Source organism: Pseudomonas sp. S3_A03 (genome assembly GCF_054668275.1).
In genome coordinates this window covers 692,056-749,726 of record NZ_CP162753.1, presented here as the reverse complement: position 1 = coordinate 749,726, position 57,671 = coordinate 692,056, and the positions used below count along the sequence as shown (strand labels likewise).

Annotated in this window: 41 protein-coding genes and 7 pseudogenes (2 of these 48 only partly in view); 20 read left to right on the top strand and 28 right to left on the bottom strand. The window is 61.5% G+C overall.

Features of this window, described 5'->3' with window-relative positions:
- Both AB4O25_RS03260 and AB4O25_RS03255 read left to right on the top strand, forming a co-directional pair.
- Positions 1-295 carry the end of a histidine phosphatase family protein gene (locus AB4O25_RS03260; RefSeq protein WP_368949855.1) on the top strand. 416 nt of this gene lie to the left of the window's left edge, so 295 of the gene's 711 nt are visible here — the last part of the coding sequence; the start codon falls outside the window, past its left edge; the stop codon is at positions 293-295.
- 56 nt (positions 296-351) lie between these two features.
- Positions 352-666, top strand: coding sequence for an SCP2 sterol-binding domain-containing protein (locus AB4O25_RS03255; protein WP_005788868.1), 315 nt, complete (start codon positions 352-354; stop codon positions 664-666).
- Between the two features lie 116 nt (positions 667-782).
- Here the strand turns inward: AB4O25_RS03255 and AB4O25_RS03250 are convergent, their stop codons facing one another.
- Positions 783-2,192, bottom strand: a complete 1,410-nt coding sequence (locus AB4O25_RS03250) for an OprD family outer membrane porin (RefSeq protein ID WP_135196532.1) — start codon at positions 2,190-2,192, stop codon at positions 783-785.
- Between the two features lie 289 nt (positions 2,193-2,481).
- Here AB4O25_RS03250 and hglS point away from each other — a divergent pair, with 289 nt between their 5' ends.
- Positions 2,482-3,858 (top strand): 2-oxoadipate dioxygenase/decarboxylase HglS, encoded by a 1,377-nt coding sequence (gene hglS, locus AB4O25_RS03245; RefSeq protein WP_017528010.1) that lies wholly within the window; start codon positions 2,482-2,484, stop codon positions 3,856-3,858.
- A gap of 126 nt (positions 3,859-3,984) precedes the next feature.
- Here the strand turns inward: hglS and AB4O25_RS03240 are convergent, their stop codons facing one another.
- A complete protein-coding gene (locus AB4O25_RS03240) occupies positions 3,985-4,209 on the bottom strand; it encodes a DUF465 domain-containing protein (protein WP_017528011.1) in 225 nt (74 codons plus the stop codon).
- A gap of 174 nt (positions 4,210-4,383) precedes the next feature.
- On the opposite strand from AB4O25_RS03240, the gene tkt reads away from it, so the two are divergent.
- A complete protein-coding gene (gene tkt / locus AB4O25_RS03235; RefSeq protein ID WP_223497137.1) occupies positions 4,384-6,438 on the top strand; it encodes a transketolase in 2,055 nt (684 codons plus the stop codon).
- A 110-nt stretch (positions 6,439-6,548) separates the two neighbouring features.
- On the opposite strand, the gene uvrA is transcribed toward tkt, so the two are convergent.
- The 6 genes and pseudogenes from uvrA to lexA form a co-directional block, all read right to left on the bottom strand.
- Positions 6,549-9,068 carry an excinuclease ABC subunit UvrA gene (uvrA, locus tag AB4O25_RS03230; protein WP_065878326.1) on the bottom strand — a complete coding sequence of 840 codons (2,520 nt, stop codon included), beginning with the start codon at positions 9,066-9,068 and terminating at the stop codon, positions 6,549-6,551.
- 2 nt (positions 9,069-9,070) lie between these two features.
- Entirely contained in the window at positions 9,071-10,777 is a 1,707-nt protein-coding gene (locus tag AB4O25_RS03225) for an ATP-binding protein (RefSeq protein WP_017528014.1), read from the bottom strand.
- Between the two features lie 109 nt (positions 10,778-10,886).
- A pseudogene (locus AB4O25_RS03220) lies at positions 10,887-13,959 on the bottom strand (error-prone DNA polymerase).
- Positions 13,956-15,367: pseudogene (locus AB4O25_RS03215) on the bottom strand (Y-family DNA polymerase). Before AB4O25_RS03215 ends, AB4O25_RS03220 begins: the two co-directional pseudogenes overlap by 4 nt.
- Before the next feature lie 7 nt (positions 15,368-15,374).
- Entirely contained in the window at positions 15,375-15,989 is a 615-nt protein-coding gene (imuA, locus tag AB4O25_RS03210) for a translesion DNA synthesis-associated protein ImuA (RefSeq protein WP_065878320.1), read from the bottom strand.
- Positions 15,989-16,605: pseudogene (gene lexA / locus AB4O25_RS03205) on the bottom strand (transcriptional repressor LexA). The gene imuA and the pseudogene lexA overlap by 1 nt, the downstream one beginning before the upstream one ends.
- A 201-nt stretch (positions 16,606-16,806) precedes the next feature.
- On the opposite strand from lexA, the gene AB4O25_RS03200 reads away from it, so the two are divergent.
- Both AB4O25_RS03200 and AB4O25_RS03195 read left to right on the top strand, forming a co-directional pair.
- Positions 16,807-21,483, top strand: a complete 4,677-nt coding sequence (locus AB4O25_RS03200) for an RHS repeat-associated core domain-containing protein (protein WP_460150469.1) — start codon at positions 16,807-16,809, stop codon at positions 21,481-21,483.
- A gap of 175 nt (positions 21,484-21,658) precedes the next feature.
- Positions 21,659-22,150, top strand: a complete 492-nt coding sequence (locus AB4O25_RS03195) for a hypothetical protein (RefSeq protein ID WP_460150468.1) — start codon at positions 21,659-21,661, stop codon at positions 22,148-22,150.
- Between the two features lie 519 nt (positions 22,151-22,669).
- Here the strand turns inward: AB4O25_RS03195 and AB4O25_RS03190 are convergent.
- Entirely contained in the window at positions 22,670-23,107 is a 438-nt protein-coding gene (locus AB4O25_RS03190) for a DUF3995 domain-containing protein (protein ID WP_017530336.1), read from the bottom strand.
- Positions 23,108-23,199: 92 nt separating this feature from the next.
- Between AB4O25_RS03190 and AB4O25_RS03185 the strand changes: the two genes are divergently transcribed.
- Both AB4O25_RS03185 and AB4O25_RS03180 read left to right on the top strand, forming a co-directional pair.
- Positions 23,200-23,589, top strand: a complete 390-nt coding sequence (locus AB4O25_RS03185) for a DUF2946 domain-containing protein (protein ID WP_017530335.1) — start codon at positions 23,200-23,202, stop codon at positions 23,587-23,589.
- 95 nt (positions 23,590-23,684) lie between these two features.
- A complete protein-coding gene (locus tag AB4O25_RS03180) occupies positions 23,685-25,811 on the top strand; it encodes a TonB-dependent receptor (protein ID WP_460150466.1) in 2,127 nt (708 codons plus the stop codon).
- 81 nt (positions 25,812-25,892) lie between these two features.
- On the opposite strand, the gene AB4O25_RS03175 is transcribed toward AB4O25_RS03180, so the two are convergent.
- Positions 25,893-26,909, bottom strand: coding sequence for an ABC transporter substrate-binding protein (locus tag AB4O25_RS03175; protein WP_017530333.1), 1,017 nt, complete (start codon positions 26,907-26,909; stop codon positions 25,893-25,895).
- Positions 26,910-27,042: 133 nt separating this feature from the next.
- Complete coding sequence (locus tag AB4O25_RS03170; RefSeq protein WP_050554011.1) at positions 27,043-27,492, bottom strand: hypothetical protein; 450 nt, start codon at positions 27,490-27,492, stop codon at positions 27,043-27,045.
- Between the two features lie 413 nt (positions 27,493-27,905).
- Between AB4O25_RS03170 and AB4O25_RS03165 the strand changes: the two genes are divergently transcribed.
- The 3 genes from AB4O25_RS03165 to AB4O25_RS03155 all read left to right on the top strand — a co-directional run bounded on the left by AB4O25_RS03165 (position 27,906) and on the right by AB4O25_RS03155 (position 28,831).
- Positions 27,906-28,172 (top strand): hypothetical protein, encoded by a 267-nt coding sequence (locus AB4O25_RS03165; RefSeq protein WP_026067460.1) that lies wholly within the window; start codon positions 27,906-27,908, stop codon positions 28,170-28,172.
- A gap of 114 nt (positions 28,173-28,286) precedes the next feature.
- Entirely contained in the window at positions 28,287-28,517 is a 231-nt protein-coding gene (locus AB4O25_RS03160) for a hypothetical protein (protein ID WP_026067459.1), read from the top strand.
- A gap of 71 nt (positions 28,518-28,588) precedes the next feature.
- Positions 28,589-28,831, top strand: coding sequence for a DUF2789 domain-containing protein (locus AB4O25_RS03155; RefSeq protein ID WP_017530330.1), 243 nt, complete (start codon positions 28,589-28,591; stop codon positions 28,829-28,831).
- On the opposite strand, the gene AB4O25_RS03150 is transcribed toward AB4O25_RS03155, so the two are convergent.
- The 13 genes from AB4O25_RS03150 to AB4O25_RS03090 all read right to left on the bottom strand — a co-directional run bounded on the left by AB4O25_RS03150 (position 28,797) and on the right by AB4O25_RS03090 (position 44,086).
- Positions 28,797-30,056: a methyl-accepting chemotaxis protein gene (locus AB4O25_RS03150; RefSeq protein ID WP_411736606.1), complete on the bottom strand. Its 1,260-nt coding sequence runs from the start codon at positions 30,054-30,056 to the stop codon at positions 28,797-28,799. The genes AB4O25_RS03155 and AB4O25_RS03150 overlap by 35 nt on opposite strands.
- 548 nt (positions 30,057-30,604) lie before the next feature.
- A complete protein-coding gene (locus AB4O25_RS03145) occupies positions 30,605-31,009 on the bottom strand; it encodes a TraR/DksA family transcriptional regulator (protein WP_003191666.1) in 405 nt (134 codons plus the stop codon).
- A 358-nt stretch (positions 31,010-31,367) separates the two neighbouring features.
- Positions 31,368-32,390 (bottom strand): ABC transporter permease, encoded by a 1,023-nt coding sequence (locus tag AB4O25_RS03140; RefSeq protein ID WP_026067458.1) that lies wholly within the window; start codon positions 32,388-32,390, stop codon positions 31,368-31,370.
- Between the two features lie 58 nt (positions 32,391-32,448).
- Positions 32,449-34,002 carry a sugar ABC transporter ATP-binding protein gene (locus AB4O25_RS03135; protein WP_026067457.1) on the bottom strand — a complete coding sequence of 518 codons (1,554 nt, stop codon included), beginning with the start codon at positions 34,000-34,002 and terminating at the stop codon, positions 32,449-32,451.
- 65 nt (positions 34,003-34,067) lie between these two features.
- Positions 34,068-34,997 (bottom strand): sugar ABC transporter substrate-binding protein, encoded by a 930-nt coding sequence (locus AB4O25_RS03130; RefSeq protein WP_017530326.1) that lies wholly within the window; start codon positions 34,995-34,997, stop codon positions 34,068-34,070.
- Between the two features lie 64 nt (positions 34,998-35,061).
- Entirely contained in the window at positions 35,062-35,238 is a 177-nt protein-coding gene (locus AB4O25_RS03125) for a hypothetical protein (protein ID WP_175404205.1), read from the bottom strand.
- 110 nt (positions 35,239-35,348) lie between these two features.
- A complete protein-coding gene (locus tag AB4O25_RS03120) occupies positions 35,349-36,395 on the bottom strand; it encodes a Gfo/Idh/MocA family protein (RefSeq protein WP_460150465.1) in 1,047 nt (348 codons plus the stop codon).
- A gap of 154 nt (positions 36,396-36,549) precedes the next feature.
- A complete protein-coding gene (locus AB4O25_RS03115; protein WP_017530324.1) occupies positions 36,550-37,560 on the bottom strand; it encodes a bifunctional inositol 2-dehydrogenase/D-chiro-inositol 1-dehydrogenase in 1,011 nt (336 codons plus the stop codon).
- Positions 37,561-37,579: 19 nt separating this feature from the next.
- A complete protein-coding gene (gene iolD, locus AB4O25_RS03110; protein ID WP_017530323.1) occupies positions 37,580-39,511 on the bottom strand; it encodes a 3D-(3,5/4)-trihydroxycyclohexane-1,2-dione acylhydrolase (decyclizing) in 1,932 nt (643 codons plus the stop codon).
- Positions 39,512-39,521: 10 nt separating this feature from the next.
- Positions 39,522-40,337 (bottom strand): TIM barrel protein, encoded by an 816-nt coding sequence (locus AB4O25_RS03105; RefSeq protein WP_017530322.1) that lies wholly within the window; start codon positions 40,335-40,337, stop codon positions 39,522-39,524.
- 26 nt (positions 40,338-40,363) lie between these two features.
- A complete protein-coding gene (gene iolB, locus AB4O25_RS03100; protein ID WP_017530321.1) occupies positions 40,364-41,152 on the bottom strand; it encodes a 5-deoxy-glucuronate isomerase in 789 nt (262 codons plus the stop codon).
- Positions 41,149-42,042 (bottom strand): myo-inosose-2 dehydratase, encoded by an 894-nt coding sequence (gene iolE / locus AB4O25_RS03095; RefSeq protein WP_017530320.1) that lies wholly within the window; start codon positions 42,040-42,042, stop codon positions 41,149-41,151. The genes iolB and iolE overlap by 4 nt, the downstream gene beginning before the upstream one ends.
- Before the next feature lie 106 nt (positions 42,043-42,148).
- A complete protein-coding gene (locus AB4O25_RS03090; RefSeq protein WP_460150463.1) occupies positions 42,149-44,086 on the bottom strand; it encodes a bifunctional 5-dehydro-2-deoxygluconokinase/5-dehydro-2-deoxyphosphogluconate aldolase in 1,938 nt (645 codons plus the stop codon).
- Between the two features lie 284 nt (positions 44,087-44,370).
- On the opposite strand from AB4O25_RS03090, the gene AB4O25_RS03085 reads away from it, so the two are divergent.
- A complete protein-coding gene (locus tag AB4O25_RS03085) occupies positions 44,371-45,279 on the top strand; it encodes a MurR/RpiR family transcriptional regulator (protein WP_017530318.1) in 909 nt (302 codons plus the stop codon).
- A gap of 131 nt (positions 45,280-45,410) precedes the next feature.
- Here AB4O25_RS03085 and AB4O25_RS03080 read toward each other — a convergent pair whose 3' ends face one another.
- The gene (locus tag AB4O25_RS03080; protein ID WP_068934750.1) at positions 45,411-46,304 is read right to left on the bottom strand and encodes a hypothetical protein; all 894 of its coding nucleotides are present in this window, start codon (positions 46,302-46,304) and stop codon (positions 45,411-45,413) included.
- 314 nt (positions 46,305-46,618) lie between these two features.
- Between AB4O25_RS03080 and AB4O25_RS03075 the strand changes: the two genes are divergently transcribed.
- Entirely contained in the window at positions 46,619-47,302 is a 684-nt protein-coding gene (locus AB4O25_RS03075) for a response regulator transcription factor (protein WP_010564812.1), read from the top strand.
- Entirely contained in the window at positions 47,280-48,674 is a 1,395-nt protein-coding gene (locus AB4O25_RS03070) for a sensor histidine kinase (protein ID WP_017530315.1), read from the top strand. Before AB4O25_RS03075 ends, AB4O25_RS03070 begins: the two co-directional genes overlap by 23 nt.
- 79 nt (positions 48,675-48,753) lie before the next feature.
- On the opposite strand, the gene AB4O25_RS03065 is transcribed toward AB4O25_RS03070, so the two are convergent.
- The 3 genes from AB4O25_RS03065 to AB4O25_RS03055 form a co-directional block, all read right to left on the bottom strand.
- On the bottom strand, positions 48,754-49,170 hold the full coding sequence (locus AB4O25_RS03065) for an SRPBCC family protein (protein WP_460150461.1): 417 nt from the start codon (positions 49,168-49,170) through the stop codon (positions 48,754-48,756).
- A gap of 277 nt (positions 49,171-49,447) precedes the next feature.
- Entirely contained in the window at positions 49,448-50,242 is a 795-nt protein-coding gene (locus AB4O25_RS03060; protein ID WP_017530313.1) for a class II aldolase/adducin family protein, read from the bottom strand.
- A gap of 106 nt (positions 50,243-50,348) precedes the next feature.
- Complete coding sequence (locus AB4O25_RS03055; RefSeq protein ID WP_068934746.1) at positions 50,349-51,254, bottom strand: LysR family transcriptional regulator; 906 nt, start codon at positions 51,252-51,254, stop codon at positions 50,349-50,351.
- Positions 51,255-51,471: 217 nt separating this feature from the next.
- Here AB4O25_RS03055 and AB4O25_RS03050 point away from each other — a divergent pair, with 217 nt between their 5' ends.
- The 6 genes and pseudogenes from AB4O25_RS03050 to AB4O25_RS03025 all read left to right on the top strand — a co-directional run.
- A complete protein-coding gene (locus AB4O25_RS03050) occupies positions 51,472-52,083 on the top strand; it encodes a cysteine dioxygenase family protein (RefSeq protein ID WP_460150458.1) in 612 nt (203 codons plus the stop codon).
- Entirely contained in the window at positions 52,080-53,660 is a 1,581-nt protein-coding gene (locus AB4O25_RS03045) for a rhodanese-related sulfurtransferase (protein ID WP_068934744.1), read from the top strand. The genes AB4O25_RS03050 and AB4O25_RS03045 overlap by 4 nt, the downstream gene beginning before the upstream one ends.
- Before the next feature lie 99 nt (positions 53,661-53,759).
- A pseudogene (locus AB4O25_RS03040) lies at positions 53,760-54,736 on the top strand (ABC transporter substrate-binding protein).
- Between the two features lie 11 nt (positions 54,737-54,747).
- Positions 54,748-56,104, top strand: a pseudogene (locus AB4O25_RS03035) (LLM class flavin-dependent oxidoreductase).
- Between the two features lie 37 nt (positions 56,105-56,141).
- Positions 56,142-57,306 (top strand): annotated as a pseudogene (locus tag AB4O25_RS03030) (acyl-CoA dehydrogenase family protein); the annotation flags it as partial.
- Positions 57,280-57,671, top strand: a pseudogene (locus AB4O25_RS03025) (D-isomer specific 2-hydroxyacid dehydrogenase family protein); it runs 597 nt beyond the window's last position. The pseudogenes AB4O25_RS03030 and AB4O25_RS03025, both read left to right, overlap by 27 nt.

Below are 57,671 nucleotides of genomic sequence, written 5' to 3'. Positions count from 1 at the left end.
GCTGGAAAGCTGGCAGGGGTTCGTCGAGCGCGTTCAAGGCGGCCTGCAACGTATTCTCGAGGCAGCGGACAATTCGCACAAAGTCGCCGTGTTCACCTCGGGCGGCACCATCACCGCCCTGCTCCACCTGATTACCCGAATGCCTGCCGCCCAGGCCTTCGAGCTGAACTGGCAAATTGTTAACACCTCGCTCAACCAGCTGAAATTCCGCGGTCGCGAGGTGGCACTGGCTTCCTTCAACAGCCATACCCACTTGCAACTGTTGAAGGCGCCGCAGCTCATCACCTTCCGGTGAATTGCGGCCAACCGTGACCCCAGGGTCACTGGACTCTACCCCAAAGGATCGAAACCATGACTGACGTAGCTAAAGCCGTAGAAGCAATGAAAGCCAAATTCAACCCAAGCGCTGCCGAAGGCCTGGACCTGGTATTCGGTTTCCGCATTGACGACACCAAGAATTTTTCCCTGGTTGTCAAAGACAAGACCTGCGAGCTGCAAGAAGGCGAAAACCCGGACGCCCAAGTGACCCTGGTCATGGACAGCGAAACCCTGGAAGGCATCGTCGACGGTTCCACCGACGGCATGCAGGCCTTCATGGGCGGCAAGCTGCGCACCGAAGGCGACATGATGCTGGCGATGAAGCTGAGCGAGTTGTTCCCTTCCTGATTCTCGGGCAACCCTGAATCTCTGTGGGAGCGGGCTTGTGCCCGCTCCCACATTTTTTTGCGTCGCTGGTAGCTCACCGTCAACGCCGGGTACCTACACAGTGGGGCGCAGCCCGGTTAGAAGATCGCGTAGGTGTAGTTGAAGATCAGACGGGTCTGGTCCTGGTCGGCGGTGCCGGTGTTTTTGCCGTGATAGGTACCGGTACGCAAGGTAGTACCGAAGCCTTTCAGCGGACCTGCCTGCACCACGTAGTCCAAGCGGAAGTCGGCTTCGTTTTCTTTCTGGTCGGGGCCACCGGCGACATTGGACTTGATGTCCTTGCCGTCCAGATACGCCACGGACGCCTTCAGGCCCGGTACGTAGGCCTTGAAGTCATAGGCATACTGGCCGAAGTTGACCTGCTCGCCTGCCCGGGAGAACTGGCCGACCACCGCATCGGTAAACAGGTAGAAGTCGCTGCCGCCGGCGCCTTGCGCGTGCGGGTCGGCCAGGCTGCCCTGGTTGACCCAGACGAAGCCACCGTCATCCCCCACGCCAATGTGGCCGAGCATCAGGCTGCTGCCACCCAACTGATAAGTGAAGGCCGCGCTGTAGGTTTTGTTGTCCACTTCGCCAGCATGCTTGGCATAGCCGCCGTTATTGTTGAACGCATAGCCGCTCGAACCATTCTTGCCGTCGCTGGTGCTGTCGAAGTAACGCAGGTCGGTCTTGAACGATTGGTCATTGCCCAACGGCAGCACGTGCACCAGGCCTACATAGTTCTGTTTGTAGAAGTCCTGCAGCTGCGCGTAGTAGTACTGCAGCGTCAGGTTTTTTGCCAGGCTGTTGTCGGATGAACCGAAGGGTTTGTAGTCCACGCCACCGAATTTGAAGCTGTCGCTATCGCGCTGGCCACCGGCAACGCTCAACCCCGTGGAGTTACTGGAAGCACGGCCTTCGACGCGGTTCAGCTCACCGCCGGTGAAGGTCACGTTGGGGATGTCGTTCGAAGTCAGAACGCCGCCGTCAAAGGTCTGCGGCGCCACACGGCTGTCGTTGGCGACCAGGATGGGCAACACCGGTGCCAGGCCACCACCGACGTGCAATTCGGTCTGGGAAATCCTGAACTTCACATTACCCGCAGCGCGACCAAAGGAGTCGGCAGGTTCGGTACCGTTGTTCCTGGTTGGAAAGAAGCTGTTGCCGTTGCCCGCCAGGCCGGGGCCGGCGGCGTGACCGTCGCCGCCATCGAGGCGCAAGGCACCGAACGCCATCACGTCGAAACCGACGCCGAGCGTGCCTTGGGTAAAGCCGGATTTGTAGTCAAAACGCAGCGCGGTTGCGGCTTCGCGCAGGTCGTTGTTGGTACCCGAGCGGTTGTCTGCGCTGTAGTACATGGTTCGTGAGCTGATGGACGCATGACTGTCCTCCACAAAACCGCTGTGACCGTTGCCCGTGCCCAGCGCGCCGAGCCCGAAATCATCCGCGCAAGCCTGCTGTGCCAGCACGGCGGCGGTGATGGATAACGCCAGTGTAGATAGCTTCATTAACGACGGCCCCTGAATATTTTTTTATGTAAAAGGTGTGCGAAACGGCGTTTTCATCCCTACAAACGTGACGATTGTTTCATGGGGGCCGGGGCGGACTCCGTGAAGAATAAGTTAGGAAAACCGCTCGAAAATGAAGTTTTGCCAGGCGCGGTTTTTGACATATTTGTGTCATCTCATTCATTTGCAGAATGAAGTCCAGAGGAATCTTCGTTTGCAAGCGCACCCTGGGCCCAACAAAATCCAGAAAACGGTCACACCTATCACGTCCGTCATCAGGAATTTTTCTATGCCAAGTACCGCACATGTGAGCCCCGACGAGATCCGCAAGGGCTTTTCCAAGGCCATGTCCGATATGTACCGAGATGAAGTTCCCCTGTATGGCGCGCTGATGGATCTGGTGGCCGAGGTCAACACTCGCGTGCTCCAGAGCGAACCGGGTGTGGCGCAACAACTGCAACGCACCGGCGAGATCCAGCGCCTGGACAGGGAGCGCCACGGTGCCATCCGCCTGGGCACTGCAGCGGAACTGGCGACCATCGGCCGCCTGTTCGCAGTGATGGGCATGCAGCCGGTGGGCTATTACGACCTCACGCCGGCGGGCGTGCCGGTGCATTCCACAGCGTTTCGCGCGGTCCATGAGCATGCGCTGCAAACCAGCCCGTTTCGTGTGTTCACCTCGTTGCTGCGCCTGGAGCTGATCGAAAATCGCGAGTTGCGCGCTTTCGCCGAAACCGCCCTGGCCAAACGGTCGATCTTCAGCCCAGGCGCCCTGGCGCTGATTGGGCAGGCGGAAACAGACGGCGGCCTCGATGCCGAGGACGCCGCGCACTTTATCCGCGAGGCCCTGGAAACCTTCCGCTGGCACCACGCCGCCACCGTCACCGCCGCGCAATACCAGCAACTGAGCGACCAGCACCGCCTGATCGCCGACGTCGTCGCGTTCAAGGGCCCGCACATCAACCATCTGACTCCGCGCACCCTGGACATCGACCAGGTGCAGGCCGCCATGCCCGGCAAAGGCATCACGCCCAAGGCCGTGATCGAAGGCCCGCCGCGCCGCCAGTGCCCGATCCTGCTGCGCCAGACCAGCTTCAAAGCCCTTGACGAAGCCATCGCCTTCACCGACGCCCAAGGCAGCCACAGCGCACGTTTCGGCGAAATCGAACAACGCGGCGTCGCGCTGACGCCCAAGGGCCGCGCCCTCTACGACCAACTGCTGAACGCCGCCCGCGACGAACTGGGCGCATTCCCCAACGAGGCTAACGCCGCACGCTACACACAATTGATGGAGCAGCACTTCCAGGCCTTCCCCGACAACCACGCACACATGCGCGAACAGGGCCTGGCGTACTTCCGCTACTTCGCCACGCCAAAAGGCCTCGCGGCACGCGGCCACGCCGACCAACCACGCACGCTGGAGGCTCTGGTCGCCGCCGGCCACGTCGATGTAGAGCCGTTGGTGTATGAGGACTTTCTACCGGTGAGCGCGGCGGGGATCTTCCAGTCGAACCTGGGGGATGGCGCGCAAAGCCACTACGCGGCCCATTCGAACCAGGCGGCGTTCGAACAGGCGCTGGGGCGCAACACAATTGATGAACTGAAGTTGTATGCGCAAACGCAGCAACGCTCGGTGGATGCGTGCCTGGACGCACTGCTGGCCTAAACCCGATGCCCGCGCCGCTCCAATGGCAAAGGCGTGTGGGTGGCGAGGGCGTGTCAGTTGATGCATCGGTGCCTGACACACTGCTATCGGGAGCAAGCCCCCTCGCCACGGTCGTTGCGGGACTGCTTAACCCAATCGCCCCACAATTTCATCTTTGATCAGAAGCCGCTTTTTCTTCAGTTTCTCAACATCTTCATCGCTGGCACTGGCTGATTCCGCCTTGAGCACCTCCCCGTCGGCAGCGTCATATTGCGTGAGCAGCGAGTCCAGGCGTTTATCGTTCGCCCTGCGTTCGTGAACGACTTCCTTGCTCAACCCCAAATCCTGATACAGGTCGTGTTTCACTGGCATGGCGTACCTCCGCATGTTGATCAATGGTCTACGCCCTTGAAGCTAGCCCATTCCTGGCGGTCTTGTCATGTTTGCGCTCAATACGCCCCGTTCGTCGCGGTAACGGCGATGGGACAAAACCTTTGCGACGCCCTGCCCTCAACAATAGATCGTCCTTCGAGGGAGACCGGTTTCATGACTCACGCGGCTACCACTGTCGACACTCAATGCATCAACACCCTGCGCACTCTGGCCATGGACGCCGTGCAGAAGGCCAATTCCGGCCACCCCGGCACGCCCATGGGCCTGGCGCCGGTGGGGTATACGCTGTGGAGCCGGTTCCTGCGGTATCACCCGGCGCATCCCGACTGGCCCAACCGCGACCGTTTTGTGTTGTCGGTGGGGCATGCGTCGATGCTGCTGTATTCGCTGTTGCATCTTGCCGGTGTGGTGGAGATCGATGCCCAGGGCCAACGCACCGGGCAACCGGCGATCAGCCTGGACGATATCAAGCAGTTTCGCCAAGCCGACTCAAAAACCCCAGGGCATCCGGAATACCGCATGACCACCGGCGTCGAGACCACTACCGGGCCGTTGGGCCAAGGCTGCGCCAACAGCGTGGGCATGGCCATGGCCGAGCGTTGGCTGGCCGAGCGCTTCAACCGCGACGGCCAGGTGTTGTTTGACTACAACGTCTACACCCTGTGCGGCGACGGCGACATGATGGAAGGCATCAGCAGCGAAGCGGCATCGATGGCCGGGCATTTGAAGCTGGATAACCTGTGCTGGATCTACGACAACAACACCATCAGCATCGAAGGCCACACCGAGTTGGCGTTCAGCGAGGACGTGATCAAGCGCTTCCAGGCGTATGGCTGGCACACCTTGCACGTCGCCGACGCCAATGACTTGCAGGCATTGAGCGAAGCCCTGGAGACCTTCCAGGCCAACACCGGCGCACCGACGCTGATCGTGGTCGACAGCGTGATCGGCTACGGCTCGCCCCACAAGCACAACACCGCTGCCGCCCATGGCGAACCGCTGGGCGATGAAGAAATTCGCCTGACCAAGGCGGCGTATGGCTGGCCGCAGGATTCGAGCTTCCTGGTGCCCGATGAGGCACGCACGGTATTACGCGACGCGCTGCAGGCGCGCGCCGAGCCGCTGTACCAGCAATGGAACCGGACCCTGGCCGCTCTTGACCCGCAGTTAGCCGACGAACTGCGGCGCATGCGCGCCGGCGAAATGCCCGCGCAGTGGCAGGCAGATCTGCCGGGTTATGCGGCGGATGCCAAAGGCGTCGCCAGTCGTGCGGCAGGCGGTGAGGTGTTGAATGCCTTCGCCCGGCAAATCCCCTGGCTGATCGGTGGCTCGGCTGATTTGTCGCCGTCGACCAAGACCCACCTCACCTTCGACGGCGCCGGGCGTTTCAGCGCCGACGACTACCGCGGGCGTAACCTGCATTTCGGCATTCGCGAACACGCCATGGGCGCGATTGCCAATGGCATGGCGCTGTCCTACCTGCGCCCGTACACCTCGACGTTCCTGGTATTCAGCGACTATATGAAACCGCCGATCCGCCTGGCGGCGATCATGGAGTTGCCGGTGGTGTTTGTGTTCACCCACGACTCCATCGGCGTGGGCGAGGACGGGCCGACCCACCAGCCCATCGAACACCTGACGCAATTGCGCGCCACGCCGGGGCTGCTGACCCTGCGCCCTGGCGATGCAAATGAAACCCTGGAGCTGTGGAGAGTCGCCCTGGCGCAAACCCATCGGCCGAGCTGCGTGGTGCTGTCACGCCAACCGCTGCCGACCCTGGACCGCACGAAGTATGCGGCAGCGACTGGCGCAGCCAAGGGCGCTTATGTGTTGGCCGGGGCGAACAAGCCCGAAGTGGTCCTGATCGGTACCGGCAGCGAAGTCAGCCTGGCCGTGGCGGCCTATGAACAGCTCACCAACGAAGGGGTCGCCGCGCAACTGGTGTCGATGCCCAGCTGGGAATTGTTCGAAGAACAGGACCAGGCTTACCGCGACAGCGTGTTGCCACCGGCGATAAAGGCACGGGTAGTGGTCGAACAGGCAGGGCCGTTGGGATGGGACCGTTATGTCGGACAAACCGGCGCCAAGGTGGTGATGAACAGCTTTGGCGCGTCGGCGCCGCTGGCCAAGCTGCAGGAGAAATTCGGCTTTACGGTGGAGCATGTGGTGAAACAAGCCAAAGCGCAGATACAACTGAATCAACACTAAACCACATGTGGGAGGGGGCTTGCCCGATAGCGGTGAATCAGTCATGTAAATTTCTTCTGACCCACCGCTATCGGGAGCAAGCCCCTCCCACATTTGAAGCTTTTTTGCGCTTAGGTGAGTGCCCGTGCCAGGAATGGCGCGGTGCGACTCTTTTTGCTCCTGGCGACTTTCTGTGGCGTGCCACTGGCAACCACCTTGCCCCCCAGATCCCCTGCTCCCGGCCCGATATCGATCACCCAGTCACTCTGCGCGACCACGCGCATTTCATGCTCGACCACCACCACCGTGTGCCCCGCATCCACCAGATGGTTGAGCTGGCTGAGCAGGCGATCCACATCCCGTGGATGAAGCCCCGTGGTCGGCTCATCCAGCACATACAAGGTCGCGCCCCGGGCGTTGCGTTGCAGTTCGGTGGCCAACTTGATGCGTTGCGCCTCGCCGCCGGACAGTTCGGTAGCCGGTTGGCCAAGCCGCAGATAACCCAGGCCGATATCGCGCAATACCTGCAACGAACGCAACACACCCGGCTGCTCGGCAAACACCTCGACGGCCTGCTCAACGGTCAGGCCCAGCACCTGGGCGATGCTCAAGCCCTGCCATTTGATCGCCAGTGTCTCGGGGTTGTAGCGCGCCCCATGGCAGGTCGGGCACGGCGCGTACACGCTGGGCATGAACAACAACTCGACGCTGACAAACCCTTCGCCCTCACAGTTGGGGCAACGGCCCTTGGCGACGTTGAAAGAGAACTGGCCGGCATCGTATTGGTGCTTCTTCGCGGCGGGCGTGGCGGCGAACAGTTTGCGCACGTTATCGAACAGCCCGGTGTAGGTCGCAAGGTTCGAGCGCGGCGTGCGGCCAATGGGTTTCTGGTCTACCTGCACCAGGCGGCGGATATGTTCCAGCCCGCTGCTGATGCGGCCACCGAGGGGTTGCGGCGCGTCATCTTCCAGGCTCTGTTCTTCGTCATTGTCGACCACGCGCCCAAGGCCTGCGCCCACCAGTTCCAGCAGGGCCTGGCTGACCAGACTGGACTTGCCCGAGCCGGAAATGCCGGTCACTGCGGTGAAGCAACCCAGCGGGAATTCCACGCTCAGATCATGGAGGTTGTTACGCGTCACACCCGCCAGTTTCAACAGGTGACGGGGTTCACGGCGCGCCTGATTCGACGGGCGCGGTTCGGCAAACAGATAGTCACGGGTCTGCGATGCCTGCACATCCACCAAGCCGGCGGGCGGGCCGCTGTACAGCACTTGCCCGCCATGCTCGCCGGCGGCCGGGCCGACATCGATCAGCCAGTCGGCGCGGCGCATGGTTTCCAGGTCGTGCTCCACCACAAACAGCGAGTTGCCGGCGGCTTTCAAACGCTCAAGCGCGGTGAACAGCGCCTCGCCATCCGCCGGGTGCAGCCCTGCCGACGGTTCATCCAGCACATAGATCACGCCAAACAATTGCGAGCCCAATTGCGTGGCCAGGCGCAGGCGTTGCAACTCGCCGGACGACAACGTCGGCGTGCTGCGTTCCAGGCTCAGATACCCCAAGCCCAGCTCGGTCAAGGTGCTGACGCGCTCCAGCAAATCCTGGGCGATACGCTGCGCGGCCAGGCGCTTTTCCACGGACAGTTTCATCGTGTCCTGCCCCGCCGCCACCGGCCGCAGCAACTCGGCCAACTGCGCCAGCGACAGCTGCGACAACTCGCCAATGTCCACCCCGGCGAACTTCACCGAGAGTGCCGCCCGGGTCAGGCGCTTGCCCTCGCACAACGGGCAGGCGCTGCCCTGCATGAACTGCGCGACGCGCTTTTTCATCAGCGCGCTCTGGGTATGGGTGAACGTGTGCAGGATATAGCGCCGCGCGCCGCTGAAGGTGCCCTGGTAGCTCGGCTCCAGCTTGCGCTTGAGCGCGTCGCGGGTTTGCTGCGGGGTGAAGCCGGCATACACCGGTACCGTGGGGGTTTCTTCGGTGAAGAGGATCCAGTCGCGGTGTTTTTTCGGCAGGTCACGCCAAGGGGTATCCACGTCGTAACCCAGGGTTACGAGTATGTCGCGCAGGTTCTGGCCCTGCCACGCCAGGGGCCAGGAAGCTACCGCGCGCTGGCGGATGGTCAGCGATGGATCCGGCACCATCAGCGCTTCGGTCACTTCATACACGCGGCCCAAGCCATGGCATTGCGGGCACGCGCCCTGAGGCAGGTTCGGCGAAAAGTCCTCGGCATAGAGCATCGCCTGCCCTGGCGGGTAACTGCCGGCGCGGGAGTACAGCATGCGGATCAGGCTGGACAAGGTGGTGACGCTGCCCACCGAGCTGCGCGCGCTTGGCGTACCGCGCTGTTGTTGCAGGGCCACGGCGGGCGGCAGGCCCTCGATGCTGTCCACGTCGGGCACGCCCACCTGGTCGATCAGGCGCCGCGCATAGGGCGCCACCGACTCGAAATAGCGCCGCTGAGCCTCGGCATACACCGTGGAAAACGCCAGGGACGATTTGCCCGAGCCCGACACGCCGGTGAACACCACCAAGGCGTCCCGGGGAATGTCCACATCGACATTGCGCAGGTTGTGTTCGCGGGCACCCCGCACCCGCACGAAGCCTGGGCGTTGGGCGGTGATCGAAGGGATGTTGCGCGGTGAAGTCATGGTCAACCTTGTCTTGCGGTAAGCACGCGGCGCACGCGTAACGTCAGGGCTTCGGGGCTGTAGGGCTTGCTCAGCAGATGAATGTCGCGGCTCAGCAGGTGGTTGCTGGAGAGGATGTCGCGGGTGTGGCCGGAGGTGAACAGCACCGGCACGGGAGGCGTTTGCCCGCGGGCCCACTGCGCGAGGTCGGTGCTTTTGACGCGGCCCGGCATTACCACGTCGGTAAAAATCAGGTCCGGTTGCAGGCCGTCTTTGAGCTTGAGCATGGCCTGGTCGCCGTCTTCGGCGGTGAGCACGGTGTAGCCCGATTGTTCGAGCACTTCCACGACGGTCAGGCGCACGCCTTCATTGTCTTCGACCACCAGGATCGTTTCCTGGCCGCCCTCGGGCGCCAAGGGTTCGGCCGATGTTTCCGGGCGTTCCTCGCCCAGGTTGCGCGGGAAATACAACTGCACCAAGGTGCCCTTGCCTTCTGCGCTGCACACATCCACGTGCCCGCCGCTTTGGCGCACAAAGCCGAACACCATGCTCAAGCCCAGGCCGGTGCCGTGGCCGTCGCGCTTGGTGGTGAAGAACGGTTCGAACACCTTGGCCTGGATCGCCGGTGACATGCCCACACCGGTGTCGCTCACCGCCAGGCGTACGTATTCGCCGGGGCTGATGCTTTTGCCGATGCAATCATCGGGGTTGAGGATGATGTTTTCACCGCTGATGCGAATCACGCCCTCGCCCTTCATGGCATCCCGCGCATTGATCGCCAGGTTGAGCAAGGCGTTTTCCAGTTGGTTGCGGTCGACATGAATGCGCCACGGATCACGCGGCAGTTGCACATCAATGCGGATGGTTTCACCCAGTGCGCGCTGCAGCAGTTCGCCGAGGTTTTCGTAAATGCGCAACGGGTTGTACACCGCCGGAGACAATGGCTGGCGACGGGCAAAGGCCAGCAGTTGTGTCGACAGCTTGGCGCCCCGCTCCACCGCTGCAATGGCCGCGCTCACACGCCGCTGCACCTGGGGGTTGTCCGGTTCATGGCGGGCCAGCAAATGCAGGTTGCCGGCGATCACTTGCAGCAGGTTATTGAAGTCGTGGGCCACGCCGCCGGTAAGGCCGCCGATGGCTTCGAGTTTTTGCGACTGGCGCAACTGCTCCTCGGCGGTGGAGCGCGCCTGCACTTCAGCGGCCACGCGCTGTTCGAGATTATGGGTGAGTTCCTGACGCACCTGTTCGGACTTCACCAACTCGGTGGTCTCGACCACAATCGCCAGGACGCCGGCCGGTTGCTGGTCATCGCCGGCGACGGGGCTGTAATACAGGTCCAGCCATACGGTTTCCGGTTGTCCGTTGCGCAGCAGCACCAAGTCCTTGTTGTTGAACGACAACGTGCCTCCGGCCAGGCAGGTGTCCACCACATGCCGGTTGAAGTCGGCCACTTCCGGCCAACCCAGCTCCACCGGCGTACCCAGCAGGTACGGGTGGCGACCACCGGCAAACGCCGAGTAGCTGTCGTTGTAGATCATGTGGCCCAGGCGCCCCCACAGCATCACCATCGGCACCGGTGAGGCAAGCATCATTTGCACGGTACAGGCCAGGCTGGTGGACCACTGGTCGATGGGCCCGAGGTCGGTTTTTGACCAGTCAAAGCCGCGTATACGCTGAGCCATTTCACCGGCCCAACCTTCACAGCCATGGGAATTGGATAAGAATTGCATTGTTAAGCTCTGGGCAAAGACAGGACAGTCGCCATTTTTGGAGCTTACACCGAGCAGATGGTTTCATTTGGTATAAATTTGGCAGTAACCACCACGCTGTCCCCAGGCTTCAGTGAAAATCCCGGCTGCGCACATCGATGCCTTCCAGCAATACGCTGAGGTCGGTCAAACGCCCGGCGATCAAGTGCCGCACCTCGCCCACCGCCTCCCACCGCCCGTCCACTTTGAGCAGCCGCGAGCCGACCAGGGCCTGGCGCTGACGTTCGGCCAGGTCGCGCCAGACCACCACATTGAGGTTGCCGAATTCGTCCTCCAGCGTCACAAAAGTCACGCCGCTGGCGGTGCCTGGGCGTTGCCGACCGGTGACCAGGCCCACCACGCTGACGTTACGCCCATGCTCCACCGCCATAAGCTCGCGGGAACTGCGGCACCGACGCTTGCGCAACTCATCGCGCAGCAACGCCAGCGGGTGCGGCCCAAGGGTGGTGCCGAGGGTGGCGTAATCGGCGCGCAGGTCTTCGCCCAGCGTGGGCGCGGGCAAGTCCACCCGCGTTTCATCGCAGCCGGGCAACCCGGCAAACAGCCCCAGTTGTTGGTGTACGCCGGCCACGTCCCAGCGCGCCTGGTGCCGGTTGCCGGCCAGGGCGCGCAAGGCGCCCGCGTCGGCCAACAACGCTTGGGCGCGGGCATCCAGCCCGGCGCGCGCGCCCAGGTCGGCAATGTCGCTGAACGGCCGGCGCTGACGGGCGGCTTCGATGCGCCGCCCGTCCTCTTCGCGAAACCCGCTGATCATGCGCAGCCCCATGCGGATCGCCGGTTGCTGGCCGTCGATGGGCTCCAGGCTGCAATCCCAGTCGCTGGCTCGCACATCCACCGGGCGGATCTGCAAGCGATGGCGCCGCGCATCCTGCAGGATCTGGTCCGGGCTGTAGAAACCCATGGGCCAACTGTTGATCAACGCACAAGCAAACGCCGCCGGCTCGTGGCATTTGAGCCAGCAACTGGCGTAGGTCAGCAAGGCGAAACTGGCCGCGTGGGATTCCGGAAAGCCATAGCTGCCAAACCCCTTGATCTGCTCGAAAATCTGCGCCGCAAAGGCTTCGGTGTAGCCGTTTTTCAGCATGCCGGTGCGCAGGCGCTGCTGGTGCGGTTCCAGGCCGCCGTGACGTTTCCAGGCGGCCATGGAGCGGCGCAACTGGTCGGCCTCGCCAGGGCTGTAGTCGGCGGCGACCATGGCGATCTGCATCACTTGTTCCTGGAACAGCGGAATGCCCAGGGTGCGCTCCAATACGCTTTTAAGTTGCGGCGACGGGTAAGTGGTTGCTTCTTCGTTGTTCCGTCGGCGCAGGTACGGATGCACCATGCCGCCCTGGATCGGCCCCGGTCGCACAATCGCCACTTCGATCACCAGGTCATAAAACGTCCTGGGCTTGAGCCTGGGCAACATCGACATCTGCGCCCGCGATTCGATCTGGAACACACCGATGGTGTCGGCCTTGCTGATCATCGCGTAGGTGGCCGGGTCTTCCTTGGGGATCGTCGCCAGGGCCAGGTCGAGGTCACGATGACGGCGCAGCAGGTCGAAGCACCGGCGAATCGCGCTGAGCATGCCCAGGGCGAGGATATCCACCTTGAGCAGGCCGACCGCGTCCAGGTCGTCCTTGTCCCATTGGATGATGGTGCGTTCGGCCATGGCGGCATTTTCCACCGGCACCAGGGTGTCCAGCGGGTATTCGGAAATCACGAAGCCGCCGGGGTGCTGGGACAGGTGCCGGGGAAAGCCGATCAATTGCCCGGTCAGGGTCAACACACGGCGCAGCAACGGGCTGTCGGGGTCGAAGCCCGCTTCGCGCAGGCGTTCCAGTGGCGGCGTCGCATCACTCCAGCGCCCGCAGCAGTCGGCCAGGGCGTTGATCTGGTCCGGCGGCAACCCCAGCGCCTTGGCCACGTCGCGCACCGCGCCGCTCGCGTGGTAACTGCTGACCACCGCCGTCAACGCCGCGCGGGTGCGGCCATAACGCTGGAACACGTATTGCAGCACTTCTTCACGGCGCTCGTGTTCGAAGTCCACGTCGATATCCGGCGGCTCGTTGCGTTCCTCTGACAGGAAGCGCTCGAACAGCATGTTCGTCAGGCTCGGGTTGATCTCGGTGATACCCAAGGCAAAACACACCGCCGAGTTCGCGGCCGAGCCTCGCCCCTGGCAGAGGATCGAACGGCTGCGGGCAAAGCGCACGATGTCGTGCACCGTGAGGAAATAGCTTTCGTAACCCAGCCTGCCGATCAACGCCAGTTCGTGATTGATCTGTTGCAGGGTCTTGGCATCGATACCCTCGGGCCACCGCTGGGCGATACCTTCTTCGGTAAGAACGCGCAGCCAGGATTGCGCATCATGCCCCTCGGGTACCAATTCGCGCGGGTAGCGGTAGCGCAACTGGCCGAGGTCGAAGGTGCAACGGCGCGCGATGCTCAGGGTCTCGTCAAGCAAGGCTTGCGGGTACAACGCATTCAGCGCATCGAGACTGCGCAAATGCCGCTCGCCATTTGGGTGCAGGCGCGTGCCGGCGTCGGCCACCGAGACGTGATGGCGGATGGCGGTCATGGTGTCTTGCAGGGCGCGTCGACCACGCGCATGCATGTGCACATCACCGCAGGCCACTGCCGGGATATCCAGGCTCGCGGCCAACTGCAGGCGCTGCTCCAGATGGCGCGCATCGTCCTGGCCACAGTGCAGGTGCACCGCCAGCCACAGGCGCCCGGCGAAAGTACGGCGCAGCCACTGGATCGAGGCCTGGGTGTCGCTGTCTTGCGCGACCCACACCGCCAGCAGGCCGTTGAGGGGGTTGGTCGAAGTCTTCTTGCAGCAGGCGATAACGGCCCTTTTCGGCGCGGCGTCGGGCCAGGGTGATCAGGCGGCACAGGTACTGGTAGCCGCTGAGGTCTTCCACCAGCAGGACCAGTTTCGGGCCGTTTTCGATGCGCACTTCGCTGCCGATAATCAATGGCAAGCCCACCGCCTTGGCCGCCTGCCAGGCACGCACGATGCCCGACAACGTGCATTCATCGGTGATCGCCAAGGCGCTGTAGCCCTGGCGCTTGGCGCGCTCGAACAACTCCAATGCACTGGAAGCACCGCGCTGGAACGTGAAGTTGGACAGGCAATGCAGCTCGGCGTAGCTCATGCGAACCAGCCTTGCAGCCACAGGCCATCGGCTTGCCCCACCGTGCGGTAGGCCCAGCCTTGCTGGCCGGCGCGGGTCTGGATCAGGTAGTAGTCGCGGCGGATGTCGGCGCCGTCCCACCAGCCGGTTTCGATACGCTCCGGCCCCATGAGGATCCGCACGCCCTGCTCGGCCAGCAAGGTGGGCTCGTTGAGCAGCCAGCCGGGACGTTGCACCTTGTTCAAGGTCGGGCATGGGCGAGTGTCCGCCGCCGCTTGCCAGGCGCATTCGGGCCGATGGTCGGCGTGAAAGCGCAGGCCTTGCACCGCCTCATCGCCCAGGCGCGCGCGCAGGCGTTCGCGCAGTTGCTCCCAGGGCAGGGTCTGTTGCGGGCGGTCGTCGAACAGGTCCTGGCGCTGCGGCACAAATACCGGCAAGTCGCGGGCCACCAGGCGAAAGCCGCGCACCGGGGCGCTGACTTGCAACTGCTCCAGGCGCCCACGGGCCAGTTCGAAGAGCATCGCAGGTTCACGCTCGGCGCTGAGCAGGCCGACCTTGATCACGCTGTCGGGCGCCTGGGCGTGTTCCAGGTGCAGGTCAAAACGCTGCACGCCACTGTCGCGACCACACAGGAATGCCGACAAATCGCCGGTCAAGCGGCGCAGCGGAAACAGCAGCGCCTGGTGGGATTGCACGTCGAAATTCAATTCGATGCGTTCATCGAACTGGTCCGGCGGCTGGTAAACCCAAGGGCCAAGGGGCGTTGTCCGGTCAGTGCATCCAGGTGTTTGAGCAACGTGGCGTCGAAACGCCGCGCCAAGGTGTGCCGGGGCAAAGCCTGCACCTGCGCCAGGGTACGCAGGCCCATGCGCGACAACGCGGTAGCGGCCTGGGGCTCAAGGCCGGCGCGGTCGATGGGCAGCGGCGCCAAGGCTTGCGCCAGGGCCTCATCCGCGACGGCCAGGCCATCGTAGAGATTGGCCAGCACCCGCGCCGCGGCCGGGTTGGGTGCGGCGACGATACGGTGACGAAAGCCCAGTTCGGTCAGCTCTTTGCGCAAACGCGCTTCAAACTGCGGCCAGGGCCCGAACAGTCCCAGGCTCGATTCGATTTCAAACAACAAGGCGCGTGGGTAATACAGGCTGACCTGGGAGCTGAACTGATAGGCCCAGGCGGCCAGGAACTGCTGCCAGCGTTCGATTTCAGCGGGGTCGTATTCGGCGCTGGCAAAGGTCTTGGCCAGGGCATGCGCCGCCGTCAGCGATTGGCCGGGACGCAGCCCCAAGGCACGGGCAGCATCGTTGACGGTTTGCAGCACACGCCGCTGCGGCGTGCCGGCCAGCAACGCCAGGGGTTGCTCGGGTTCGGGATGCACACGCTGCACGCCGTCCAGCGCCAATTGCGGGAACACAATACACACCCAGCGCATAGCAACCTCAATGCCCGCTCAGCGCAATCGGCGCCGGATGAGCCAGGCCGCCACGGCATTTGAGCACCCGCACTTGGGCAGGCCTGGCTTCGACGGTCAGGCGCAGGGCGGCGGGAGATGAGTTGACTGCCTCGCTGATGGATCGCCAGGCAAACGCCAGGGTCTGCCCGGTTTCCGCCGCCACCTGCAAACGCCGCAACGCGCGATCATCGGCCTTGCGCGGCCAACACAACACCGCGCCGCAACTGCCGGAGCGCAGGCATTGCTCCACCGCCCACAACGCGTCGCGCTCCTCGGCCTGCACCACCGAGAGTTGGCGTAAATCGACCCCGGCGTTCTGCCAGGCGTGGGGGTACGGCGTATACGGCGGGGCCACCAGCACAATGCGTTCTCCCGCCGTGGATAAGCGCGCCAGGGTCGGCAGCACCAGTTGCAATTCGCCGATACCTTCATTGGCCAGCAGGATTTCACTCAGGGCCGACTCAGGCCAGCCGCCGCTTGGCAGCACCGCATCCAGCGCCGTAAGCCCGGTAGGATGCACACTGGCCGGCGGCGCGGCGGGCCGGCCTTTCCAGACGCGGCCGCCATTGAACAGCGTATCCAGTGCAACCACGGCGCCCATCAACCTTGCCTCACCAGGCCGCAGAACACCCCTTCAATGGCCAAGTCCTGGTCAGGCCCCACCACAATGGGTTGATACGCGGGGTTGCGCGGCAACAGACGCACGCTGTCGCCATTGCGTTCGAAACGCTTGATGGTGACTTCACCGTCCAGGCGCGCCACCACGATCTGCCCGGTCAGGGCCTCGGCACTGCGGCGTACACCCACCAGGTCGCCGTCGAGAATGCCGTCTTCGATCATCGAATCGCCCTGTACCCGCAGCAGGTAATCCGGCGTTTTCGCGAAGGTAGCGGGGTCCAGTTGCAGGCGGCTGTGTACGTCGGCATCGGCGCCAATCGGCCGGCCAGCGGCGACACGCCCGAGTACCGGCACATCCAGCCATTCGGGACGGGCGGGTTGATTGAGCAGGCGAATACCACGGGCCTGATTGGGGTTGACCTCGATAAAACCGGCTTCGGTCAGCGCCACCACGTGTTTACGCGCGACGCTGCGCGAGGCAAAGCCGAACGCTTCGGCAATCTCGGCGAGGCTGGGGGCTGGCCTTGCTGCGCGATACGGTCGCGGATAAAGGTCAGGATGGCGGTACGGCGAGGGGTCAGGTTCGTCATGGAGTACATTTGTACTCCTGTAGGAGTTTTCTTACAATAGCCGGTAGTCGCGTAGCAGGGAACGTGAGTTGTTGAAACGTCCCACATAAGCGCCGGATAAGCTCTACTCCCCTGCTCTGAAAACCTCTGCAAAGTCCTTCGCCTGAATGTACAGCGCGAGGGAGTGCAGATGGTTTGTTTGGTGATGGGCCTGGTTGATGGGGCCGTGTCTTGATTCCGGTCATTGCCAGCCTGGTCCTGGCCCCCATGGATGCCAAGGCGCCGGACGTTGAAGGCGTCTTGCGTGATTTGCGGGCATGTCTCAACACCTTTGACGACTGGGCCGAAAGCGTCTGGAGTGGCTCGGCGCTTGAGGTGGAGCAGGTTTTCAAAGTCGGCGAAGAGGTTGCGTTGATCGCGCCGGTCTCTTCCAGAAAACCCAGCACAGTGGTCGCCACGTGTGATGCTCAGGGGTCGATGACCCTGGTGCATCTGTTTGAAAGCACGCGCTTCGTGCCTATCGGCAACACGCCGGTAATGCTGCAGGCCATCGCCCGGGATGGCAGCCCGACGGGACCGCCCATCCATCGAACCATCGGCCCCGGCGGCACGCTTGAAATCCAGGAATGTACCCGCGACCAACAATACCAAATTACGTTTTATCCCGACGTTTCCACGGATCACGTCAAGGCGCTGTATGCCTCCTATCAATCGGTGATCGCCGGGCTGGAAACGGGCCTGCGCGATGAGTGGGCGAAGACCTTCAAGCCCCAGTGGGACGAGTTTGCCGACGCCCCGTCTTTGCAACGCAGCGCAATGCAAGGCGCGGCGTTTTCCAGCGGTTTGGCTCAGGCGCTCTACAACCTGTGGGACAACATCACGCAGGTGTATGAGCTGTTATCGGATCTACAGGCCAACAGCGAAAAGTTGTTGGCGTACATCTCTCAGGCCGACCTCGATGAACTGCTGACGCTCGGCAGCGACGCCATTGCCCACGCGTTGCTGGTGCTGAGTGATGAGCCGCTGTTGTTCATTTTTATCTCGGCGATGGTCAGCTGGATACGCCTGCTGCCGCCGCCGCAGATGTTCGAATTGCTCGGCGAGATCACCGGCGAGGTCTTGATCAATCTACTGCTGATGTGGGCGACGGCAGGCACGGGCGTGACGCTGCGCCTGGGTGCTCAGGCGCTGGGGGCCATCAAGTCCGCACGGGTGCGGGGGTTGTTGGAGCTGCTGGCCAGGCACCTTGTGAGGCCAGGGTTGGAACCGCATGTCGCAGTGGCCAGGCCATTGCTGCTGGGCAGCGCGCCAACGCCGATCAAGACGATTCCGGTTGCGCCGTTGAAGGCTGGGGATCAGGTGGTTTCGAACCCTGTTCCGTTGGTTCGTAACAAGTCCCAGCGGACGGTATTGGTTCGGCAGGAGCATGTCGATGATGTGCCGGTCGTGGCTACGAATCCCAAGGGTGACGCGGCGACTTCGGCGGACAAAACAGCGACCAATGGCTGCCCGGTGTCGATGGTCACTGGGGAGGAATTGCTCACGCTCACCGACGGCACGTTGGATGGGATTTTGCCGTTTGAGTGGACACGGTTGTACCGCACCAGCGCGGTGGAAGTGGATGTTGGGCTGGGGTTTGGCTGGAGTCATTCGCTGGCGCAGCGGCTTTCTGTTTCGGGCGATTCGGTGGTGTGGACCGACCATGAAAACCGGTCGACTGAGTTTCCGCTGCCTACCGAGGCGCGACCGGCGATCACCAACAGCCTGGCCGAAGCGGCGATCTATTTGGGGGCTTCGCCGGATGAGTTAGTGCTGGCCCAGGCCTCACGGTTTTATCACTTTCGCGACGGGGTGCTGGTCTCGATCAGCGATGCGTATGACAACCGCCTGCGGATTGCGCGGGATGTGTTGGGGCGTATTGCACGGTTGGATAACGGCGTCGGGCGCTCGCTGTTTTTGCGTTATGAACTGGGCCGCATGGTGGCGGTGGATTACCAGGTTCAGCGGGCCAAGGGGTATGAGCCTTACGAATGGGTGACGGAACAGAACGTTGTTTCCTACGCCTATGACGACGTGGGCCGACTGGTTTGCGCGACCAACGCCGTCGGCGAAAGCGAGGTTTATCGGTACGACGAGCAGCACGTCATTCTGGAGCGGGGCTTGGCCGGTGGGGCGAGTTTCTTCTGGGAATGGGAACGCTCCGGCAAGGCGGCCCGCTGTGTCCGGCACTGGGCCAGTTTTTCGCAGATGGATACGCGGTATGTCTGGGAGGACAACGGCCGCGTGGTCGTGCAGAACGCCGATGGCAGTCAGGAAGAGTATGTCCACGATGACCGGGCGCGGTTGGTGCAGCGTATCGACCCGGACGGCGCTCAGCACTTCAAATCCTACGATGACAAGGGTCGACTGACGGTCGAGCAGGATCCGCTCGGGGCGGTGACGGCGTATCAGTACGACGATGCCGGACGCTTGGTGGCGGTGTTTCCGGGAGATGATGAACCGACGTCCTACGAGCATGACAATGGCTTCGTACGGGTGGTAAGACGTGGTGAAGCGGTCTGGAAGTACGAGCGTAACGACCAGGGCGACGTGACGCGTAGGACCGATCCCGATGGTGAGGTGACGGACTACAGCTACAACAAGTACGGGCAACTGACGGGGGTTTGGTATCCCGATCACAGTTGTCATCGCCTGGTGTGGAACGAACGCGGTCAGCTCATTGAAGAGCAACGGCCCAATGGCGACACCAAGCGTTATCGCTACGACGATCTGGGCCGCCAGATTGCCCGCGAGGATGAACAAGGCGCGCTGACTCAATACCAATGGGACAGCGTCGGCCGGTTGATTCGCATCGTGTTGCCAGGCGGTGCCACGCGAGAATACAGCTACAACCCCTACGGAAAAATCACCGCCGAACGCGACGAACTCGGCCACGTCACCCGCTACGAATACGCCGACGGCCTACACCTGATCAGCCGCCGCCTCAACGCCGATGGCAGCCAGGTCAACTACCGCTACGACAACGCCCGACTGCTGCTCACCGAAATCGAAAACGAAGTCGGCGAAACCTACCGGCTCAACTACCACCCCAACGGCCTGATCCAGCAGGAAATCGGCTTTGACGGTCAACGCACCGCCTATATCTACGACCTCAACGGCAACCTCCAGGAAAAAACCGAACACGGCGACAATGGCAGTCAGTTAGTGACTTGTTACGAACGCGACCACGCAGGCCGCCTCGTACGAAAAACCCTACCCGACGGCAACATGGTCGATTACGCCTACGACCGCCAAGGCAACCTCCTCAGCGTCGACGACGGCCACTGGGCGCTGGCGTACGAGTACGACGCCCAAAATCGCCTCACCGGTGAACATCAGGGTTGGGGCACCTTGCGCTATGGCTATGACGCGTGCGGCCAGCTGCAACACCTGCGCCTGCCGGACAACAACCGACTGGTTTTTAGTCACGGTAGAGGCGGCGACCTCGCTACCGTCGAACTCAACGGTGCACTACTGACTTCTCACCTCTTCAAATCCGGCCAAGAACACCAACGCCAACAAGGCCAACTCCTCAGCCACTACCACTACGACGACCAACACCGCCTGCACGCCCACACCATCACCCAACAGGAAAACCACCTCTACCAACGCCACTACGATTACGACAAATCAGGCAACCTCACCCGCCTGAACGACACCCGCAAGGGCGAACACCGCTACCGCTACGACCCACTAGCCCGCCTCACCCGCGCCGACCATTCGCAAGACCTGCACGAACGCTTCGGCCACACCCCAGCGGGCAATCTACTGATGCACGACCGCCCCGGCCCGGACATTGTGGGGGGCAATCGGTTGATGATTCAGGGCGACCGGCACTACGACTACGACGCCTTCGGCAACCTGATCCGTGAACGGCGTGGACGTGGGCATGCGTTAGTCACTGAATACCGCTACGACTGCCAGCATCGCCTGATAGGCATCACCCAGCCCAATGGCCAAACCGCCAGCTACCGCTACGACCCGTTTGGGCGGCGCATCAGCAAAACCGTTGATGGCATAACGACCGAGTTTTTCTGGCAAGGCGAAAAGCTGATCGCCGAGCACCATGCGGATCGGCATCGCAGCTACCTCTACGAACCCGATAGTTTTAGGCCGCTCGCCCTGCTGGAAGGCTTCGGCCCACAAGACACCAAGCCCTACCATTACCAACTCGACCACCTCGGCACGCCGCAGGAACTCACAGCTCCTGATGGCGAAATCGTCTGGTCCGCCCACTACCGCGCCTACGGCCAAATCAGCCGACTCGACATCGGAAAAATCGACAACCCGCTGCGCTTCCAGGGCCAATACTTCGATCCGGAAAGCGGGCTGCACTATAACCGCCATCGCTACTACAATCCGGATATCGGTCGCTACCTGACGCCAGATCCGGTGAAATTGGCGGGTGGGATCAACGCTTACCAGTACGCGCCCAATCCTACTGCATGGGTGGATCCGCTTGGGTTGAGCAGGTGTCCGGGTGCCGATGGATGTAAACCGAAACGTCGCACCGAAGATCCGGTGGGAAACGTTAAGTTTAATGCGGGAGATGTAGACCCCCCTAAAGGGTCAGATACCAAGTTATCAAGAAATGGAGCTTTTAGAAGGGCAAAAGAGATTGGAGGCATACCGCAAAACACTCAACCAATCATGATCTATCGGGAGACCATCCGTGACCAAGATCGTCATATCATGGGCCGCGTGTACGTTTTCAGCTTGAAAAAACACCACCTCACTAGAATCCACGAGCATTCTCTAGGCCACATAGCAGGTAATCACGGACCACATTTCAACACCAAAAACACAGTACATGAAATCAAAACCCCCTTAAAAATTGGTCATGACTCACACACGTACTTTAAGAGATAAAAATGAAAACTATATATATAAATGAATCTGGAGTAAGGCCATGGGAAAGCATAAATCCAACGAATGATGCCAGGTTCACCACCACGACATTATTAGACCACGACTTCAATAATGTCTGGGAGTCTTGGTGTGACGTAATGGCCTCCTTATTAAACAAATGGCCTATTAAAAGAGAGTGGTCCGCAACAACAAATATCGACTTCAACTCAAAAACAGAAGAATACCTATTCAAAAAAATACGGCGGACACACTTAACATCGGAGATTTATGTAAAAAAAATGAAAAAAGCAATATTTATTCCACTATTAAAAACTGCCCAAGCAATCCTCGAAAAATACAAAATCTGGCCTTAGGGGGCTCACATGAGGTCGTTCTGTTAATTCAAGAAACCGAAACTGAAATAGAAGACCTCTGGCGCAGAATGACTCTATTTGAAAAACGTATCACAGCCGAAAACATCAGCATCTTCCTGGAGTCCCAACCAAATATGCTGTTATGTAGATTTTACGATTCAGAAACCCACGCAGCAGCTCAGTTCATCTATCAATCCCATCACGAAAACGAGATCATTTTAAAAAAAATAAAAGCCCGCTTCAAAAAATTAAGCATTGAAGATGTTCACCACTACATAAACGGTACAAAAAAACACAACCACACAAGTAATTGAATATAACGCTGAGGGATATGGATGATATAGAACGACATTTCCCAACGTGAAATTTTGTAAACCTAACCAGCCATTGAACAAAACAGACCATGAGGGGCTGAAGTACTCGACATCTCAGGGGAAATCATTAAACAAGTAACTTGCAAGCATGACGAATTACTGATCGCTTTTACCAACCACCAAAACGAACCTTCATTGAATATCTTTCACAGCGCCTATTGCCTTCAAAGGGGTTAACGTGATCGGCAACGAAATATGCGAAATACATAACGAAGAAGACGTTATTTTTTCGCAAACCGTGAAACGTACATCGACTTTGATTAGGGTCCTGATGACAGGATCAACGATTCCTACCCCTGGCTGCTATATATTTACGCCTGCGAGTTACATCTCCGATACCAAAACACACCAACAAACGAGTCGTTGGAGCATGATTTCAACGAGTACCTGAAACCAGGAAAAGCCAAGAAAACTCCCGGTTTCATGTCCAATTCCCAAGCCTGATAAGCGATTAGGCCCTCAACTCCACGCCACCACCAATAACCCTGCCCCCAACACCAGGCACAACGGCGAATAAAACCACGTATCCAGCCGCGCAAACCGCGACCCACTGACCTTCTTGAAAAAACCCACCAACTCCGAATCCCCAATTGCCCTGGCAAACATCACTACGGCAATCGCGCTTATCCCCCACTGCAACGCCCGATGGGACACCGGCGAAAAGTACAACCCGGCACGCAGGCACACCAACAGTGCAATCGCCACCAACCCCATCGCCACCAAAAAGGTGCCCAGTGCCGAAGGTTTGAACGCCGGGCGTGGCCCGCTGGCGAATTCACCGGGAAGTTGGGGGATGGCGGCGAGGCTGCCGAGTTTGCCGCCGGCGGCCCAATACAAGTGGACCATGCTGATGCAGGTAAAAATGCCGACAATCCACCGTGCGACGACGAAGCTCATGACTGGCTCTCCCTGGAAAAGTGCGAAAAAGCATAGTCGCCCTGAGATTTTTGCAGGCATTTCGTCGGCGGCTGATGGTAAAGTGCCGCCCCATGAAAATCGCCCGTGCCGATCGCTCGCTCATTGCCTGGATGCTGTATTGCTGCGTCCTGTTCAATGTGTTCGCCTGCAGTATCGGTCACGGGCAGATGGTGGGGATGCAACTCAATGGGATTGGCGGTCAGTTCTGTACCGTAGACCCGCGCACCCAGGCCCCCAAGCCGACCCACTCCACCGGTGAGAACCTGCCCACGCTGTCCAAGGCGTTCGGTTGCCCGCTGTGTTCCACCGGCGGCATGGGGCCCGCGCTCAGTTCCAGCCTGAATGTGGCGGTGTTGCCGCAACCTCACGCCCCACCACCGGCCATCGTTCTGGCTGCTGACATCCCTGCCCGCTTCACCTGGCCCACGGCTAACCCGCGCGCGCCGCCCGCTTTCGCCTGATACCTGCGCTTTTTGATCTGCACTGACCTGCGTTTCCGTAAGGAAGTACGTACGGCTGTGCGTTGTTTTCAAGCCACGTTTTTCAGGATTCAACCATGAAGCATTTACCCCTGTTGGCAGGCCTGTTCGGCTGCCTGCCTGTCTGCGCCTGGGCGCTCGAACTGGCCCCGACCACCATCGATGGCCAACCAACGCCCGAGCCCGGCCTGGCCCTGGACCAACCCAGCGGCGTGGCGTCGCGGTTGGGGCTAAGCGTGCGGGAGACCCCGGCGTCGGTAGCCATCGCCAACCGCAATGATATCGAACGCCATGGCGCCAAGACCTTCCGCGATGCGGCCAACACCCTGCCCGGCGTCAACGCCAGCGCGCCGCCGGGGTTTGGCGGTTTTGTGTCCTATCGCGGGTTTACCAGCAGCCAGATCACCCAGATGTTCAACGGCATCAACGTCGCCACCGGCCTGGCACGGCCGGTGGATGCCTGGATCTATGATCGGGTGGAACTGGTGGGCGGCCCCTCCTCCCTGATCAACGGCGCCGGCGCCGTCGGTGGCTCGCTCAACTATGTGACCAAGCTGGCCACCCGCGAGGAACAGGCCGCCGAGGGCCAACTGACCTATGGCAGCTACGACACCGCCGGCATGGCCTTCGGCGTCAACCATGCGCTCACCGAGCCGAGCGCCGAGGTGCAGCATTACGCGCGCCTGGATGTGAGCCGCAACACCAACCACAGTTATATCGACCGTGACCAGCGCGACGCCTGGAGCCTGGCGTTTTCCTTACTCAGCGACCTCACACCCAGCCTGTCCCACACGCTGGCCTTGGAGTATCAGGATGAGCATGAAGACAGTCCTTACTGGGGCACGCCGGTGCTCAACCCCAAGGCCGGCGAATTGAAGATCGACACGCACAACCGGTTCAACAACTACAACGTCGCCGATGGTCGCTACGAGCAGCGAACACTGTGGGCGCGCTCGATCATCGACTACCGGATCAACGACAGCACCGCGCTGAAAAACACCCTCTACCATCTCGACAGCCAGCGCGATTATCGCAACCTGGAAACCTACCAGTACACCGCCGATAACCGTGCGGTGAACCGCTCGACTGCCTACCAGGTGCGCCATCAAGGTGAACAGAACGGCAACCAGTTCGAACTGCGCCATGACGCCAGCTTGCTGGGGCTGGCGACCACCTGGTCCGGCGGTTTTGAGTACAAGGTCAACAGCACCACCAACAGCCCATTGAATGTATCCGGCAAAAGCACGGTGGACCCAAACCACTACAACCCTGGCAATTTTTATGACATACCGGGCACCCGGCCGGGATTCGTAAGGGACAAGACCAACGCGGTGACCACCCAAGCGCTGTTTGTGGAAAACCGGCTGGGGCTTAGCGACAAACTGTCCCTGCTCACTGGCCTGCGTTACGACGCTATCGACCTGGATGTCACCAACCACCGCGTGGTCACGGCGAGCAACCCCCGCCACTTCAAGCGCAGTTGGGAACCCGTGACCGGCCGCGCCGGCCTGACGTACCAGTTCATGCCATCCGCCAACGTGTACGTGCAATACAGCACCGCCGCCGAGCAGCCCACTACCACCACACAAGTATTTGATGTATCGACCGGCAAACAGTGGGAAGTGGGCAGCAAGTTCGACTACCTGGACGGTCGTGGCTCCGCCACCGTCGCGGCCTATCGGATCGAGCGCAAGGACTTTGCCGTGACCGATCCGCTAGACCCGACCAACAGCATCCCGGTCGGCGCGCAGTCGTCCAAGGGTATCGAGGTGGCCAGTTCGCTGCGTATCACTCCAGCGCTTCTGGCAGAGGGCAACTTCGCCTGGGTAGACGCCGAATACGATGAGTTCAACGAGAAGATCGCCAGCGGCGCTGTGGTCTCACGCAAGGGCAACACGCCAACCAACGTACCCAAGCGTGTAGGCAACCTGTGGCTGACTTATGATTTTGCCGATGACTGGCAAGGCGGGGTGGATACGCGATATGTGGCCCAAGTGTATGCCGACAACGCCAATACGCTGACCGTACCGGCCTACACCCTGTTCGGCAGCTTCCTGCGCTACAAGGTGGACTCGCACACCTCGGTGACCGGTCGGGTACGCAACCTGACTAACGCGGTGTACGCCGAGTTTGCCCATGCGTCGCCGGCTTACTATTTGGGATCGCCAAGAACGTTCGAGGTGGCCGTACACACCCGGTTCTAAGCCCGGCAATACCCTCCGAACGCGGGAGCAGGCTTGCTTGCTCCCGCATTTTTGAGCACCACCCGAAAGCAAGAACGGGGGTTATTTCAGACTCGCTTCAACCTTCCCCGCCACCTCCTCGGTCAACCATGCCTTCCACACCTCAGGGTGTTCTTTCATAAACACCTGGGCCACCTCGCGTGGCGCCGTGTGATTCTCGCTCATGGTCGCCAAGGCTTTATTCAATGGTTCGATCGGAAACTCGACCTTTTCAAAGAATGCCGCGATCTGAGGGTGTTCTTTCTGGAACGGCGTGGACACGCCGATACTCAACCTGGATGCCAACGACCGCGTCGGCTTTGGATCAGGATTATCCGCATCCGTCAGGGTTTTCCAGGCCTCGGCGTCGAACGGTGGTTCCTCCAGCTGGATCAGTTTGTAGCGCCCCATCAAAGGCGTAGGCGACCAGTAGTAGAACAAGACCGGTTTGCCCCGGCGTATCGACGAGGCGATCTCGGCATCCAGTGCCGCGCCGGAACCGCTGCGGAAATTCACGTAGCTGTCGTCCAGGCCATACGCCTTGAGTTTCTGTTTGTTGACCACTTCCGAGGTCCAGCCGATGGGGCTGTTGAGAAAGCGCCCTTTACCGGGGGACTCCGGGTCTTTGAACACGTCCTTGTAACGCGCCAGGTCCTTCACGCTTTTAAGCTCCGGCGCCAGCGGCTTGAGCCCTTTGGCGGGGTCGCCCTTGACCACGTACTCCGGCACCCACCAACCTTCGGTCGCGCCTTTGACCGTATCGCCCAGGCCCACCACCTTGCCTTCGGCCTCTGCCTTGACCCACACCGGGCTGCGGCCGGCCCACTCTTCGCCGATCACCTGGATGTCATTCTTGGCCAGGGCGGTTTCCAGGGTGATGGTGGTACCGGGCAAGGTGTCGGTGGGCAGGTCATAACCCTTCTCGACAATCACTCGCAGTATTTCGGTGATCAGGCTGCCGCTTTCCCAGTTCAGGTCGGCAAAGTGCACCGGTGCCTGTGCGGCACAAACCGGCAGCGAAGCCATGGACAGGCTCAGGGTCGTCAGCGACGCGGCCAACAGCGTTCTCAATCCTTTCATGCCCTTGCACCTCGCGATATCGCAGCAGATAGCGGACGGCTTTGCTGCTTATGCGCGAAGCCTCTGAGTAGTTAAGTCAACTCAACTGTAGTAGAGGTTCCGGGAGATAGGAGATGTTCGCAGGATGTGCGGATTATTCACTGGCCTTGAACGTGACCAATTCACCCTTGCGCCACTTGGCGGCCTTGCCGGTCACGGCCTTGAGGGTTTTGGTCAGGCCTTCCTGCAATTGTTCGTTGGCGGCAAACACCAGCATCACACTGTGGCCTTCCTTGAACACGATGCCCTGGCCTTCGGCCGAAGAAACAAAGGCGTAGTCGCCCAGGCCATACACCGTCAATTTGATATCGCGAAACTTGAGTTCGAACTTGCCACCTTCGCGACTGGGTAATACCGCTGCGCGGAAATGGTCGCCTACTTTGAGTTCCAGGCGGGGTTTGTCATCCACCACCATCGCCGCTTCGGTATCGATTTCAGCGATGTAGATGCCTTCCGGCGTCTGCTCAGTGATGTAGACGAAACGGGATTGAAACTGCTTGACCAACTTTGCGCGCAAATCACCCAGCACGAACAACGCGTGCATATCCAGATTACTGACTGCCAAGGAAACGCCCCCACATCGAAAAGAGCGCCGTCCGCCAAAGGCGGGCAGCACAAAAAAACGGCCATTTCGGCACGGTTACACACATTTTTTGAAAAAAACTGAAGAAGATCCCGCTGCCCTGCCAGAGGCAGGTACAGGCGTACACGACAAGCCTCACGCGAGGTCATCCTGCGCCACAGGAAATCACAGGTTCAATAGCCAGAGAATACCGGTCGACCCGCTTCAGAGAATAACCCTATTAAAAACGCAGTTTCCGACAGCTCATACAATTGAAAACACGAGCGCTGGAACCAGGTGCCACCCGCCGACGACAATACTAAAACAGCTACGGGGGTCAAAACCACCCGTAACGCTGCTGGTGTATCAACAAGATCGATCGACAGGAGCTGACCATGCAACGACGTCACTACGACGCTACGTCTTCCCGCACTCGTTCATCATGTCAGGAAGAACGGCAATACTACTGCTTGCACAGCGTCAAGGGGTACTCCAATTCAATTCTTTACCAAGTGGTACCCGCCGGGCGCAACTTCTTTCATATCCTTGAAGTGACCAGCGGCAGAATCAAAGGCTTTCGCAGTGACCACATCCAGGCCTGCGAACTGGCCAAGCAGTTGGAAACCAGCCTGCACGGTGCAATCGTTTCGTCACCTGGATGACTTTACTGCGCCGTCGCCCCTCAACAACTGCCATACTGGCCCGTCGATTGAAACTTGCCCCGTGCGGGTCAGGTTTCATCAGTGCAGTTGATTACCTCGAAGGGAAGGCGATACGTGACGGAATTTGATATTGGCGAATTTTTCATCCATGGCGACGCAAGGGAAGTAGACGGTGAGTTTCAAGCGGTGATCGTGATGCGTGCCAAGCCGCCGCTGACTGCCGTCACCCTGCATCAGGTTGAAAAAGACCGCTGGTTCAAGACCCTGGACACCGCCGCTGCCGCCGGAAAAGAATCCGCCCTGGCACTCAAGACGGCCGTGGATTCAGGCGCATTGACTTCCTGACAATCCGATCGAACTCCTGCGCGGCTCAGCTCTCCCATGCATAACGATGCTCAGCCTGCAGGGAGAAACCCATGGATACGACTAGCCCAACGCTGCAAACCTTGTTCGAACAACTGGGCCTGGATTCAAGCCAGGAAGCCATCGAACGATTCACGGCAGAGCACCGCCTGCCAGACGATATAAAGCTGATCGATGCGCCGTTCTGGAGCGAGCAACAGGCCGCTTTCCTCAGGGAGCAGTTGCATGTCGACGCAGAATGGGCGCCGGCCGTGGACGACCTCAACGCCCTGCTGCACGAACCTCCCCAGGCCTGACGCTCTTCGCGGCTTGCGGCTTATACCCCAGGCGCAAGCCGCCCCAATGCCGCCCCTTGACCATGATCGGCACCGACAAGTCGTGCATCAACTCGCCGGTATCGCGGGTGTAGGTCTGCAATAACACGGCTTGTTGATGGCTGCCGCAGCGAATCCCGGTACGGTCGTCAAACTTGCGCTTGGTGCGGTTCTGTACCGCATCGACCTGGGCGTCGCCGGTCAAGGCCTGGGAAAACGCATTATTGTGCGTGGGCACATAGCCCTGCTGTGTGCAGGCGATGGCAAACACCAGCCCCTCATGACGCGGCAACAACGCTTCCTGGATCGCCGGCAGGACCTGATCGGTGTAGCCGTCAAATCGTGTGTGGTACTTGCTCGGACGAGTGTTGGGAATGGGCGTGTAAGTGCGGTCGAACAAATCGTCCAGGCTGATGCGATTTTGCTGCACATCGGCCTCCATTTGTGCCGCTATGCGGCTGGCGCCCTCACGCGCCAAGTCGTAGACGCGCTGGTGATAGTCATCCAGCCCGACTTCCGCCAGGCGCTCGCTGATGGTTTCGGCCTGCCCTTCCATTTGCACCGCGGCATCGGCCAGTTGCCGGGTTTGCTGGTCGCTCACGTCCAGATCGCTGCGCATCTGCTCCACGGCATGGAACAGGCTGTCGAGTTGGGTGCGGTTGGTATCGGTGCCCAGGGCGATCTCATTGACTTGCCCTTCCACATCCGCCGCCAGGCTGGCGATGCTGTGCAGCTGTTCGCCGGCGCGTTCCACCTGCTCGACGCCAGTGTTCAGGTCCGCTGACAACTGGCGAATCTGCTCCACCACCTGGGCCGTGCGCTGCTGGATATCCGCGACCATCACCCCGACTTCATCGGTGGCCGTGGCCGTGCGGCCGGCCAGCCCGCGAACTTCGTCGGCCACCACGGCGAAGCCCCGCCCGTGCTCCCCGGCGCGCGCCGCCTCAATGGCGGCGTTAAGCGCCAGCAGGTTGGTCTGGCTGGCGATGGACTGAATCACCAGGGTCACGCGCTGGATTTCTTCGCTGCGCTGGCTCAAGGCCTCGATCAGCTCGCGACTGGCATTGGCGCGCTGGCTGAGCTGGTGCATGCGGGTGATCGACTGGGCCAGCACCTCACGGCCTTCGGTACTGCGCTGATGGGCCTGGCTGGCGGCGCCCAGGGCGTCGCGGCTCAATTGCGAGGTGACCTGCTCGGTGCTGATCATCACTTCGGCGCTGCTGACAATCTGCTTGGCCGCACTGAGTTGGGACTGTACGCGGGCGGCCAACTGCTTGACCGAATAGGCCACGCCGGCAGCAGACAGTGCGTTATGGCTGGTGGTGTAGGACAGGTCGCGGGTCAGGTCGCCAATCGCATCGTTGGCCGCGGATTGGGCCATGGCCGGCTTGGAATGTTTAAGGCGCGGTAGCCAGATCACCAGTACGGCCAAAGGCAGGCAGAGGTAAAGCGGCAGGTTGGCAAATGCCAGGCCCAGCAATACCAGCACCAGGGCGGTGCTCTGCATAAGCGGCGTGAGCCAACCGGGCAAACCGCGCACCACCGGTTGCGGTGGCACTGCTGCGCCCATCAGAGTTCCGTCTCCAGCCATCGTCGTTACCCCGCTGCTTGTCGTTATTGTCTCTGCATTAAACGCCACTACCAGGCCATTATCCATGGGCCTTTAGTGGGGTAGCGTGCAATAGATCAATAGACGGGAGGAGTAACGGGTCTTTCTCTGGGGGACCGCTTGAACAATCCCCCAGTTTCACCGCATCAGGCTTGGCGCTGGTGCTTGTCGATCTGCTCGTGGCGCTCTTGGGCTTCGATGCAGTACTTGGTGGTAGGGCTGATCAGCAGGCGCTTGAGGCCGATAGGCTCGCCGCTGTCATCGCACCAGCCAAAGGAATCTTCCTTGATGCGTTCCAGTGCCCGCTCAAGCTGCGGCAGCATGCGCTGGTCGCGGTCGATGGCGTTGACCAGCCAGGTGCGCTCTTCTTCCACGGAAGCGGCGTCGGCCGGGTCAGCCGGGGTATCCAGGCTTTCAATGGCGATACGGTTCTGTTCAATGCGCTCGTGGTGTTCCACTTTCATGTCTTGCAGCAACTTCTCAAAAAAAGCGTGCTGTTCGGCATTCATGTAGTCATCCGCCGGCATGGCCAGCAACTTTTCCTTTGTCATTGATTTCTCTATAAAAAATACGTGCATTAAGGCGAATAAGGGAGCGTTCCGGTCGACCTTTGCAGGCCTCGGAAGGGCGCCATCCATTCCAAGCGCCACCCGGCACTCAATTTACGAGGGGCGGCAGTCTAAGGCCGACTTGAGGGCGCAGCAACTGAAAAGACAGGCATTTTTACCGATACAACCCCAAAAGGCACCAGGACGGGCTTGGCGAACGGTTATCGGAGTGCGTTTATAGCAAGAAATTCAGTCTTGTGGAGCTATATAGAAGACAAACGGTTGAAACAGACGGTTGATGATCCATTGTGGGAGGGGCTTGCCCCCTCCCACATGGAGTTGTGTTGCCCTTTAAGCCGTATCAGCGCTTGAGCTTGCGCTTGTTGCGGTATTGGTCGATGACGACGGCCACCACGATGATCAAGCCCTTGATGATGTCCTGGATATACGCGTCCACACCGACAAAGGTAAACCCACTGGCCATCACGCCCAGGATCAGTGCGCCGATCACCGTGCCGGTGATACGCCCTACCCCGCCCGCCAGGCTGGTGCCGCCGATCACTGCCGCCGCAATCGCATCCAGCTCATAAGACATCCCCATGCCTGCCTGGCCGGTGGCGGCGCGGGCCGAGGCCACCACGCCAGCCAGGCCTGCCAGAAGACCGGCGATGCTGTAGACGATGATCAAGTGGCGCTTGACATTGATCCCCGAAGTCCGCGCCGCCTGCATGTTGCCGCCGATGGCGTAGGTGTACTTGCCGTACTTGGTGTAGCGCAGGGCGATATGGAAGATCACCGCCACCACCAGGAAGATGATCACCGGCATCGCGCCATGGCCGATGGCGGTGTATGAATCCGAGAGCATGCTCACCGGCTGGCCTTCGGTGTAATAACGCGCCAGGCCACGGGCCGAGACCATCATGCCCAGGGTCGCAATAAAGGGAGGAATACCGGTGACGGCGATGATACTGCCGTTGATCGCCCCGGCCAGCAACCCCACCCCCAGGCCCATGGCGACCGGGATCCAGACCGGCAAGTCCGTCAGGCTGGGGAATACCGCCCGGGAAAAATCGGAAGTCTGCGCCAAACTCGCGGCAATCATCGCCGACAGCGCCAGCACCGAGCCGGACGACAAGTCGATCCCCGTGGTAATGATCACTTGGGTCACGCCAATGGCCAGCAGGCCGATGATCGACACTTGCAGAATCATCAGCACCAGGCGCTGGGAATTCATCAAAAAGCTCTGGTCCCGCACAATCCAGCCGAACATCTCAAACACCAGGCCGATGCCGATCAGCACCAGGAAGATGCTCAGCTCGGTAGGCAATCGCCGCCGGTGCTTGACCGGTACCGTGGCAGGCTTGTTGTCTGTTATTGCGTTCATAGCCAATCACCTTCTTATTCTGTGGCGCGGGCCAACCGCAGGCCCGCGCGGCTGCTCGTCAGTGGACCGCGGTCATACCGGAGGCCAACTGCATGACTTTTTCCTGGGTCGCATCCGCGCGGTCCAGGGTGCCCATCAGTTCGCCTTCGTGCATCACCATCACCCGATCGCTCATGCCCAGCACTTCGGGCAGCTCCGAGGAAATCATGATCACCGCCATGCCTTCGCTGGCGAGGAACGAGATCAAGCGATAGATCTCGGCCTTGGCCCCCACATCGATGCCCCGGGTGGGTTCATCCAGGATCAACAACCGTGGGTTGGTCATCAGCCAACGGGCGAGCAAGGCTTTCTGTTGGTTGCCGCCCGACAGGGTGTCGATGCACTGTTCCAGGGACGGGGTTTTCACCCGCAGCTTCTTGCACATGTCTTCGCACAGCGCGCGCAGGGCTTTCTGCTGGATAAAGCCATTGCCTGAATAGTGCGACAGCACCGCCATCTCCATGTTTTCCAGCACCGACAGGCAGGGGAACAGGCCACTGAGCTTGCGGTCTTCGGTCAACAGCGCAAAACCTTTTTCAATAGCCATGTGCGGGTCGCTGATGCGTACCGCCTGGCCATCCAGGGTGATCTGGCCACCGTCGCTTGGGGTAATGCCGAACAGGGTCTCCGCCACGTTGGTGCGGCCCGAGCCCATCAACCCGGCGATGCCGAGGATCTCGCCGGCGTGCAGGTCGAACGACACGTCCTTGAACACTCCGTCCAGGCGCAGGTCGCGCACCGACAGCAGCAAGTCGCCAATCGGAGTCTCACGCACCGGGAACAACTGGCTCAGTTCACGGCCCACCATCATCGAGATCAGGCTGTCACTGTTCATGCTGTCGGCGCGTTGCAGGCCGATATACTGGCCGTCACGGAACACCGCCACTTCATCGGCGATGGCGAACACTTCGTTCATTTTGTGGGTGATGTAGACGATCCCTTTGCCCTGGGACTTGAGGTCGGCAATGATCGAAAAGAGGTGGGCGACTTCCTTCTCGGTAATCGCCGATGTGGGCTCATCCATGATCAGGATGTCGGAGTCGTAGGACACCGCCTTGGCAATCTCGACCATCTGCCGCTCGGCGATGCTCAGGTTGCCCACCTGCTCTTCCGGGTCGAGGTTGATGCGCAGGCGCGCCAGCAACTCGGCGGTGCAGCGGTGCATTTCGCGATGGTTGACCATGTGCAGGCTGTTGAGCTGCTCGCGGCCGATCCAGATATTCTCGGCGATGCTCATGTGCGGCATCAGGTTGAGTTCCTGGTGGATCATGGCGATCCCGGCCTTTTGCGCCGCCAGCGGTGTTTCAAACACGATCGGCTTGCCGCGCAGGCGGATTTCACCGGCGTCGGGCTGGTAGATGCCGGCGATGATTTTCATCAAGGTCGACTTGCCCGCGCCGTTCTCCCCCATCAGCGCCAGCACGGTGCCGGGGCGCACGCGCAGTTGCACATCGGCCAGGGCCACGACGCCGGGAAAGCCTTTGCTGATATTGACGATTTCCAGCAGGTAGGGTTCTTCCAGCGGCAACGGCTGGATACCGGGAGGCTGCGAGACAGCGGCTTGAGCGAGCATAAAGAAGTACTCCATCGGCAAGGCGGGCACGACCGCCCTGCCGTTTCGTTGTTGTTATGTCAGGGCTACTTGAACTTGGCGACGTTGTCCGGCGTGATCAGTTGGAACGGGATGATCACGTTCTGCTCGATGGGTTCGTTCTTGGCCATCTTGCGCGCCGTTTCGACCGACTTGTCCGCCTGGCCCTTGGCATCCTGGAACGCCGACACCGTCATGTCGCCCTTGGTGATCGCGTTGAGGCCATCCGGCGTGCCGTCGACACCCGCGATCAGCACGCCTTTCTTGCCTGCCGATTTCAGCGCCATGGACGCGCCAATCGCCATTTCATCGTTATTGGCCAGCACCGCGTCGAAATCGCGGCCTTGAGTCAACCAGTCATTGACCAAGGTCATGCCCCTGTCACGCAACCAGATGCCGGTCTGTTCCTGCTCGATCTTGATGCCTGGGTACTTGGTCAGGACCTCCTTCACGCCCTTGGTGCGGTTGGTGGTGGAATTGTTCGCCAGGTCACCCAACAGAATCACGACGTTGCCCTTGCCGCCGAGTTTTTCGGCGATGTATTGCATTTGCAACTTGCCGGCCTCGATGTCATCGGACACCACCGCCGCGACGCCTGGGGCGAGCGTCGCGCTGTCGGGACGGCGGTTGACGAACACCAGCGGAATTTTTGCAGCGGTAGCGGCCTTGATAATGTTCGCCGTAGAGGCGGTGTCCACCGGGTTGACGATGATGGCGTCGACTTTCTGGCTGATAAAATTCTCGACCTGGCTCAGTTGCTTGACCACATCGGCGCGGGCGTCTTCGAACTGCAACTGCACGCCGTCACCTTTTGGATAGGACTTGGCTTGCTTGTCCATGTCTTCGCGCAGGTAGGTTAGGAACGTGTCATCGAAGGCGGACATGCTCACGCCTATCTTCAGGTCGGCAGCCGAGGCAACACCGCTGGCCAGGAGCATGGACAGGGCCAGCGCGGTAAAACGGATCGGGGTCTTCATGAACGGTCTGTCTCCAGTTTCTTGTTGGTTTTGTGGACGTTGCGTTTATCAGAGGTTGCGTTTATCAGCGCTCGGCGGGCAGTCGCACGACCGGTGCGCCGGGAATGCAGCAGACCAGCGCGCCGTGGTTTTCGACGCACAGCACATTAAGGAAGGAGAAGTAGAACGGCCGGGCGCGGGGCAGAGCGCGGGGCGTTTGGGCGGGGCGTAAAACTCGCAGTACAGCGTTGAAGATTTTCATCTGACGGTACCTGGTTGTTTTTGATCTTGTTTTTGTTGAGTCGCCGGGGATCGGGCCCAGACGTACTTTATGCAACCTGGAAAAGACTTTATTGGAAAATAATTTCCATATCAACTTTTTTTAGAATTTAATTCTATTTTTGTTGAAACCACCTGCTGGCGCTCGGCGCTCAGGCGTGCGGCGTCCAATATACGGGTGGTTTCCAGGGCGTCATAGGCGCTCACGGGCAACACGCCCTGCCCTTGCACAGCGGCTTGCAACTGGCGATAGAACTGCGTCCAGCAACCTTTCTCCGACGGCACCCGCTCGCGCTCCCCACCGTGTTCGAACCAGCCCCAACGGCGATGCTCTTCAGCGCCCCAGTGCTCGCCTTCGGTTTTCGGTGATTTGCCGGCCATCAGCGCTTCTTCCTGACCGTCGAGCCCCTCCACGGTGTAACAGCCCGCACTGCCACTGACGCGAAAACGCGGGGCCTGGCTGTTTTGCAGGGCATTGCCCCACAGGTGGGAAATCACCCCGTTGGCGTGGGTCAGGGACACGAAAAAACCGTGGTCGACGCTGGGGTGTTCGGCCGTGTAGTGCAACTGCGCGAACACCCGGTCCACCGGGCCGAACAATTGCAGCGCCTGGTCCACCAGGTGGCTGCCCAAATCGCGCAGCCAGCCACCGCCGCTGGCGTTGCCCACCGCTTGCGGGCTGTAGCGTTCCACCCGCGACTCAAACCGGGTAATGGTGCCCAGGGCACCGGCGTCGATGAGCTTGCGCAGGGTCAGGTAATCCGAGTCCCAACGCCGGTTCTGGTAGACGCTCAGCAACACTTCATGGCGCTCGGCGGCAATGATCAGTGCACGGGCCTGTTCGGCGTTGGCGGCGAAGGGTTTGTCGCTGACCACCGTCAGGCCATGTTCGATGGCTTCCAGCACCAGCGCCGGGCGGCCTTTGAGAGTGGTAGAAATAACGAGGGCGTCGACCCCGGCTTCGACGATCTGGCCGATGCAGTCGAAGGCTTGGAGGCCGGGGTGGTCGGTATTCAACTGTTGGCGGCGCTCGGGGGAACGGGTGACGACGCCAACAAACGTGGCGCCGGGCAGTGTTGCAATCAGCGGCGCATGAAAAAAGCGCCCTCCATGGCCGTAGCCGACTAGTCCGATTCGCATGAACTCACTCCTTCTTAGAAGTGGAAACCGAGTCAAATGTGGGAGGGGCTTGCCCCCGATAACAGTGTGTCAGTCAAAAAAAATTTATCTGACCCACCGCCATCGGAGGCAAGCCCCCTCCCACACCGACTGCATTCCACCTGTGGATTTGCGATCAGCCGTAGAAGTGCGGGCGATCCGGCAGGCTGATCTTGACGATCTGCTCACTGCCCTGCGCCTGGATACACGCATCCGCCGCCACCGCCGCCGCGAAACCATCCCACGCCGACGGCCCACCGACCTGGCCGGCCCGCACGCTGTCGATGAACGCCTGCAACTCCACGTCATACGCGCCGATGAACCGGTCTTTCCAATCCATCAGAATCGCATTGGACAACTTCGCGCCGCTGCGCAGTTGCACCTGGGAAGGCTCCGGCAATTTGGCAATACCAGTCTCCCCCACCACTTCGCACTGGATGTCATAGCCGTATTGGCAGTTCACGAACACTTCCACGTCGATACGCGTGCCCTTGGCGGTCTCCAGCAGCACGATCTGCGGGTCGCGCAAGTGCGCCAACGCCTTGCTGGTCTTGCGCGGAAACACCACTTGCACGGAAACGTAGTCGTCGTTGAGCAACCAACGCAGTACGTCCAGCTCGTGGATCAAGGTGTCGGTGATCGCCATGTCGGTCTTGTAGTTCTCACCTACCGTCGGGTTGCGGTGGGCGCAGTGCAGCATCAACGGCTCGCCGATCTGGCCGCTGTCGATCACCGCCTTGAGGGCGCGATAGCCTTCGTCATACGGACGCATGAAGCCCACTTGCACCAGGCGCTTGCCGTGGGCCACTTCGGCGTCGACGATCCGGCGGCAGCCTTCGGCAGTCACCGCCAGGGGTTTTTCACAGAACACCGGTTTGCCGGCGGCGATGGCGGCGAGTACGAATTCTTCATGGCTGGGACCCCAGGAGGTCACCAGGATGGCTTCAACCTGTGGCGAGTTGATCAGCGCATGGCCGTCCGGGTACACCTCGGCGCCCAGTTTCAAATCCGCGACCACCTTGGCCGCTTGCTCAAGGTTGATGTCGGTCACCGCCACCACCTGGCTATTGAGCAGGGTCTGGCTGCAACGACGAATATGGTCACGGCCGATGGCACCGGTACCGATCACTCCAAGCTTCAACGACATACAAACACTCCTCTTGTTATTAGTACTGCCGGGCCTTCGCCAGGTGTTCATTGAGTTTTTTTGCAGCGGCATTCGTGCGTTCGCTGGTGGACACCTGCGCCACGCCCACCCGCCACCACGACAGGTAGCCGTGGACCATGGTTTTGGGCAGGACCTTGATGTCGATCAGGGTCGAGACCGTTTGCGTGCGCGCATCGGCCAGCGCGGCCTGGAGTTGCTCGACGCTGCTGACCTTGTAGGTCTTGCAGCCATAAGCCGCCGCGCTCATGGCGAAATCCACCGGCACCAGGCCGCCGTCGAGCTTGCCGCTCTCGGGGTTGCGGTAGCGGAACTCGGTGCCGAAGCTGTCCATGCCGTTACCGATCTGCAGGTTGTTGATGCAACCGAAGGCCATGTTGTCCAGCAGCACCACGTTGATCTTGCGGCGCTCCTGGATCGAGGTGGCCAGCTCGGAATGCAACATCATGTAGGAGCCATCGCCGACCAGCGCATACACCTCCTTGGTTGGTTCGGCCAGCTTCACGCCGAGGGCGGCGTTGATCTCGTAGCCCATGCACGAGTAGCCGTATTCGACGTGATAGGTGTTCACGCCTTTGCTGCGCCAGGCGCGCTGCAGGTCGCCGGGCAGGCTGCCGGCGGCGGCGACGATGATCGCATCGTCGGCCAGGCTGTCGTTGAGCACGCCGAGCACACGGCTCTGGGTCAGGCAGGAACCGGTCAGCTCGATAAATTCACGCAGTACCGCACGGTCCAGGTGGTCGTCGACTTCCGGCACGAAGGCATCGCCCGAGTACTCCACCTGATGCACACGGTCCACTTCGGCATCCAGTTGCGCCTTGGCGTCACGCACCTGTTCACCCCAACCGGAGCGGTAATCGCCCAGGGCGTCGGCCAGCGCGTCGAGGGCAACTCTGGCATCACCCAGCACCTGTACGCCGTCGAGTTTCAACGCATCGCAGGGGCTGATATTCAGGTTGAGGAACTTGACCTCGGCATGCTTGAACAGCGACTTGGACGAGGTGGTGAAGTCGGTGTAGCGGGTGCCGATGCCGATGATCAGATCCGCCTCGGGCGCCAACAGGTTGGCCGCCAGGCAGCCGGTTTCGCCAATGCCGCCGACGTTAAGCGGGTGGCTGGACACCAGCGCGCTTTTACCCGCTTGAGTCTCGGCGAACGGAATATCAAAGCGCTCGGCGAAGGCTTGCAGCGCGGCATTCGCGCCGGCGTACTTGACCCCGCCACCGCAGATGATCAGCGGTTTGCGCTTGCCGCGAAAAGCCGCCAACGCATCGCCGATCATCGCCGCGCTGGGCGGGCGCCGGTCAATACGGTGCACGCGCTTTTGCAGGAAGTAATCCGGGTAGTCCCAGGCTTCGGCCTGCACATCCTGGGGCAGCGCCAAGGTCACGGCGCCGGTTTCCGCCGGGTCGGTCAACACACGCATGGCATGGATCGCGGCGCTCATCAGTTGCTCGGGACGGTTGATGCGGTCCCAGTACTTGCTCACCGAGCGAAATGCATCGTTGGTGCTGATGCTCAAGTCGTGGAACTGCTCGATCTGTTGCAGCACCGGGTCGGGCTGGCGACTGGCGTACACATCGCCGGGCAGCAACAGCAACGGAATACGGTTGGCGGTGGCGGTCGCCGCGGCGGTGAGCATATTCGCCGCGCCGGGGCCGACCGATGCGGTGCACGCGTAGATCTTGCGGCGCAAATGCTGCTTGGCAAAACCGATGGCGGCATGGGCCATGCCCTGCTCGTTGCGGCCCTGATGCACCACCAGGTCGCCACTGTCCTGCTCCAGCGCCTGGCCCAGGCCCAGCACGTTGCCGTGGCCGAAAATCGTGAACACCCCGGCGACAAACTTGCTCTGTACGCCATCGACTTCGACGTATTGGTTATCCAGAAACTTCACCAGGGCCTGGGCCATGGTCAGTCGGGTTGTGGTCATGTCGCCCCCCTTAACGTTTTTGCAGGTGGGCAATGCTTGCGCCCAAGGCCTGCTGGATATCCGCCAACTCATGCACACTTTTCGCGAACGGCTCGAACGACAGGTAGCCGCTGTAGCCGGTGCTGAGCAAGGTGTCGATCTGTGCGGCATTGCCAAGAATATCGCCCTCGCCCACCAGTACGCGGTGGCCGTCACGGATCGAGTTGAGCGGCGCCTGGGCATCTTCCACGCCGGAGATATGGACCAGGCCGGTCAGTTGCGGGAAGAACTCCTGCTCGCCGGCCAAGTGATGGTGGAACGTGTCATGGACCAGGCGGAACACGTCCAGGCCACCGATGGACTGGATCGCGTCCACCGCCACGCGTTTGCGGCGCATCGAACATTCTTCGAACCCCAGGGGCTCGACGAAACCCAGAAGCCCATACTCGCGCAGGATCGGCGCCAGCTCGCTCAAGGCGGTGCGCAAACCGGCGGCGCGCTGCGCCTCATTGCGCGTGTCGCCGGGCTCATTGAACGGGCACATCACCAGGCCTTGGGCACCGCATTCACGGGCATAGGTGGCCAGCTCGATCGCCTGGGCGCGGCGTTCGTCGTTCCAGACGTCAAAGGGGTACAGCGCGTTGATCGACAGCACCGTAATGCCCTGCGCCGCGCATAACTCACGCACGCGGCTGGCGGGCGTGCCGTATTCGATTTGACGGTCTGCGAGGTCATTGCGGATCTCGATGGCGTCGCACTTGAGCGCAACCGCCAAGCCGATGAAGTCCGGCAGGGACAGGTTGGGCGCGACCATGCGGTTAAGGGCAAAACGTAGAGGCGACTTCATTGTTGTTGTTCTCCGTCCAAAACCGCTTAAAGGTCCAGCAGCCAGCTGTGCTGCGGGTCGTTGTGAAAGTGCCAGGCACGCTTGGGGCCGGCCATGACGTTGAGGTAATAAGATTCGTAGCCATACGGCACGCTGACCGGGTGATAACCCTTGGGCACCACCACCAGGTCGCTGTTTTCCACCGCCATGGCCTGGTCGATGCTGCGATCGTCGGTGTACACCCGCTGGAACACGAAGCCCTGGGGCGGGTTGACCTGGTGGTAGTAGGTCTCTTCCAGGAAGCTCTGGTGCGGCAGGTCGTCGGTGTCGTGCTTGTGCGGCGGGTAGCTCGATGAATGCCCCGACGGCGTGCGCACTTCCACCACCAGCAGCGAATGGGCCGGCTCGCTGTCGGGCAGGATGTCGCACACATAACGCGTGTTGGCGCCTTTGCCGCGCACACTGCGCTTGCAGTCTTGGGGGCGGATCAGGCGTGGTTCGTAACCCTGCGTACCGGGCGCGGCGCACACCGCAATCTGCACGTCGCTCAAGGCGGTAACCTGGGCCGAGGTGCCAGGCGGCAGGTAGGCGGCGAAAGGCGACTTGTCTTCAAATACCGACTGGCGATCACCGAGGTTCTGCCAGTTGAACCCTTCGCCTTCGATATTCACCCGGCCGCTGAGCAGTACCAGGCACAGCTCCTTGTCGCCGGCGCTGACCGGCAGCGTTTCGCCCAGGCTCAAGCGGTAGGCACTGAAACCGACGTACTCAAGGCGCCCTTGTTCCAGGGCAACCATGGTCTGCCCGCGTTTGCTGCTTTTAACCAACAAGCTCATGGTTGGGTCCTCTCATTGAGCAGAGCGCGCAAGGTGTCGTAACCCTTTTTCGCGTAGATATAGCTGGGCGCCACGGCCGGGTCCTGCTCGGCTTCCACCACCAGCCAACCCTTGTATCGCGCGGCCAGCAGCACATCGAGCAGCTCGGCAAAGTCGATATCGCCATCGCCGGGCACCGTGAAGGTGCCGTTGACGATGCAATCGGGGAAGCTCCACATCTGGTTGCGCGCCAGTTGCACCACGGGCTTGCGCACGTCCTTGAAATGCACGTGGCAAACGCGCTCGATATGCGTGCGCAGCACTTGGAGAGGCTCGCCGCCGCCCATGTAGCAGTGGCCCGAGTCGAACAACAGACCGACTTCCGGCCCCGTTCGCCGCATCAGTTGGTCGATGTCTTCGGGGGACTCGACGTAGGCCCCCATATGGTGGTGGTACGCCAGGCGCACGCCCTGGGACAGGGTAAAGCGCGCCAATTCCGTGAGCTTGTCGGCGTAGTCCTGCCAGGCCTGCTCGCTGTGAAAACGCGGGCGTTCGATCAGGCGAATGCGCGAGCCCTGGATCGAATCGGCCACCTCGCCGTACACCAGCACCGTGGCGCCGTTGTGTTTGAGTAACTCGACATGGCCGGCAATCGCGTCGATTTCCTCGGCCACCGAACGCCGCGCCAGGCGGCTGGAATACCAGCCGGAGACCAGTGCCAGGTCATAGGGGCGCAGTACCTCGCTCACGCCCTTGGCATCCTTGGGGAACTTGCCGTTGAGTTCAAAACCTTCGTAGCCGATCTCCTTGCCTTCGCTCAAGGCGGTGCTCAGCGGCGTTTCACCACCCAGGGCCGGCAGGTCGTCGTTGCTCCAGGAGATCGGGTTGATGCCAATTCGGATTGCGGGCATGGCTGCACCTTTTTGTTGTTTTACCTGAGATCGCTTGGATCTGCTTTCTGTGGGAGGGGGCTTGCTCCCTCCCACATTTGATTGCATTGCACCTGTAGAACGGTGTTCAGCCTCGGGCACTGCGCCAGGCGTTGATGAGCTGTTCGAACGTGGCCTGCACCTGCTGGACCAGGGTTTCATCATCGATCTGCCCCGCCATCCACGCCTTGCTCGGCTCCTGGAAGATCGTGCGACCCACGGCAAACCCTCGGCAGGTAGTGCTCAGGCGTGCTTGCCGAAAGCCGTCGGCCAAGCATTCCGGCGAGGCGTTGAGCCCCAGCAGCACCACGCCACGGCAATACGGGTCGCGCTCGTTGATCAGCGCATCGAGTCGTGTCCACTCCTCGGCCGTCTGCGCTTCGATCTTCCACCACGCCGGGTAGATGCCCAGGTTGTACAAGCGCTTGAGACTGCGGTAGAGCACGTCCGGGTAGGTGGACGGGTGATCCTTGGGCGGGATGACTTCCAGCAGCAGTTCATGGCCGCTGACGAGAGAGGCGTCGTACACCGCCTTGAGTTGCGCCTCCTGTTCCAGGCGCAGCATGGGCTCGTCGTCGGGGTGGTATTGCACCAGGCACTTGATGATCTGCTCCTGGGGCCAGGCGATCAGATTGCTGCCAATCGAACGGCCGTGCTCGAAGGCCAGCGGGCGCGAGTTCTGAACCTCAACCGGGCGCGCGACCCACCAGCCGCGACCGCTGGCGGCGTTGAGCGCGTCCTGGCCGAAGCGCTGGTCGGCCAACAGACCCACGTCGGCGTCAACGCCCTGCTCGGCGAGTTTGTGTTGCACACGTTCGATGGCTTGGATAAACAGCTGCTTGATATCGCTGATACGCGCCGGGTCCTGGCCACCGCGTTGCGCCAGGTCGACCAATTGCCAGCGGTGGTCAAACGCGAAGATAAACAGTTGCTTCCAGGCCTTGCGCGGCACGCTGACGCGATGCAGGCGCTGCAGGGTCACGTCCTGGTCGGGCCGGGTGATCGGCACCGGGCTGTTGAACAGATAATCCAGCTCGGCCGGGGTTGGCATCGCCGGGGCGCAGGCGTGGCGCGACACCACCAGGCCACCGCAGGCGTTGGCCAGTTGGCTGCAACGCTCATCGCTGGCGTCGTTGAGCCAACCACTGAGAAAGCCCGACATGAACGCATCACCAGCGCCCAGCACGTTAAGCACCTCCACGCGCACACCGGGGTAGATAGCGCCGTCTTCCAGGCGCGCAGGAATCGCCCCGTGAATCACCGTGCAGCCCTGCGGGCCGAGCTTGACGACCAACGTAGCCGGGGTGATTTCGCGCACGGTACGCAGCGCGGTGAGCAGGTCTTCACTGCCGCCGGCGATCAGGAATTCTTCTTCGGTGCCCACGATCAAGTCGAAACGCGGCAGGATCTTCTGCACATGCGCGCTGACCGTCTGGTCGGCGACAAAACGGGTTTCACCGTCGGCCTTGCCCGCCAAGCCCCACAGCACCGGGCGGTAGTCGATGTCCAGCACGCGCTTGACGTTGTGTTTGGCGGCGTAGTCCAGGGCCTGGATGCTGGCCTTGTACACGCTGTCGGTAGAAAAATGCGTGCCGGTGATCAGCAGCGCTTTGCTGGAGGCGATAAAGGCTTCGCTGATGTCCTCGGCGCGCAGGGCCATGTCGGCGCAGTTTTCGCGGTAAAACACCAAGGGGAAGGTTTCGCGGTCCTTGAGGCCCAGCAACACCAGGGCGGTGAGGCGTTCCGGGTCGACCTTGATGCCGCTGACGTCGCAACCTTCGCGGGCCAGGGATTCCACCAGGAAACGCCCCATATGGTCGTCGCCCACACGGCTGAGCATCGCCGACTTGAGCCCCAGCCGCGCGGTGCCGAAGGCGATATTGGCGGACGACCCGCCGAGGTACTTGGCGAAGCTGGACACGTCCTCAAGCCGCGCACCCACTTGCTGTGCGTAGAGGTCGACGCCCAGGCGCCCGAGGCAAATCAGATCCAATTGACGCCCACTGGCAAAACGAGTCTGGCCCATGCTGGCTCCTGTTATTTTTATCAGCCTGCGTTGTGCCGCCGTGGCGACGGCAAACGCTCTTGGTGGGAGCAGACTAGAACGTTCAGCGACGCCAATCAATATTTATTCCAGAATTATTTTTAGTGGAATATTTTTTCCAATAAGCCGGCATAATGGCACGCCAGCCGCCGTGCATCGTTTCAGCAGGCCACGGGGGCCGTGATGCCGGGGTATTTTTTTGCGCCTACCCTGTAGACTTGCGCCACCCATCAGCGCATCAGACGAACACGCCAGAAGGATTGCCCATGTCCCGCACCGATCCCGAGACCACCCTGGAAGCCCCCCTCGCCAGCCCTCCGATCAATGCCGAACGCCTGTTGCAGCTGATCACCGACGAATACGAAAGCCTGCCCCGCCAACTCAAGCGCATCGCCAGCTACATGAGCCAACAAAGCGACCGGATCATGGTCGACCGCATCAGCGACATCGCCCGCGAATGCGAAGTGCACCCTTCGGCCATCGTGCGGTTTTCCCAGCGATTCGGGTTCAGCGGGTTCAGCGAGATGCAGGCACTGTTTCGCGAGGCCTACACCCACAAGACCACGCCGGTGCAGAACTACCAGCAACGCATCCGCAGCATGATCGCCAATAAATCCCAGAAGGCCAGCGGCGGCGACCTGGCGCGCGAATGCGTCAACGCCACGCTGTCGGGCATCGAGCGCCTGGGGCTGGAACTGGATGACGTGGCGTTCGACAAGGCCGTGGACCTGGTGGTCAACGCCGACAATATCTATGTGGTTGGCGTGCGCCGCTCCTTTGCGGTGGCGGACTACCTGGTCTACAACCTGCAGCACACCAACAAACGCATTCACCTGATCTCTGGCCTGGGCGGCAGCTACCGCGAACAGATGCGCAGCGTGCGCGCCAATGACCTGGTGATCGCCATCAGCTTCACGCCCTACGGCAAAGAAACCCAGCACTGCCTGCGCATCGCCCAGCATCACCAGGCCAAGACCCTGATCATCACCGACAGCAACCTGTCGCCCCTGGCCAAGCGGGCGAATGCGGTGCTGTTGGTGAACGAAGGCTCGTCGTTTGCCTTCCGCTCGTTGAGCGCCACCCTGTGCCTGTGCCAGGCGTTATTTATTGCGGTGGCGTACCGGTTGGAGTTGAAGGTGGATGAGATCCACGAGCAAGTCGGGTTCGACGACTGACTAAATGGACCGCGCGGGGCTCGGGGTCAGTGCATGAAGATCGCGATCAGGATGATCACTGGGATCGGCACGCCGAGGAACCACAGAAGTAATGAACGCATGATGCTCTCCTTGAATGAATGGGCCTTGAATTAACGAACGTAGGTTTCGGTGTCGACGTACACCACCGCATCGCGACGACGACCGCCGAAGGTGGCAGCGAAGCTGGCGAAGAACGCACCGATCAACAAGGCGATGAACATCCACAGCGCGGTCCAGGCCGCGACTTTGGCGGCGGTGTCGGCGGCCTGTTTGGCTTTGAGCTTGGCGTCTTCGACGGCTTTACGGGCGTCGCCGTAGACCTTGTCGATACGCGCTTCGGCGTCGGCCTGGCTGAGGTTGGTGCGTTGGCTGATCAACTGCGCCAGGTAGGCGCGGTCTTCAGCGGCGAGTTGGCCATCGTGGCTGAGGGTGCGCGCAAAGATCCGCGCGACCACGCCATGGGCGGCGTCATCGCTGACGGCAACGGGGCGGTCATCGCGGAACAAGCTGTCGACGTAATAACCGAAGTCGTCGCCCTTCACGCCCTGCGTCGCAGTACCGGCGGCCTGGGCCGCACCCGAGGCCACGCTGGCCCCGGCTTGCACGCCGCCGCCGACCACACTGCTGACCGAGCCGACCACCAGGGTCGCCGTCACCAGCGTGGCCACCGCCCAGGCCAGGAAACCATGGGCGGTGTCGCGAAAATACACCTCATCGCCATGCATATTGGCCCACTTCACGCGCAAGCGGCCGGCGATGTAACCGCCCAGCCCGGACGCCACGATCTGGGTAAACGCCAGCCAAACAATGGTGGAAATGCCCAGCCCCTTGGCGCTGATACCGCTGCCGGCCCACGGCGATACCGCCGAAAAGCCCAGGCCGAAGCCCAGCAATACCAGGATCAGGGACAATGCGGCCGCCGCAGCGGCCCCGGCAAAAATCGCCCCCCAGGAAACCCCGGAGCGCGTGCTCGATTCTTGCAGCATGGAGGAGGATGTGATCATTGTTGTTGTGCTCCTGGCAGAAAAGGGTGTTACCCACTCCAAATTGCAGGCGCCGTGCCAGTCGGCAAATAAAATAAAACCTTTACATTTCAACCACCTAACTAAATTGAACTTACCCGAACCATGCAACTTGCAATAAATGACAGCGTGAGGCGGGCGTAATGCATTCCCACGCCCAGCCCCGCGTGGGCGAGAACGGGCGCGCGATTGAACGGCGGCGGTTCTGCAAAACATGAAGTTTTATTTAGGAAGCGTTCAGGCATTTGTTGGCAAAATAGCCGCACTTCAGTGTGAATCGCTCACCAGGTAATCCTATGACCCGCATTTTGACCATCGAGGATGACGCTGTAACGGCTCGCGAGATCGTCGCCGAGCTGAGTAGCCATGGACTGGACGTAGACTGGGTGGACAACGGCCGCGAAGGCCTGGTCCGTGCCGTGAGTGGGGATTACGACTTGATCACCCTCGACCGCATGCTCCCGGAATTGGATGGCCTGGCCATCGTCACCACCCTGCGCACCATTGGTGTGTCCACGCCAATCCTGATGATCAGCGCCCTCTCTGATGTGGACGAACGCGTGCGCGGCCTGCGCGCCGGCGGTGATGACTATCTGACCAAGCCGTTTGCCTCCGATGAAATGGCCGCGCGCGTCGAAGTGCTGCTGCGGCGCAAAAGCACGGTCAAGGAATTTGAAACCGCGCTGCGCGTGGCCGACCTGGAGCTCAACCTGATCAGCCGCGAAGCCAGCCGCGCCGATCAGCCCCTGAGCCTGTTGCCCACCGAATACAAATTGCTCGAATTCCTGATGCGCAACACCGGGCAGATCCTGTCGCGAATGATGATTTTCGAGGAAGTCTGGGGCTATCACTTCGACCCCGGCACCAACCTGATCGACGTGCATATCGGTCGCCTGCGCAAGAAAATCGATCCCCCGGGCCTCACGCCGCTGATCCGCACGGTACGAGGTTCGGGTTATGTCATTGCTGAACCCCTCTAAAGGCTGGCGTTCTTCCAGCAGCCGTTTGCTGGCGCTGTACAGTTCGCTGTTCGTGGCCTGGAGTTGCATCCTCATGGGGGTGCTGTATTTCGAGGTGTCCGGTTACCTGAGTGATCTGTCGCGCCATTCGCTGATGCAGCGCCAGCACCTCTTCCAGCGTTTTGACGGTGAAGAGCTGGTGGAAGCGTTGACCACCAGCATGACCTTCGACATGAAGGGCGTAGACGCCTACGGCCTGTTCGACGAGCAATTCCACCCGCTGAGTGGGCCGATCCGCGCGATCCCGCCCGACCTGCCCCTGGACGGCAAGATCCACCCGCTGAGCAACTGTGTCGACTCCGACGACCCCAAGCTGCCCAAGGACAGCTGCGATGCCGTGGCGACCCACACCGACGACGGCCGCTGGCTGGTGCTGGTGCGCGCCAACGGTTCGCTGTTCGGCGTGACGCGGATTATCTGGCACGCGTTGTTGTGGGCGCTGTCGTTGACGATTATCCCAGGCGCGGCCGGCTGGCATTTGCTACGTCGCAGGCCGTTACGGCGTATCCGTGGGATCCAGGCCAGTGCCGAGGCCATCGTCGCCGGCGACCTCACCCACCGCCTGCCGCTGTCCAATCGGCGTGACGAACTGGACATGCTCGCGGCCATCGTCAACGCGATGCTCGACCGCATCGAGAAGCTGATGAACGAGGTCAAGGGCGTGTGTGACAACATCGCCCATGACCTGCGCACCCCGCTCACCCGCCTGCGGGCGCAGCTCTACCGCATCCGGCAAGAGGCCGATCAGGGTTGCGGCTACGCGCTGAAACTGGACGACGCGATTGCCGAGACCGACACCCTGATGGCACGCTTTCGCGGGCTGTTGCGCATCTCCGAACTGGAAGACCACCAGCGCCGTTCCGGTTTCCTGGTCATGGACCCGCTGCCACTGCTGCGCGAATTGCACGACTTCTACCTGCCGCTGGCCGAAGAAGGTGAATTGCAGCTGCGCCTGGAAACCCCGGAGTCCCTGCCGTGGATCACCGGCGATCGCGCACTGCTGTTCGAAGCCCTGTCCAACCTGCTGAGCAACTCGATCAAGTTCAGCCCGGCGGGCGGTACGGTGATTTTGCGCGGGGTCAACGATGCCGGCAGCACCCGCATCGAAGTGCACGATTCCGGGCCGGGCATACCGGTAGCGGAACGCGCGGCGGTGTTCCAACGGTTTTACCGCGTGGATGAAAGTGACCAGCAAGGCGGGTTCGGATTGGGCTTGTCGATCGTGGCGGCGATCATCAACCTGCATGGGTTCAGGCTGGAGGTGGGCAGCAGTCAGCAAGGCGGCGCACGCTTGGTGCTGGAGTGCCGCCAGCAACTGATGCCCGAAGCCTGATCGATAAGCCGGCGAGGTCCAAATGTTGGAAGCGGCTTGCCCCCTCCCACATGCGTCCGGCATTGCCGGCTAGAGCGAGTCAGGCCGGGAAGTTCGCGCGCAGCGCCTCAAGCCCACCCTGGTAGACGCCAGTAAACAGCTCTTGCGCCGCCTCCTCCGTAATATCCGCCGTCGGGGTAAACACACCGGACCAGGCCACCTTCGCCGACGTGTCGGTCAACGCCTCGACCTGCAACGTCGCCAGGTACGCACTCACCGGAAATGGCGACGCTTCAATGGTGTAGCTGTAGGTACGCGCCACATTATCGAAGGTCTGCAAACGCTCGACGATCGCACCGCCGTCAGCGGTGGTCAGGTGACGCAGGCGGCCGCCTTCGCCAGGTTCGCTCTTGGCGATCAAGGGTAGCCAGTCCGGCAGGCTGTTGAAGCCGCCCACTAATTGCCAGACCGTGTCGGCCGATACCGGGATTTCAATCACTGCAAATGCTGTTGGCACGGTAAATCTCCAAACGTCATGGGAAAACGTTGCCCAGCCTGCCACGCCATGGCCTTCAATGCATCAATTCCCGCAACTGATCGACCCGCTCGGCACCCTATGCCCCTGCCCCAGCGGCCCAAGCGCTCACTTTGAAATGCAGCTAAAAAGTGGGAGGGGGCTTGCTCCCGATTGCAGTGGGTCAGTCAACCGATGCAGTGACTGACCCACCGCCATCGGGAGCAAGTCGAATCGTCGCACCGCCCCTCCCACAGGTCGATCTTCACTTGGCTCGGGATCAGTTCTTGTAGTCGGTATCCGTGCGTTCCAATTGGCGAATCAGCGCATTCCAATGCCTCGCCACGCCGGGGCCTTCGCCGCTGCTGTGGGCCTTGGCCTGTTCTTCCACCTTCGCCACCACCGCCTGCGGCGGGAACACCAACTCCGCGTTGCCGGCCGCCTGGGCCGCGATCTGGATATTGCATGCGCGCTCCAGACTTTGCAGTTGCTGGAACGCATGCTCGACGCTGATACCCGCCGTCAACAAGCCGTGGTTACGCAGGATCATCACGCTCTTGTCGCCCAGATCCGCCACCAGCCGCTCACGTTCGTCCAGGTCGAGGGCGATGCCTTCATAGCCGTGGTACGCCACGCGCCCGGAGAAGGCGATGGAATGCTGGGAGATCGGCAGCAAACCGTCCTTTTGCGCCGACACCGCAATGCCGTCGCGGGTATGGGTGTGCAACACCGCTTGCAGATCAGGCCGCGCACCGTGGATGGCGCTGTGGATCACATAGCCGGCGTAGTTGATGCCCAGGCCGGTGGGGTCGTCGACGAGTGTGCCGTCAAGATCGACCTTGACCAGGTTGGAGGCGTTGATTTCATCGAACAACAGCCCGAAGGCATTGATCAGGAAATGTTCCTGCGGGCCCGGCACGCGGGCGGAGAAGTGCGTGTAGATGTGGTCGGTCCACTTGTACAGCGCCGCCAGGCGGTAGGCGGCGGCCAGTTTGACGCGCACCTCCCACTCCTCTGGCGTAACGCGTTGGCGGACGGTGCTGGAAACGTTGGAAATCGAGGTGACGCTGCTCATGGCAAAACTTCCTGGATGGCCTTAAGGTCTTCCAGGCAAGCCTAGGGGTTTGCAAAAAATAATAAAAAGCACATTTTAATCTAAGCTAATTATTATTTTTTTCATATCAAGCTGCATCCTCGATCTTCTGCAAAGAGGCTGCGACCCACTGGCCGAACGCATCCACCGGCCCTTGCAGGTTGCCCAGAAAATGCGGGTAGATCAGCCACAGGTTCATCACCGGCTTGAAGTCCTTGAGCGGCATCACCGCCAAGTGTTCGCGGTGCGCGCTGCGTTCCAGCAACGGGCGCGGCACCAGGCCCAGGCCCAGGCCATCGGCGACCAGGCCCAGTTGCAGCTCGGTGCCGAAGGTTTCCAGGTTGACCCGCAACGCCAGGCCCTGGTCGGACAAGGTGCGCTGCAAACCGGCACGGAACCCACAGCCGTCCGGGTTGAGGACCCAACCGTTCTGGTACACATCCGCCAGCTTGCACGGTTTTTTCGGCAGTTGCGCCTTGGCACACACCACCACCAGTTCCATCTTGCCGATGGACTCGCCGACGATGTTGTCCGGGAAGATCTTGCCGGCCGGGAACAACGCCGCCGCCGCATCCAGCTCGCCGCGCTCGATCTTGCCCACCAACTGGCTACCCCAGCCGGTGGCGACCTGCGCGCGCAGCTCAGGGTATTCGCTGCGCAGGTGCTTGAGCGCATCCAACAGCACCACATCGCCGATGGTCTGCGGCACGCCCAGGCGCAACAGGCCGGTGGGCGGTGCGTCGGTGGCCACCAGTTCGCGCAGGGCGTCCATCTCGCGCAGGATCAAGCGGCATTGTTCATACACACGGGTGCCGATCAAGGTGGGCTTCAAGGGTTTGGTGTTGCGGTCGAACAACTCCACCCCCAGCGCCTGCTCGAAGTTCTGCACGCGGCGGGTGATGGCCGGCTGGGTCAATTGCAACGACTCGGCGGCATGGCTGATGGACTGGCAACGAATCACTTCGACAAAGGCATCGATATCGTCAATTTTCATTTGGGCCGCACATAGAGAACAGTCATTAAGATGTGTGCGAAGCATAGTTGCGCGAACGGCATCTGGATAGCTCGGCCTGTGATCGATAACGTCTAAGCCTAGTCTGCCCGGTTCTAAATTACCTTCAGCTATAAGCTAATCATTAAAAAATAGCATATTAAATATAAACATTATGCTTAGATAAACCCATCACCACCGACCACTCACTGGAAGCGCCATGACCCAGGCCCGACACCCCGAGAGACTCAGAGCCTTTATAGGCGCCCTGGCGGAACTGATCGACGGCAACCCACGCGAAGGCGACCTGCTGCACCGTGGCGGCAAGCTCCTGGCGCAACTGGTCAGCCATGACGACTGGCTGCCCGACGAATTTGCCCAGCCCGATCCCGAGCGCTACCAGCAGTTTTTACTGCACGCCGACTCGCGCCAGCGCTTCAGCGTGGTCAGTTTTGTATGGGGGCCTGGGCAAAGCACGCCGATTCATGACCATCGGATATGGGGGCTGATCGGCATGTTGCGCGGCGCGGAATTGTCCCAAGGCTTTGAACGCGCGCCCGATGGCCGCCTGGTCGCCGAAGGCAAGCCGATTGAACTGGTGCCAGGCCAGGTGGAAGCCGTATCGCCCAAGGTCGGTGATATCCATCAGGTCAGCAACGCGCACAGTGACCAAGTGTCGATCAGCATTCATGTGTACGGCGCCAATATCGGTGCGGTACGCCGCGCGGTGTACCAGCCCGACGGCAGCGAAAAACTGTTTATTTCCGGTTACTCCAACGCCTTTCTCCCGAACATCTGGGATTTGTCCAAAGAAAAGAGCCCTGCCCTATGAGCACACCGACCCGCAGCTTCTCGCAGATTCGCCAGGCCCTGTTGGCGCGTGAGGAAATCGCCCTGATTGATGTACGCGAAGAAGCGCCCTTCGCCCAAGCCCACCCGTTGTTCGCGGCAAACATCCCCTTGTCCAAGCTGGAACTGGAGGTGTATTCGCGCATTCCACGGCGCGATACCCAGGTGACCGTCTACGACAACGGCGAAGGCTTGGCCAGCCGCGCCGCCGAGCGCCTGCTTGCACTGGGCTACACCCAGGTGAGCCTGCTTGAAGGTGGCCTCGACGGTTGGCGCAGCGCCGGCGGTGAGCTGTTTATCGATGTGAACGTGCCCAGCAAAGCCTTTGGCGAACTGGTGGAGAGCGAGCGCCACACGCCGTCGCTGGCCGCCGAAGAGGTACAGGCCCTGCTCGACAGCCAGGCCGATGTGGTGGTGCTCGACGCTCGCCGTTTCGACGAATACCAGACCATGAGCATCCCCACCAGCATCAGCGTGCCCGGTGCCGAGCTGGTGCTGCGCGCCCGGACACTCGCGCCCGACCCGGCCACCCGCATCATCGTCAACTGCGCCGGGCGTACCCGCAGCATTATCGGCACTCAATCACTGATCAATGCCGGCGTGGCCAACCCCGTTTCAGCGCTGCGCAACGGCACCATCGGCTGGACCCTGGCCGGGCAGACACTTGCCCATGGCCAGGCGCGCCGCTTTGCCCCGACCGCAGAAGAACACCGCCACATTGCCGCCCAAGATGCGCGCCGCGTCGCCGACAAGGCCGGCGTCGGCCGCGCCACCCTGGCGGATCTGCAACGCTGGCAGCAGGAAACGACCCGCACCACCTACCTGTTCGATGTGCGCACCCCGGAAGAATTCGAAGCCGGCCACCTGCCGGGCGCGCGCTCCACCCCGGGCGGCCAGTTGGTGCAGGAAACCGACCACGTCGCCAGCGTGCGCGGCGCGCGGCTGGTGCTGGCCGATGATGACGGCGTGCGCGCCAACATGTCGGCGTCCTGGCTCGCGCAGTTGGGTTGGGCGGTACACGTGCTGGATGATTTGCAACCCGCGCACTTCAGTGAGAAAGGTGCCTGGGTCGCCCCGGTACCCGTCCCACCCCAAGCCGAACTGATCAGCCCGCACACCCTCGCCGACTGGCTGGGCCATGGCGATACCGTGGTGCTGGACTTCACCGCCAGCGCCAACTATGTCAAGCGCCATATCCCCGGTGCCTGGTGGGTGTTGCGCGCGCAACTGCCCCAGGCCCTGGCCAAGGTGCCCGCCACCGAGCGCTATGTATTGACCTGCGGCAGCAGCCAACTGGCGCGCCTGGCGGTGGCCGAAGTCGAGGCCCTCACCGGCAAACAAGTGTTCCTGCTGCAAGGCGGCACGGCGGCGTGGATCAACGCGCAACTGCCGCTGCAAGAAGGTGAAACCCACCTGGCCTCGCCGCGCATCGACCGCTATCGCCGCCCCTATGAAGGCACCGACAACCCCAAGGAAGCCATGCAGGCCTACCTGGATTGGGAGTTCGGCCTGGTCGACCAGTTGGCCCGCGACGGCACCCACGGCTTTTATGTGATCTGACCTGTCTTCCCGCCTGCACCTGACCGGTGCAGGCCGCACCGACCCCTTTCCCGGCGGAGGTAACCACACCTTTCAATATCTGCCTGGAGCCTATCGCCCATGACATTCGCCACGCCCTTCAAACGCCTGCTATTGAGCGCCGCCCTGGCCGTCGGCCTGGCGACCACCGCCCACGCCGCCGACCTGCAACCGTTGCGGGTGGCCAATCAGAAATCCACGATCAAGGCACTGCTGGAAGCCTCAGGCGAAACCAACAATGTGCCCTACACCATCCAGTGGTCGGAATTCCCCTTCCGCCTCGCCGCTGGGCGAAGCCCTGAATGCCGGCGCGGTGGATGTGGGTGCCCTGGGCGATGCGCCGTACGTGTTCGCCCTGGGTGCCGGTGCCGCGCTCAAGGTGGTGCGCATCATCCACGCCGAAGGCCCGCAACACCACGGCACTGGTGGTGCCCAAGGACTCGCCGATCAAGACGGCGGCCGATCTCAAGGGCAAGAAGATCGTCACCGGGCGCGGCTCCATCGGGCATTACCTGGCGATCAAAGCGTTGGCCGACGCCGGCCTGACCAGCCAGGACGTGCAATTCATCTTCCTGCTGCCCGCCGAGTCCCGCCTGGTGCTGGATAACGGCACCGTCGATGCCTGGGCCACCTGGGACCCCTACACCACCGTGGTCACCTCGCAAAGCCATGCGCGGGTACTGGTCAGCGGCAAGCAGTTGCTGAGCAATCACCTGTACTTCGCCGCCACCAGCCAAGCCATCGCCGACAAGCGCCCGCAACTGGAGGACTTCGTCGCCCGCGTCGATCGCGCCTATGCCTGGGCCAACACCCACCCCGAGGAATACGCCGCCGCCCAGGCAAAAATCACCGGCCTGCCGTTGGCGGTGCACATCGAAGTGGCCAAGGACACCCATCTATCTCCGGTCGCGATTGACGACAGCGTGATCCGTGGCCTGCAAGCCACCGCCGACACCTACCAGAAAGAGGGCCTGCTGCCGCGCCACATCGACGTGTCCCAGGGCTTCGACAAGCGCTTTAACGCCACGCGTACCCCCAACGATCAAGCCTCGCGCTGAAGGAGCAGAACATGAGCCAGCCACATCCATCCACACCACGGCATTTGAAACTGGGGGCCATGGTGCATGGCGTCGGCCACGGCTGGGGCGAATGGCGCCACCTGCAGGCGCAACCAAATGCCAGCACCCATTTTGCGTTCTACAAGCAGCAGACCGAGTTGGCCGAAGCCGCCAAATTTGACTTTGTGTTCATCGCCGACAGCCTGCATATCCATGCCAAATCCAGCCCGCATTACCTCAACCGTTTCGAGCCGCTGACCATTCTGTCGGCATTGGCCGCGCTGACGACGAATATCGGCCTGGTCGCCACCGTGACCGTCAGCTACACCGAGCCCTACCAAGTGGCGCGCCAGTTTGCCTCCCTGGACCATATCAGCGGCGGCCGCGCCGGTTGGAACGTGGTGACCTCCTGGCTCAGCGGCACCGCCGATAACTTCGGTAAAGCCCAACACCCACCCCATGCCGTGCGCTATCGCATCGCCAAGGAACACCTGAATGTGGTCAAGGGCCTGTGGGACTCCTGGGAAGACGACGCCTTCACCTATAACAAGCACAGCGGCGAATTTTTCACCCCGCACAAGCTGCATGCGTTGAACCATAAGGGCGAGTTTTTCTCGGTTAAAGGGCCGTTGAATATCGCCCGTTCTGCGCCAGGGCCAGCCGGCCATTTTCCAGGCCGGCACCTCGGAGGACGGGCGCAACTTCGCCGCCGAAAACGCCGACGCGATCTTTGTGCATGTGGAGAGCATCGAGGAAGGCCTGGCCTACACGCAGGACCTCAAGCGCCGCGCCAAAGGCTTTGGCCGCGACGTGAACAGCCTGTCGATTCTGCCCGGCATTCGCCCGATTGTCGGCCGCGACGCCGCTGAAGTGGAAAGCCGCTATCAGCAAGCCGTGGACCTGGTCACCGTGGAAGACGCCATCGTCGCCCTCGGCCGCCCGTTCAACGACCACGACTTCAGCCAATACCCCTTGGACGAACCCTTCCCGGAACTCGGTGACCTGGGCTCCAACAGCCAGAAAGGCGGGTCCGATCGCATCAAGCAACTGGCGCGCGACGAAGGCCTGACCCTGCGCGAAGTGGCCTTGCGTTTCTCGCGGCCCAAGCGCGATTTTGTCGGCACCCCGGAGCAGGTCGCCGATGCGATCCAGGCGTGGTTCGAGGCCGGCGCCAGCGATGGTTTCATCATCAATTCGGTGCTGCCGGACGGTTTGCAGTACTTCACCGAATGGGTGGTGCCGGTGTTGCAACAGCGTGGCCTGTTCCGCAGCGAATACAGCGGCCAGACCCTGCGCGACAACCTCGGCCTGGCAGTGCCGGCCAATCGCTACAGCGTCGTCCACGCCCCGCAAACGGCATTGGCTTGAACAATGCCCCTGCCCTTCTCTCGACCGAGTACTTGCTATGACCCAACCGTCCTTACGCTCCGTGGAAGTCGCGCACTTCGACGCCCTGCTCGAACGTCTCACCCTTGAGCTGGCCGACACCGCGCCGCAGTACGATGAAAGCGGCGCCTTCCCCCATGCCAATTTCCAAACGGTTGCACGAGCACGGCCTGCTCGCCCTGACGGTGCCCAAGGCCTTGGGCGGCAGTGGGGCCAGCCTGCCCCAGGCACGCAGGGCGATCAGCGCAATTGCCAAGGGCGAGCCGTCCACGGCGTTGATCCTGGTGATGCAATACCTGCAACACACGCGCCTGCAAGACAGCAAGAGCTGGCCTGCGCACCTGCGTACCCAAGTGGCGACGCAAGCGGTACGCAACGGCGCGCTGATCAACGCGTTGCGCGTCGAGCCCGACCTCGGCACCCCGGCCCGTGGCGGCCTGCCGGCAACCACCGCCGTGCGCACGGCCGAGGGCTGGCGGATCAGCGGGCGCAAGATCTACTCCACCGGCAGCCATGGCCTCAGCTGGTTCAGCGTCTGGGCGCGCAGCGACGACGCCGACCCGCTGGTGGGCACCTGGCTGGTGCCCAAGGACAGCCCCGGCATCCGCATCATCGACACCTGGGACCACCTGGGCATGCGCGCCACCTGCAGCCATGACGTGGTGCTCGACAACGTGCTGGTGCCGCTGGATCACGCAGTCAGCGTCAGCCCCTGGAGCGCGCCGCAACCCGAGCTGGATGCCGAAGGCTTGCTGTGGATGTCGGTGTTGCTGTCCTCGGTGTATGACGCCGTGGCCCAGGCCGCGCGCGACTGGCTGGTGAACTGGCTGGAAGAGCGCCAGCCGTCCAACCTGGGTGCCGCGCTGTCGACCCTGCCGCGCTTCCAGGAAACCGTTGGGCATATCGACACCCTGCTGTTTGCCAACCGCAGCCTGCTCGACGCCGCCGCCGAAGGCCATACCCCGGCGGCCCATGCGGCGCAGTTGAAGTACCTGGTGACCCATAACGCCATTCGCGCGGTGGAGCTGGCCATCGAGGCCTCGGGCAACCCCGGCCTGTCGCGCCACAGCCCGTTGCAGCGGCACTACCGCGACGTACTGTGCAGCCGCGTGCATACCCCACAGAACGACGCCGTGCTGCAAGGCGTCGGCAAAGCCGTGTTCGCCCAACGCCAGAAGGTACGCGCATGGAGTCAGGTGATTATCGCCAGCCAACTGGACGAGGACTTCAACCAGGTGATCCGCGAACGCCTGGCGTCGCTGCATCCCCAGGCCCAGGTAATCGGCGTGCCCATCGGGGTACCGAGCGACCTGCCGCCCCACGCGAATATCCTGCTGCTGCGCCCGATCAACGTGCGCGGCTACACCGCCCCAAACACCCCACCACCGGGCTGGCCCTACGGCGCGCAATGGGTGCATCTGGTTTCATCGGGCATCGACTTCTATCCGCAATGGCTGTTCAACGGCCCGCCGGTCACCACCTCGCGCGGCAGCGCCGCCGACAACCTGGCCGAATTCGCCCTGGCGGCGATTTTTGCCGCATCCAAGCA

Excerpts from the sequence above, each read along its gene's own strand:
- AB4O25_RS03250 (WP_135196532.1), bottom strand. The coding sequence starts at position 2,192 with ATGAAGCTATCTACACTGGCGTTATCCATCACCGCCGCCGTGCTGGCA.
- AB4O25_RS03085 (WP_017530318.1), top strand. The coding sequence starts at position 44,371 with ATGTCCCGCACCGATCCCGAGACCACCCTGGAAGCCCCCCTCGCCAGC.
- AB4O25_RS03125 (WP_175404205.1), bottom strand. The coding sequence starts at position 35,238 with ATGAAAATCTTCAACGCTGTACTGCGAGTTTTACGCCCCGCCCAAACG.
- AB4O25_RS03050 (WP_460150458.1), top strand. The coding sequence starts at position 51,472 with ATGACCCAGGCCCGACACCCCGAGAGACTCAGAGCCTTTATAGGCGCC.
- AB4O25_RS03120 (WP_460150465.1), bottom strand. The coding sequence starts at position 36,395 with ATGCGAATCGGACTAGTCGGCTACGGCCATGGAGGGCGCTTTTTTCAT.
- AB4O25_RS03240 (WP_017528011.1), bottom strand. The coding sequence starts at position 4,209 with ATGCCAGTGAAACACGACCTGTATCAGGATTTGGGGTTGAGCAAGGAA.
- AB4O25_RS03080 (WP_068934750.1), bottom strand. The coding sequence starts at position 46,304 with ATGATCACATCCTCCTCCATGCTGCAAGAATCGAGCACGCGCTCCGGG.
- AB4O25_RS03185 (WP_017530335.1), top strand. The coding sequence starts at position 23,200 with ATGAAAATCGCCCGTGCCGATCGCTCGCTCATTGCCTGGATGCTGTAT.
- iolB (WP_017530321.1), bottom strand. The coding sequence starts at position 41,152 with ATGAGCTTGTTGGTTAAAAGCAGCAAACGCGGGCAGACCATGGTTGCC.
- AB4O25_RS03075 (WP_010564812.1), top strand. The coding sequence starts at position 46,619 with ATGACCCGCATTTTGACCATCGAGGATGACGCTGTAACGGCTCGCGAG.
- imuA (WP_065878320.1), bottom strand. The coding sequence starts at position 15,989 with ATGGGCGCCGTGGTTGCACTGGATACGCTGTTCAATGGCGGCCGCGTC.
- AB4O25_RS03115 (WP_017530324.1), bottom strand. The coding sequence starts at position 37,560 with ATGTCGTTGAAGCTTGGAGTGATCGGTACCGGTGCCATCGGCCGTGAC.
- AB4O25_RS03190 (WP_017530336.1), bottom strand. The coding sequence starts at position 23,107 with ATGAGCTTCGTCGTCGCACGGTGGATTGTCGGCATTTTTACCTGCATC.
- AB4O25_RS03090 (WP_460150463.1), bottom strand. The coding sequence starts at position 44,086 with ATGGGCCAGACTCGTTTTGCCAGTGGGCGTCAATTGGATCTGATTTGC.
- AB4O25_RS03060 (WP_017530313.1), bottom strand. The coding sequence starts at position 50,242 with ATGAGCAGCGTCACCTCGATTTCCAACGTTTCCAGCACCGTCCGCCAA.
- AB4O25_RS03180 (WP_460150466.1), top strand. The coding sequence starts at position 23,685 with ATGAAGCATTTACCCCTGTTGGCAGGCCTGTTCGGCTGCCTGCCTGTC.
- uvrA (WP_065878326.1), bottom strand. The coding sequence starts at position 9,068 with ATGACTTCACCGCGCAACATCCCTTCGATCACCGCCCAACGCCCAGGC.
- AB4O25_RS03045 (WP_068934744.1), top strand. The coding sequence starts at position 52,080 with ATGAGCACACCGACCCGCAGCTTCTCGCAGATTCGCCAGGCCCTGTTG.
- AB4O25_RS03225 (WP_017528014.1), bottom strand. The coding sequence starts at position 10,777 with ATGCAATTCTTATCCAATTCCCATGGCTGTGAAGGTTGGGCCGGTGAA.
- AB4O25_RS03055 (WP_068934746.1), bottom strand. The coding sequence starts at position 51,254 with ATGAAAATTGACGATATCGATGCCTTTGTCGAAGTGATTCGTTGCCAG.
- hglS (WP_017528010.1), top strand. The coding sequence starts at position 2,482 with ATGCCAAGTACCGCACATGTGAGCCCCGACGAGATCCGCAAGGGCTTT.
- tkt (WP_223497137.1), top strand. The coding sequence starts at position 4,384 with ATGACTCACGCGGCTACCACTGTCGACACTCAATGCATCAACACCCTG.
- AB4O25_RS03135 (WP_026067457.1), bottom strand. The coding sequence starts at position 34,002 with ATGCTCGCTCAAGCCGCTGTCTCGCAGCCTCCCGGTATCCAGCCGTTG.
- AB4O25_RS03150 (WP_411736606.1), bottom strand. The coding sequence starts at position 30,056 with ATGATCAGCACCGAGCAGGTCACCTCGCAATTGAGCCGCGACGCCCTG.
- AB4O25_RS03170 (WP_050554011.1), bottom strand. The coding sequence starts at position 27,492 with ATGCACGCGTTGTTCGTGCTGGGTGATTTGCGCGCAAAGTTGGTCAAG.
- AB4O25_RS03175 (WP_017530333.1), bottom strand. The coding sequence starts at position 26,909 with ATGAAAGGATTGAGAACGCTGTTGGCCGCGTCGCTGACGACCCTGAGC.
- AB4O25_RS03155 (WP_017530330.1), top strand. The coding sequence starts at position 28,589 with ATGGATACGACTAGCCCAACGCTGCAAACCTTGTTCGAACAACTGGGC.
- AB4O25_RS03140 (WP_026067458.1), bottom strand. The coding sequence starts at position 32,390 with ATGAACGCAATAACAGACAACAAGCCTGCCACGGTACCGGTCAAGCAC.
- AB4O25_RS03255 (WP_005788868.1), top strand. The coding sequence starts at position 352 with ATGACTGACGTAGCTAAAGCCGTAGAAGCAATGAAAGCCAAATTCAAC.
- iolD (WP_017530323.1), bottom strand. The coding sequence starts at position 39,511 with ATGACCACAACCCGACTGACCATGGCCCAGGCCCTGGTGAAGTTTCTG.
- AB4O25_RS03130 (WP_017530326.1), bottom strand. The coding sequence starts at position 34,997 with ATGAAGACCCCGATCCGTTTTACCGCGCTGGCCCTGTCCATGCTCCTG.
- AB4O25_RS03105 (WP_017530322.1), bottom strand. The coding sequence starts at position 40,337 with ATGAAGTCGCCTCTACGTTTTGCCCTTAACCGCATGGTCGCGCCCAAC.
- AB4O25_RS03165 (WP_026067460.1), top strand. The coding sequence starts at position 27,906 with ATGCAACGACGTCACTACGACGCTACGTCTTCCCGCACTCGTTCATCA.
- iolE (WP_017530320.1), bottom strand. The coding sequence starts at position 42,042 with ATGCCCGCAATCCGAATTGGCATCAACCCGATCTCCTGGAGCAACGAC.
- AB4O25_RS03070 (WP_017530315.1), top strand. The coding sequence starts at position 47,280 with ATGTCATTGCTGAACCCCTCTAAAGGCTGGCGTTCTTCCAGCAGCCGT.
- AB4O25_RS03145 (WP_003191666.1), bottom strand. The coding sequence starts at position 31,009 with ATGACAAAGGAAAAGTTGCTGGCCATGCCGGCGGATGACTACATGAAT.